Genomic DNA, 56,784 nt, shown 5'->3' with positions numbered 1-56,784 from the left:
TGGCGCTCGCAGCTGGCCAGCGGTCATTGGTTCAGCCACTTGCCTGCCTCTTTTCAGCATAGCCTGCTGGCCAGTGCCCGGCAGCGCCAGCTGGCGGCGGGGCAATACCTGTTCAAGCGCGGCGACCCGCCCTGTGGCCTGTATGCGGTGCTCGACGGCACGCTGCGCATCAGCGCGGTGAACGAACACGGTAAGGAAGCGCTATTGAGCCTGGTAGAGCGGCCGTATTGGTTCGGCGAAATCTGCCTGTTCGACAGCTTGCCGCGCACCCACGACGCCTGCGCCGTGGGGCCGTGCACGCTGTTGCAGGTGCCGCAGCAGGCGTTGCTGAACATCCTTGATGACTCCCCGCAATACTGGCGCGACCTGGCCTTGCTGATGAGCCAGAAACTGCGCCTGAGCTTTATCAATATCGAGCACCTGAGCCTGATGCCGGCCTCGGTGCGGCTGGCGCACCGTTTACTGATGATCGTTGAAGGTTACGGCGATACCGAGCACTCAAAACGTGTGCTGCAACTGCCCCAGGAAGACCTGGCGGCGATGTTGAGCCTGTCACGCCAGACCACCAACGCCTTGCTCAAGGACCTGCAGACCCAGGGCGTCGTGCGCCTGGGCTACGGGGAAATTGAAATCCTCGATGCTCATCGCTTGCGTGAAGCGGCGCAGACCTGAGGGTGATAGCCTGCAAACCTGATCAATCGAGGTGTGTTATGCGCGTGCTGTTAGTGGAACATGAAACCGAAGAGGCACAGCGGATGGCCCGGGGTTTGAACGAGGCCGGCTACACCGTGGAGGTCGCAGCCAATGGCATGGCCGCGTTGCGCTTCGTGGAGAGTACCGAGTACGAGCTGGTGATTCTGGATGTGATGTTGCCGGGCTTGAACGCCTGGAAGTTGCAGCAGGCTATTCGGTTGAAGGGCGAGACGCCGGTGTTGTTCCTGACCACGCCGGGCGGGATTGAAGACCGGCTGCGCGGGTTGGAATTGCATGAAGATGATTATTTGCTCAAGCCCTTTGATGCCAAGGCGCTGGCGGCGCGGGCAAGAAAGTTACTGCGCCGCGATCGTGGGCGCTGATTGATCCAGGATGTGCATGGCCTGATCCACCGCCTTCGCGAGCAAGCCCGCTCCCACCTTTGACTGCATTCACACATCAAAATGCGGGAGGGGGCTTGCCCCCGAAGGGGTCCTACCTAGCGCAACCCATCTCGAAACTGCCCCGGCGTCATCCCCGTCCAGCGCTTGAACGCCCGATTGAAACTGCTGGTATCGGCAAACCCAAGCAAGTGGCTGATCTCGGCCAATGAGCACTGCGGATCCCGCAAGTGCAGCAGCGCGAGATTCTCCCGACATTCATTGAGCAACGCGTCAAACCGGCAGCCTTCATCGGCCAGATGCCGTTGCAAGCTGCGCAAACTCAAATGCAACGCCTGGGCGATCCGTTCGGCACTCGGCTCACCCTCCGGCAATTGCGCCTCGATGGCCGCGCGCACCTTGCGCTCCCAGGTCAGCGGTTGCAGCTGGGCGAGGGTGCGTTTGAGCACGGTTTCATTGTGTTCGGCCAACTCCGGGTTGGCGTCATCCAGGTGGCTGTCGAAGTCCCGCGCGGCAAACTCCAGGCGGTCTTCCTCAGCGCCAAAGAACACCGGTGCGCGAAACACCGTGTGCCACGGCGTGGGGTCGGCCGGCTCCGGGCGCTGCAGGTACACCGCCAGCGGCGCGTAGTCACGGCCGAGCCGATTTCGGCAGGTGCGCACATAGATCGCTGCAAACGCATCAATCGCTTCCAGCGCCGGTGCCGGGCTGCCGACGGGTTGCAGCAGGCGAAAGCAATAGCGCTCGCCCTCTCGGCTAAGCTCCAGCGTCAGGGCATCGCTGACCACTTGGTGATAACGCACAATCCGCTCGAACACCTCGCGCAGGCTGCCGCTGGCCACCAACGCGTAACCCAGCGCATGAAAGGTGGTCGGGCTGACAAACCGCGACACCCGCAAGCCGATGGCCGGGTCGCCGCTGGCCTGCACGGCCAGTGCCCATAACCGCGTGGTGGCCGACAACGGATAGCGCGCGTTGGGGTCGTCCATCTGCTGCGGGTCGAGCCCGGCTTGCGCGCACAGGGCGGCGCTGTCGAGGTCCAGGGCGTCGAGCTGCTTGCGCAGGGCGCGGGTCCAGCTGGCGAGGGAAGTGGCTTCGGGCATGGCGATTGGCGCTTGCGGTCAACAGGTTGGCGTGTGGGGCTGATGCCCTGGCGCACCGCTTGGGCCAGGATGCATCAATCAATAACCAAGAGGATGGAAGCATGGACGGTACTTCTGCAAGTCCCCAGCAGATGAACGCACAACAGCGTTCAGCGCATATCCGTGACGTGGTGCTCGCCGAGGGGGCCAGATTACGCCAGCAGCACCCCTGGCTGCGGCACCAGGACGCCCTGGGCGCGGGCATTCTGGCGTTTGCCTTGCTGGGCATGCTCGGCTCGGCGGCGCTCTACATCACCGGCCACATGGCGTGGTGGGTATGCCTGTTGCTCAATGCCTTCCTCGCCTCGCTGACCCACGAGCTGGAACACGACCTGATCCACAGCATGTACTTTCGCAAGCAACGCCTGCCCCACAACCTGATGATGGGCCTGGTATGGCTGGCGCGCCCGAGCACCATCAACCCGTGGATACGCCGGCATCTGCACCTCAATCACCATAAGGTGTCCGGCACCGAGACCGATATGGAAGAACGCGCCATCACCAATGGCGAGCCGTGGGGCCTGGCGCGGTTGCTTATGGTGGGTGACAACCTCATGTCGGCGTTCATCCGCATGCTGCGCGCCAGGACCTGGAAGCACAAATTCAACATCCTCAAGCGCTCGCTGTTGGTGTACGCGCCCTTGGCGCTGCTGCATTGGGGCGCGTGGTATGTGTTTTTGGGCTTTCATGCGGCCAATGGCGTCGCCAGCCTGATGGGCGCGCCGATCGCCTGGTCAGCCGGCACCTTGCAGGTGATGCAAGTGATCGACATCGCCGCGGTGGTGATCATTGGCCCCAACGTGCTGCGCACCTTCTGCCTACACTTTGTCAGCTCCAACATGCACTACTACGGTGATGTGGAGCTGGGCAATGTGATCCAGCAAACCCAGGTGCTCAACCCGTGGTGGATGTGGCCGCTGCAAGCCTTTTGCTTCAACTTCGGCAGCACCCATGGCATCCACCATTTTGTGGTGAAAGAGCCGTTTTACATCCGTCAGATGACCGCCAGGGTGGCGCACAAGGTGATGCGCGAGATGGGCGTGCGCTTCAACGATTTCGGCACCTTTGCGCGGGCCAACCGCCTTGGCTTTCCACCGCAAGAAGGGTTTCGGTCAGCGCCTTCGCCGCAGGCGACAAACGCACCCCAGCGCGGCTGATCACCCCGCTGCGGTTGTTCAAATTGTCCAGGGCGTGCGGCAGGTTGCGCCAGTGCAGCACCTGCAAGTCGCCTCGGGCGAACGCGTCGACGAAGGCCTCTTCAGTGCCCAGGCCTATGGCGTCGGAGTGGCGCACGATGTGGGTCAGCGCTGCGAACTGCTCAAGTTCGATGGCAGGACTGAAGTCGATGCGTCCGCTCAGGTTGGCCAGCAGTTTGCGAATGCCGGGTGCGATCAACGGCGTGGCCAGCGGGTAGTCGAACAGGTCGTTGGTGGACAGGCTGTCCTTGGCCAGCAGCGGGTGCCCGTCGCGGCAGAAAAAGACGCTGCGCCGAGGCCTCAGGGCTTGGGTGTGGAAGTTAGGGTCGGCTTCGAAATGGCGCACATCGGCGATAAAAAATTCGATTTCTTTGCGACTCAGGCTGCGCCCGAGGTGTTCCCAGTTAGCTACCTGCAACACACTGCGGACCTTGGGGTAGACGCCGATAAAGCGTGCCAGCGCCTCGGGCACCAAGTTGACGGCCGCCACCGCATCGCTGCCAAACCGCACTTCGCCGGCATCGAGCTTGGTCATGCGCGTGACTTCATGGCTAAGCAGCGCCGCGCCTTGCACCAGGCTCAGCGCGTGTTGCAGTACCACCTGGCCTTCCGGGGTGGGGCGCAGTTCTTTGTGGGCGCGGTCCACCAGCACGCAACCGAATTCCTGTTCCAGGGCCTGGATGCTGCGGCTGAAGGCGGGTTGGGTGATGCCCATGGCGTCGGCGGCGCGCACGAAACTGCGGTGCTCGTTAAGAGCGATGAAGTAGCGCAGTTGGCGAAGGTCCATGGTGTGCCCGGAGTCCTGTGAAAGAACGCCGATTTTAAGGTGACTCCTTATTCCGTCAATGAAGCATTATTGTTTAGATTAGATCTTAAATGCATATCTATAGAGCGGGCGCGGCGCGATAGGTGGCCGGGCTGAACACCCGTGTCACCAGCAGCATCGCCACCGCGGTCACCGTCAGCACCACCCAGGCGCTGACAAAGCCGCCGGTGAGTTGGCGCAGCCAGCCGGTGAGCCACGGTGAAACCGCGTTGATCAGAAAGCCCACGCCTTGCACGAAGGCGGCCAGTTGCCCGGCTTGGCGTGGGTCGCGGTGATGGTCGAGGGTCAGCAGCAGGCTCAGGGCGAAACACGCGCCCAGGCCGAAGCCGCACAGCGCCACCCACAGGTGCGGATAGTCCAGCGGCGCGATGATCAGGCCCAGATAGCCGATGGTTTGCGCCAACAGGCTGATGCCCAGCAACGGACGACGGTCGACACCGCGTTGCGCCAGCACCGGCATCAGCAGCGCGGCGATCACCTGGAAGATGGTCATAAAGGCCAGCAACGAACCGCTCGGCAACACGCCCCAGCCCAGTTGCTGATAGTACGCAGGCAGCCACGCCACCATGCTCATGTAGCCGCAGTTCACCAAACCGAAATACAGCGCCAGCAGCCACGCGCGACGATTGCGCAGGCCTTTGAATGCGGGCGCCATGTGAGGATTGCGCGGCGCACCCAACGGCAACCAGGCCCACAACAGCAACGCCCCCAGCGCCGGCAGCAGCCACACGCCCAACCCCGCCTGCCATTGCTGGAAATGCGTGGCCACCACCGGGCTGAGCAGTGCGGCCAGCCCGCCGCCGGCCATCAACGACGCTGAATACACACCCATCGCCACCGGCACCCGGTGATGGAATTCACGCTTGATCATCGCCGGCACCAACGCCTGAATCAGCGCCACACCGGCGCCGCCGAGCAAGGCCGTGACCAGCAACGCCGACGCCTGGCCCATCAACCAGCGCGCCAGGCACGCCAGCAGAATCATCATCAAGCCCAAAGCGATACCGCGCCGCTCGCCCAGTCGCGCCTCCACGCGTACGCCGACCAGCGCCACCAGGCCCATGCACACCACCGGCAGGCTGGTAAGCAGGGCGCTGCTCTGGAAACTCAGGCCCGTGGCCTGGCGAATCTCGCCGAGCAACGGGCTGATGGAACTGAGGATCGGCCGTAGGTTCAGGCCGAGGACGACCAGCAGGCCCCAACCGGCGAGTCTGCTCATGAATGAAGGGTTGAGCGGCATGCAGGACCTTTTCGGTGTGCAAAAGAGGCAGGAAGTATGGGCAGCTCGCGAGGTATTCTGAAATTAAATATAACCATGCCAATCAGTGGCAAACGCAATGGTGAAGCGCCATGTTCGACCCCGTGTTGTTACGCAGTTTTGTCGCCGTGGTGGATTGCGGCAATTTCACCCGCGCGGCCGAGCGCCTGCACGTGACCCAGTCCACCGTGAGCCAGCAGATTCGCCGCCTGGAAGAGGCCGTGGCGTGCCAGTTGCTCGACCGCGATCAGCGCCGCGTGGTGGCCACCGCCGAGGGTGAGCGCTTGCTGGCGTACGCGCGGCGCATCCTCGCGCTGCATGAAGAGGCTGCCGACGTGCTGATCACTCAGCAAAGCGACGGCGTGCTGCGCCTGGGTGTGCCAGAGGACTTTGCCGCTGAACGGCTGATGCCGTTGCTGTCGTCGTTTGTGGTGGCCTACCCGCGCGTGCGCCTGGAAGTCACCAGCGGCCTCGGCCCGGAGCTGCAGCGTCAATACCGTGCAGGTGAGTTCGACGTGTTGCTGGTCAAGCAAATGGGTGACAGCGACGACTGCCTGGCGTCGTGGCCGGAGCCGCTGTGCTGGGTCGACAGCCGCAGCATGCCGTCCCTGGGCCGCGACCCGTTGCCCTTGGTGGCGTTTCCGGTGGGCGGGTTGTATCGCAATGAAATGCTGCATCACCTGGAAGTGGGTGGCTGGCGCTGGCGCATCGGCTATTCCAGCGCCGGCCTGGCCAGTGTGTGTTCGGCAGTGGCGGCGGGGCTCGGTATCAGCCTGTTACCACGCCGGGTGGTGCAGCCTGGGCACGTGGTGCTCGGCGAGGACAGTGGGTTGCCCACGGTGCAAGGCGTGCGCCTGGCGTTATACGGCCGCAGCGGGTTGGGCGCAGCCGGGCAGACGTTGCAACGTCAATTGCTCGAGTTATGCGCCAACAGCCCAGCGTAAAGCTGTCGCCGAGCGCCGCGTTCGTGGCGAGCGGGCTTGCCCCGCGTTGGGCTGCGTAGCCGCCCCAAAACCTGCCAAACCGATATGCCTGACAGCGCGTTATCTCCCACTGGGTCTGCTGCGCAATCCAACGCGGGGCAAGCCCACCCGCCACAATCGATGCCTTCACTGAATATTTTTTATGCCTGAAAAGCATCGAAAAACAGCACCTTCGCCACAGGCCGCGCACGCCGTGGCTTTGGCGTTTCAGGATGTTTCTCATATTCAATTTAGATCTATGTATAACTTTAAAGATTACTTTAAGAGATAAGCGTCTGGCCCCGATGATTCAGCCCTCGACGGCCGCCAAGGCAGGCCTGTCGGTTTTTTTGTGTGAAGACCGTAGGGAGTGAATCAATGGGCAATGTCCAGACCGCCGCCAGTGCACCCGAGGCGCAATGGCGCCTGGCACCGGGTGGTGAGTTGGTCGACCTTGGCCGGCCGCATCGGGCGCCGTTGGGGCAGTTGCGTTTGCAGAAAACCCCGAAGCGCTTCTCGAGCCGTCGCGAAGGGCTGCTGCTCGGCTTACTGGTGTTGGCGCTGCACGGCGCGGTGATCTATTGGGTGAGCCAGAAGCCGACGCCGGTATTGCCGATTGTGCCGCCGGAAATCCCGCCGATGACGATCGAATTTTCCCAGCCGGCACCGCCGGTGGTTGAACCGCCACCGCCCGTGCCGCCGCCACCGCCAACTGTGGTCGAGCCACCGCCGCCGGTGGTGGATGAGTTGGCTGCCAAGCCGGCGCCGCCAAAACCGATTCCCAAGCCTAAACCCAAACCGGTGCCCAAGCCCGAGCCCAAGCCTGCACCCAAACCGGTCGAGCAACCGCCCGCGCCACCTACGCCGGCGCCACCTGCACCGCCCGCGCCAGTCGCGCCACCGTCGCCGGCCCCGGTTACACCCGCTTCGGCTAACGCCGCGTACCTGAAGAACCCGGCGCCGGAGTACCCGTCACTGGCCCAGCGTCGCGGTTGGGAAGGCACGGTGTTGCTCAGGGTGCATGTGTTGGCCAGCGGCAAGCCGGGCGAGATTCAGATCCAGAAAAGCAGTGGTCGCCAGCAACTCGATGACGCCGCACTGACCGCCGTGAAGCGTTGGAGCTTCGTGCCGGCCAAGCAGGGCGATGTGGCTCAGGACGGCTGGGTCAGCGTACCGATCGATTTCAAGATTCACTAACTATTCTGCAGCGGTGTGTTGGACACGCCGCGACCTGCACAGAGGGAAAACATCATGGCATTAGCATCTCCAGTTGAATCCATCGAAAGCGCGGTGATCTGGCTGCTGGTGGCCTTTTCGGTCGCCACCTGGGGCTTCGCCTTGCTCAAGGGCGTGCAGTTCGGTCGCCTCAAGGCCCAGGATCGCAAATTCCACAAACAGTTCTGGACGGCGTCGAGTCTCGACTCGGCTGCTGAACTGGCCGAAACCCAGCCCGGTGCCGCAGCGCGCGTGGCCCAGGCCGGTTACGCGGCGATCCAGGTCGGTGACGCGCCACACGCCGCGGACCTGAGCCAGGCCATCAACCACCAGGACCGCCTCGAACGCGCCCTGCGTCAGCAGATCGTGCGTGAGCGTCGCTCGCTGGAAACCGGCCTGGCCGTGGTCGCCAGTATCGGCAGCACCTCGCCGTTTATCGGCCTGTTCGGCACCGTGTGGGGGATCATGGAAGCGTTGAAAGGCATCAGCGCCGCCGGCTCCGCCAGCCTGGAAACCGTGGCCGGCCCGATTGGTGCGGCGCTGGTGGCCACCGGTGTGGGGATCGCCGTCGCGGTGCCGGCGGTGCTGGTCTACAACTATTTCCTGCGCCGCCTGAAGCTGACGGCTGCTGACCTGGATGACTTTGCCCACGACTTCTACAACCTGGCGCAGAAAAACGCCTTCCGCGTGCTGCTGCACCCTGCGCTGACCAAAAGCGCGGCCGGCAACCCGCAGAAAGTGAAGGAGGCGTCCTGAGATGGCCTTTTCCACACAAGACAGTGACGAGGTGCTGAGCGAGATCAACGTGACGCCGCTGGTGGACGTGATGCTGGTGCTGCTGGTGGTGTTTATCGTCACTGCGCCGCTGTTGACCAACGCGATTCCGATCAACCTGCCCAAGACCCAAGCCGTGGCGCCGGTTGAGCAAAAGGACCCGCTGGTGGTGAGTATCGACGGCGCCGGCAAACTGTTTATCAACAAGGACGAAATCCAGCCGGACCTGCTGGAGTTCAACCTGCAGGCGGCCAAGGCCAAGGACCCCGATGTGCGGGTGCAACTGCAGGCTGACAATGGAGTGAACTACGGCGAAGTGGCGCGAGCCATGGCGTCTATCGAACGCGCGGGGATTACCAAGTTGTCGGTGATTACTGCACGTTAGTTTCAAATGCCTCGACAATTTTTTGGCCGTTTCCTTGGCAGGGTGCGGCCTTTTTTTTGCCTGGAATTCCGTTGAAGCTCGATGTGAAATGAGGTCTATGTGGGAGCGGGCTTGCTCGCGAATACGGTGGGTCAGTAGCAGATGCGCCGACTGATGCACCGCATTCGCGAGCAAGCCCGCTCCCACATTTTGATCTGCGATGGGTTTGAGATTTTGGTTATTAATAAATAGCTTCTTATTCCTTAACGAATATAACCCCCATCCCTATACTGGTCAGCAACGTTAAACGCTGCAGGAGGGCACACCCATGCACAGCGAGTCGATTCGTTATCTGATCGTGCCGGGCTGGCAAGGATCGCCAGAAGATCATTGGCAAACCCATTGGCAGAACAGCCTGCCCAACAGCGCGCGGGTGGAACAGGCCGATTGGCTGACGCCGCGTCGCGAAGACTGGGTGGCCGCACTCGCCGAGGCCATCGCCGCCGACAGCACTCCCGTGATCCTGATCGCCCATAGCCTGGGCTGCATCACCGTCGCGCATTGGGCCGCCACTGCGCCGGTGCACTTTTTGCGTCAGGTCCGCGGCGCTTTGCTGGTGGCTCCGGCGGATGTCGAACGCCCGGCCTGTTCACCGGCGTTGCGCAACTTCGCGCCGATCCCGAGCGACCTGCTGCCGTTTCCCAGCCAAGTGGTCAGCTCCGACAACGACAGCGCGGTCAGCGCCCCGCGGGCCCTGGAACTGGCGCGCAATTGGGGCGCGGAGGCCGGGATTCTGTCCGGCGCCGGCCATATTAATGTGAAGTCCGGCCACCAGCGTTGGGAGCAGGGCTTCGCCTACCTCTATCGCCTGCAAAACCGCCTTGAGCACCACGCCCGGCGTACTGCCTGAACATTTTTCAACGCCCCGTCCCTGAGTGGATTTGGGGCGGGAGCCTGCCATGAGTCTGCATGAAACCTTCGGCCAGCCCTTGCTGACCTTCCCCGACGCCGAAAAAAGCCCGCTGAGCATCCGGGCCAAGGCCCTGGTGTTTGTCGACCCGCGCTCGCGCCAATTGCGTGAAGACTTGGAAAGCCTGGCGCCGCGCGCCTTGCCGGTGTTGATTCGCGGTGAGACCGGCAGCGGCAAGGAGCTGCTGGCGCGGCATATTCACCGTGGCAGCGACCGCACCGGGTTGTTTGTCTCGGTCAACTGCGGCGCGATCAGCCCCACTTACGCCGATGCCGAACTGTTTGGCTACGCGGCCGGCAGCCACAGCGGCGCGGCGAGCAGTCGGGCCGGGTGGTTCGGGTCGGCCAACGGCGGCACCTTGTACCTGGATGAGATCGGCGACTTGCCGTTGCCGATCCAGGTGAAATTGCTCGCCGCCCTGGAAAATCACGAAGTCACCCGCGTTGGCGCCCACCAGCCCAGCCCGGTGGATGTGCGCCTGGTTGCGGCGACCAGCATCGACTTGGCCCAGGCCGTGGCGGCGGGCAAGTTTCACGAACGTCTGTTCCATTATTTGAGTGAAGGCCAGCTCGACCTGCCCGCGCTGCGCGAGCGCGTCGGCGACATTCTGTCGCTGGCTGAATATTTTCTCGGCATCTACAGCCAGCGCCTGGACCTGCCGGTGCCGCTGATCAGTGATGCCGCCCAGCGTGTGTTGGAACTCCACAGCTGGCCGGGCAATACCCGCGAGCTGGAAAACGTTATTCACTTTGCGTTGCTGGTGAGCAGTGGTGATGAGATTTTGCCCGAACATCTCAACCTGCCGGTGGCGGGCTCGCCACTGGAACAGGTGCGGCGGATCTTCGCGAGTGCCAGCGCCGCCGAGCGGCAAACCTTGCTCAGCTTTCTAAATGAACAGCAGCTACATGAGCAAAATGGAATATCAAAGTGAATAAAAGATATTGTTCGGGAATAAAAAATATAGGTATTGTCCACTCCACGCCGCGATAGCACTTCGCTGGCACACCATAAAAACGGTCGTCAGAGACGCCCCGGAATTTCGATAAGGACACTGCATGAAAAAGGTTCTGTTGTTTACCGCACTGGCGGCTGCCCTGACTGCAAGCTTCGCCCAGGCCAACGAGAAACTGGTGGTTGCCGCCACGCCGATCCCGCACGCCGAGATCCTTGAGCTGGTCAAACCGACCCTGGCCAAAGAAGGCGTAGACCTGGAGATCAAAGTATTCACCGACTACGTGCAACCGAACGTGCAAGTGGCTGAAAAGCGTCTGGACGCCAACTACTTCCAGACCCTGCCGTACCTGGAAAACTTCAACAAGGGCAAGGGCACCAACCTGGTCACTGTGGTCGGCGTGCACGTTGAACCTTTCGGCGGTTACTCGAAGAAGATCAAGAATATTTCCGAGCTCAAAGATGGCGCCACCGTGGCCATCCCGAACGAAGGCTCCAACAGCGGCCGCGCCCTGTTGCTGCTGCAAAAAGCCGGTGTGATCACCCTCAAAGACCCAAGCAACGCCCTGGCCACGCCGAAAGACATCGCCAGCAACCCGAAACACCTGAAATTCAAGGAGCTGGAATCGGCGCTGTTGCCACGCGTGCTCGACCAGGTTGACCTGGACTTGATCAACACCAACTACGCCTTGGAAGCTGGCCTGAACCCAGCCAAAGACGCGCTGATCATCGAAGACGCCAAGTCGCCGTACGTGAACTTCCTGGTGGCACGCCCGGACAACAAGGACAGCGACGCTATCCAGAAGCTGGCCAAGGCCCTGACCAGCCCTGAAGTCAAAGCGTTCATCGATTCCAAGTACAAAGGCGCTGTCGTACCGGCGTTCTGATGTAAACCAAACCCCCTTCAAGGTTTGAACGCCGACGGCTCACATAGCGTCGGCGTTTTTTTATGCCTGGAATTTGGAATGCAATAAATGTGGGAGGGGGCTTGCCCCCGATAGCAGTGGTTCAGTCAATGCATCTGTGGCTGACATACCGCTATCGGGGGCAAGCCCCCTCCCACATTTGATTTGCGCAGGCTTACATGTTTTTTGTGTTGACCGCCCGGCGCAACGCCATCAGCCACTTCACCAGCTCCTGCGGATCAATCGGCTTCACTTCGTTCATGGTTCAATCCCTCGAATCTCAGACCCCCCAACCATAGCCGTCACCCGGACAACCCGCGAATCCGGCGGTTATCTTTTTGGGTGATATCAATATGCTATTTGGGTATTTAAATTTTAATTTTTATACCTTTAGAGTTCGCGCTACCCGGCGTTACCCACGCCGGACCGGACTGCGCCCGCTGCATTACCCTTGCGGCGTCATGGACTCAAGATGACCTTCGATTTCGCTTTTATCCTCAGCACCTTGCCGGCGTTTCTCAGCGCCGTGGGGGTGACGCTGCAAGTGGGCCTGGTCGCCATTGCCACCTCGTTGCTGGTGGCACTGATCAACGCAGCGCTGCTGGTGTTTCGCACGCCGTACCTGTCGCGCCTGGTGGCGCTGTATGTGGAGCTGGCGCGCAACACGCCGCTGCTGATTCAACTGTTCTTCGTGTACTTCGCCTTGCCGGCGCTGGGGTTCAATATCTCCGGGTTCTGGGCGGCGATCATCACCATGACCTTCCTCGGCGGCGCCTACCTCACCGAAGTGCTGCGCGCCGGTGTGGAGGCGGTGCCGCTGGCGCAGATCGAGTCGGGCAAGTCCATCGGCCTGTCCGACTGGCAGCTGCTGCGCCATGTGATCCTGCCTCAGGCCGGCATCCTCAGCCTGCCGGCGCTGTTCGCCAATTTCATCTTCCTGCTCAAGGAGACCACGGTGGTCTCGGCCGTGGCGGTGCCGGAGATTCTCTACACCACCAAGAGCTACATCGCGCTCTACTACAAAACCTACGAAATGCTCGCCGTGCTGACGCTGATCTGCGTGTTGTTGTTTTTGCCGCTGTCGCTGCTGCTCAGCCGCCTGGAAAGGAGGCTCCAGCATGGCCAGTTCGGGTCTTGAGTTGTTGTGGGTGTCGTTGCCGCAACTGGGCAAGGGCGCTGCGCAGACGCTGTCGATTTCTTTCCTGAGCATCGCCTTCAGTACCGTCGGCGGCGTGCTGTACGGCGTGCTGCGCACGCTGAATAACACGCTGATCAACGCGGTGCTGCGGGTGTACCTGGAGCTGTTCCGGGCGATTCCGGTGCTGGTGTGGTTGTACCTGCTGTTTTTCGGTTTGCCGATTTTCTTCGGCCTGAGCATTCCGAGTTTCTGGTGCGCGGTGCTGGTGCTGTCGTTGTGGGGCGCCAGCGAGGTCGGCGAAGTGGTACGGGGCGCGCTGCACTCGCTGCCGCGTGGCCAGCGCGAGGCCGGGTTGTCGATTGGTCTGTCCGACCCGCAGCTGTACGGCTACGTGTTGCTGCCCCAAGCCCTCAAGCGCATGACGCCGCCAACCATCAACGTCTACACGCGCATCATCAAGACCAGCTCGCTGGCGGTGCTGATCGGCGTGGTGGACGTGATCAAGGTCGGCCAGCAAATCATCGAGCGCACCTATGAGTCAGTACTGATCTACGGCGTGCTGTTCCTGTTTTTCTTCTTTATCTGCTACCCGTTGTCAGCCGCCTCCAAGGTGCTGGAACGGCGCTGGGCCCAAGCATGAGCGCATTGATCGAGTTCCAGGGTTTCAACAAATTCTTCGGCGAGCAGCAGGTGCTCAAGGGCATCGACCTGAGCGTGCAAAGCGGCGAAGTGGTGGTGATCCTCGGCCCCAGCGGCTGCGGCAAAAGCACCTTGCTGCGCTGCCTCAACGGCCTGGAAGTGGCGCACAGCGGCAGCCTGCGTTTTGCCGGCAAGGAGCTGCTGGATAAAAATACCGATTGGCGCCAGGTGCGCCAGGACGTGGGCATGGTGTTCCAGAGTTACCACCTGTTCCCGCACATGAGCGTGCTCGACAACATCCTGCTCGGCCCGCTGAAAGTGCAAAAACGCGCGCCTCGCGAAGCCCGTGCCCAAGCGGAAAAATTACTCGAACGCGTTGGCCTGGCCAACAAGCGCGACGCCTTCCCTCGCCAGTTGTCCGGTGGTCAGCAGCAACGCATCGCCATCGTCCGTTCGCTGTGCATGAACCCGCAAGTGATGCTGTTTGACGAAGTCACCGCCGCCCTCGACCCGGAAATGGTCAAGGAAGTGCTGGAAGTGATTCAGGGCCTGGCCCGCGACGGCATGACCTTGTTGATCGTCACCCATGAAATGGCCTTCGCCCGCGCCGTCGCTGACCGCGTGGTGTTCATGGAGGCCGGTCGCATCCTCGAACACAACACCCCCGAAGAATTCTTTACGAACCCGCAAACCGCACGCGCGCAGCAGTTTCTGGAGAAGTTCTCCTTTGTTTCAACACTGCCCAAAAAGACCAAGGAATTGGAGCTGATATGAAAAAACTACTGCTGCCACTGTTGGCCGTCGCCTTACTGGCCGGTTGCGATAAAAAGGCCGAAGAGCCTGCCAAACCCGTCGCTGCTGCCAGCTACATCGACAAGATCAAGGCGCGCGACAAGCTGATCGTCGGCGTGTTTACCGACAAGCCACCGTTCGGTTTTGTGAACGAAGCCGGTCGTTACGTCGGCTTTGATACGGATATCGGCCGCCAATTCGCCAAGGATTTGCTGGGCGATGAAAACAAGGTCGAGTTTGTCGCCGTCGAACCGGCCAGCCGTATTCCGTTCCTGCAGAGCGACAAGGTCGACCTGATCCTTGCCAACATGACGGTAACGCCGGAGCGCAAGGAAGCAGTGGACTTCACCAATCCCAACCTGAAAGTGGCGGTACAGGCTTTGGTGCCGCAGGACAGCTCGGTGAAAAGCCTGGATGACCTGGCCACCCGCACCACCATCGTCACCACCGGCACCACCGCCGATATCTGGCTGACCAAAAACCACCCGGACTGGAAACTGCTCAAGTTCGAGAAAAACTCCGAGTCGCTGCAAGCGCTGTCGGCTGGCCGTGGCGATGCGTACGCGCAAGACAACCTGGTGCTGTTCAGCTGGGCCAAGCAGAACCCGGGCTACCGCGTGCTGGAAGAGAAACTCGGTGATGAAGCACCGATTGCACCGGCGGTGAAGAAGGGCAACATCGAACTGCGCGACTGGGTGAATACCGAGCTGGCGAAGTTGGGCGAGGAGAAGTTCCTGCTCAAGCTGTACGACCAATATGTGCGTAAAGAGCTGAGCGATGACACCAAGCCTGAGAGTGTGATTGTTGAAGGCGGTAAGTGGCAGGGTTGATCCCGCGCTGACTGTTCTACCGCTATCGCAGGCAAGCCAGCTCCCACCTTTGACCGAGCTCCAACCTTGGAATGCAGGCTAATGTGGGAGCGGGCTTGCCCGCGAAGAGGCCGGTGCAGTCACTGCACCTACTCCGGCCAATGCCACGCCGGCGCATCCAACATCCCTTGCCCCACAATCCGCGTCTCGCCCATCACCTTCTCCAACACAATCGAATTACACCCTTCATCCTGTTGCAACGCTGCGATCAACCGGCTGGCATGCGACACCACCCACACCTGGCAATGCTGGGACGCCTGGATAATCAAACGCGCCAACGCCGGCAGCAAATCCGGGTGCAAGCTGGTTTCCGGCTCGTTCAGTACCATCATGGTCGGCGGCCGCGGCGTGAGCAGCGCCGCGATCAGCAATAGATAACGCAAGGTGCCGTCCGACAGCTCGGCCGCCGACAACGGCCGCAGCAAGCCTTCCTGATAAAACTCAATCGCAAAGCGCCCGCCCTGCAGCGGCTGGATATTCAGGCGTGCACCGGGGAATGCATCGCTGACCGCACGCTGTAAGGCCTCGGGGTCGCCGATTTCGCGGATGGTCTGCAACGCCGCCGCCAAATCGCGCCCGTCGTGATGCAACACCGGCGTGCGCGTGCCTAATTGTGGTTGGCGAACGGGCGCGTCCACATCGCTGCGAAAGTGATCATAAAAGCGCCAGCCACGGATGCTTTCGCGCAGCAACAACACCTCCGGCGAGCCGCGCAGGCTGCCGACCTGATCAAACAGGCTGTGGTAATCGGGTGTGTGCTGGGCCAGTACATCCCAGTTGCGCCCCTCACGTGCCCGAACCATCGGCCCGGAGCGCTGCACCAGCAGGCTGGCGGGGCGATAGAGGTGGCCGGCCCAGATGCATTCTTTTTTTATTTCGGGGTCCAGGGAGAAATAACTGATACCGGGTGACGGCAACCCCATGGAGATGGCGTAGCTGAAATCTTCCCCGGCAAATCCCAGGCGCAGACGCTTCACGTTCTGGCGGGTGGTGGCTTGTACGGCGACTTCGCCCTCACGCATGCGTCGGCTGATGGTTTCCGGCCCGGCCCAGAAGGTTGAATCCAGCCCGCCTTCACGGGCCAGCGCATTGATGACGCCGCCCTGGGCGGTTTCCGCCAGCAGGCGCAAGGCGCGGTACAGGTTGGACTTGCCGCTGCCATTGGGGCCAGTGACCAGGTTCAGCCGGTCCAGAGGCACCACCAATTTATTGATCGAGCGGTAATTGGCCACCGCCAGGGTTTTCAACATAGGGTATTCAGTCGACGTGGGAACCATCGGAGTATGGGATCCTCCATGCAGATAAGGAACCCTGATCTAAGCTCACAGTCGCATACACACTGGCAAGTCGGCATCACGCAAAAGGAGCCTGCATGGGCGGTCGCACTTCGATAGTTTTACTCAGCCTTGGCCTCTTGGCGCTGCTGAGCGGCTGTGGTCAGGAAAAGGCCGAGCCCAAGGAGCATTCGCGGGTTTTTGTGCAGACGGTGCAGCCGGCGGATTTCGCCGCGGCAGTGACCCTGACTGGCGATATCCAGGCCCGTGTGCAAACCGATTTGTCCTTTCGCGTGGGTGGCAAAATCATCCAGCGCATGGTCGACGTGGGTGACCGTGTGACCGCCAAGCAAGTGCTGGCCAAGCTCGATCCCAAGGACCTGCAGACCAACGTCGATTCCGCGCAGGCCCAGGTTGTGGCCGAGCAGGCGCGGGTCAAGCAAACCGCCGCCGCCTTTGTTCGCCAGGAAAAACTGCTGCCCAAGGGCTACACCAGCCGCAGCGAATACGACGCCGCCCAGGCCGCGCTGCGCAGCAGTCAAAGCGCCCTGGCCGCGGCGCAAGCCCAGCTCGCCAACGCCCGTGAACAACTCGGTTATACCTCGCTGATCGCCGATGCGCCCGGTGTGATTACCGCGCGCCAGGCGGAAGTCGGCCAGGTCGTGCAGGCCACCGTGCCGATTTTCAGCCTGGCTACCGATGGCGATCGCGATGCGGTGTTCAATGTCTATGAATCGCTGCTGGTAGAGCCGCCGCCGGATGCACCGATCACGGTCGGCCTGCTGGATAACCCGAACATCAAGGCCGTGGGCAAGGTTCGCGAGGTCACGCCGGCGGTGGCGGCCAATACCGGCACCGTGCAAGTCAAAATCGCCCTGCAATCGCTGCCCAAGGGCATGCAGTTGGGCTCGGTGGTCAGCGCCACCGCCAATGGCCCGGCCAAGGCCAGCATCGAGCTGCCGTGGTCGGCCTTGACCAAAGACCTCAACGAACCCGCCGTGTGGCTGATCGACGGTGACGGCAAGGCGCAATTGCACAAGGTCAGCGTGGCGCGTTACCTCACCGGCAAAGTGATTATTGGCGACGGACTCAAAGGCGGCGAAAAAGTCGTGGTGGCCGGCGGACAATTGTTGCACCCCGGCATGCTGGTCGAGATCGCCCAGCAAGGAGCCCAGCCATGAAGCGCCTGACGGCTCTGCTCGCCGCCAGTCTGTTGTTGGCCGCCTGCTCCAAGAAAGAACCGCCGCCCGAGCCCGTGCGCCCGGTGTTGTCGATGGAAGTCAAAGCCGAAGACCAGGAAAACCTCGGCCGCTTCGCCGGCACCATCCAGGCCCGCTATGAAAGTAACCTGGGCTTTCGCGTACCCGGCCGTATCGCCCGCCGCGCGGTGGACGTGGGCGCCGAAGTGGAGAAGGGCGCCTTGCTCGCCGTGCTTGATCCCACCGATCAGCAGAACCAATTGCGCGCCGCCCAGGGCGATCTTGCCCGCGTGCAGGCGCAGTTCATCAACGCCCAGGCCAACGCCCGCCGCCAGCAGGAATTGTTCAACCGTGGTGTCGGCGCCCAGGCCCAGCTGGACGTGGCGCAGACCGACCTGAAAACCACCCAGGCCACCCTCGACCAGGCCAAGGCTTCGGTCAACCAGGCCAAGGACCAGCTCAACTACGCCGAACTGCGCACCGACCACGCCGGTATCGTCACCGCCTGGAACGCCGAGGCTGGCCAGGTAGTCAGCGCCGGCCAGCAAGTGGTGACCCTCGCGCGCCCGGACATCAAGGAAGCGGTAATCGACCTGCCGGCCGGCCTGGCTGAGCGCCTGCCCACCGATGTGGTGTTTGTGGTTGCAGGCCAACTCGACCCGAGCGTCAACACCACTGCCATCGTGCGTGAGATCGAGCCCCAGGCCCAAAGCGCCACGCGCACCCGTCGTGCGCGATTGACCCTGACCGAAACACCGCCAGCCTTCCGCCTGGGCACCGCTATCAGCGTGACCTTGAGCACCGCCATCGCACCCCGTATTCAACTGCCGGTGAGCGCCTTGCAGGAAGTTGACGGCAAGACCCGCATCTGGCTGCTCGACACCCACAGCCAGACCGTGCAGCCGCGTGACGTCACGGTGGTCAGCCGCGATGCCGACGGCGCCGTGCTCAACGGCGGCGTTAAACCCGGCGAACGCATCGTCACCGCTGGCGTGAACAGCCTGAAACCCGGGCAAAAAGTCAAAATCGACGAGGACAGCCCGCGATGAAAGGGAGCTTCAACTTATCCGACTGGGCCCTCAAGCATCAGTCCTTCGTCTGGTACTTGATGTTCGTCGCGCTGCTGATGGGCGTGTTCTCCTACATGAACCTTGGCCGCGAGGAAGACCCCTCGTTCACCATTAAAACCATGGTGATCCAGACCCGCTGGCCGGGCGCGACCCAGGAAGAAACCCTCAAGCAGGTCACTGACCGCATCGAGAAAAAACTCGAAGAACTCGACTCCCTCGACTACGTGAAAAGCTACACGCGGCCGGGCGAGTCCACGGTGTTCGTGTTCCTCAAAGACACCACCAGCGCCAAGGCGATTCCGGATATCTGGTACCAGGTGCGCAAGAAGATCGATGACATTCGCGGCACCTTCCCCCAAGGCTTGCAGGGGCCGTCGTTCAACGATGAGTTCGGTGACGTGTTCGGTTCGGTCTACGCGTTTACCGGTGATGGCCTGTCGATGCGCCAGCTGCGTGACTACGTAGAGCAAGTGCGCGCCGAGATCCGCTCGGTGCCGGGCCTGGGCAAGGTCGAGATGATCGGCCAGCAAGACGAAGTGATCTACCTGAATTTTTCCACGCGCAAACTGGCAGCGTTGGGGATTGACCAGCGCCAGGTCGTACAAAGCCTGCAGTCGCAGAACGCGGTGACCCCGGCCGGGGTAATCGAGGCCGGGCCGGAACGGATTTCGGTGCGCACCTCGGGGCAGTTTGCCTCCGAAAAGGACCTGGCCAACGTCAACCTGCGCCTCAATGACCGTTTCTACCGTTTGGCCGACATTGCCGACATCAGCCGTGGCTACGTCGATCCGGCGCGGCCGATGTTCCGTTTCAATGGCCAGCCGGCGATTGGCTTGGCGATTGCCATGCAGAAGGGCGGCAATATCCAGTCATTCGGCAAGGCCCTGCACACGCGCATGGATGAGTTGACGGCTGACCTGCCGGTGGGCGTGGGCGTGCACAAAGTCTCCGACCAGGCGGAAGTGGTGGAAGAGGCCGTCGGCGGCTTTACCAGCGCGCTGTTTGAAGCCGTCATCATCGTGCTGGTGGTGAGTTTTATCAGCCTCGGCATGCGTGCCGGGTTGGTGGTGGCGTGCTCGATTCCGTTGGTGCTGGCGCTGGTGTTCGTGTTCATGGAATACAGCGGCATCACCATGCAGCGCGTGTCGCTGGGCGCGTTGATCATCGCCCTCGGCCTGTTGGTGGACGACGCGATGATCACCGTGGAGATGATGATCACGCGCCTGGAAAAAGGCGAAACCAAAGAACAGGCGGCGACCTACGCCTATACCTCGACCGCGTTCCCGATGCTCACCGGCACGCTGGTGACCGTCGCCGGCTTTGTGCCTATCGGCCTCAACGCCAGCTCGGCGGGCGAATACACCTTCACGCTGTTTGCGGTGATTGCCGTGGCGATGCTGGTGTCGTGGGTGGTGGCGGTGCTGTTTGCGCCGGTGATTGGCGTGCATATCCTCAGCGCCAACGTTAAACCCGAAAACAAAGAGCCAGGGCGCATCGGTCGCGCGTTCAATGGCGGCATGCTCTGGGCCATGCGCAACCGCTGGTGGGCCATCGGCATCACCGTGGGGCTGTTTGCGGCCTCGGTGTTCTCCATGCAGTTTGTGCAGAACCAGTTTTTCCCGTCATCGGACCGTCCGGAAATTCTCGTCGACCTCAACCTGCCGCAAAACGCCTCGATCAACGAAACGCGCAAGGCGGTCGACCGCCTTGAGGCGATCATCAAGGACGATCCGGATATCGCGCGCTGGAGCACCTATATCGGCCAGGGCGCAATTCGTTTCTACCTGCCTCTGGACCAGCAATTGGAAAACCCCTACTACGCGCAGTTGGTGATCGTCAGCAAAGGCCTGGAAGAGCGCGGCGCGTTGATTGCGCGCCTGCAAAAACGCCTGCGCGATGACTTTGTCGGCATCGGCAGCTATGTGCAGCCACTGGAAATGGGCCCGCCGGTTGGGCGGCCGATCCAGTATCGCGTGTCTGGCAAGGACACCGATCAGGTGCGCAAGCACGCCATTGAACTGGCGACCTTGCTGGATAAAAACACTCACCTGGGCGAGATCATTTACGACTGGAACGAGCCGGGCAAAGTGCTGCGCGTGGACATCGCCCAGGACAAGGCGCGGCAATTGGGGCTGTCGTCGGAAGACGTGGCGCAGTTGATGAACAGCGTGGTCAGCGGTGCTTCGGTGACCCAAGTGCACGACGATATCTACCTGATCAACGTGGTCGGTCGCGCCGAAGATGCCGAACGCGGCACCCCGGAAACCTTGCAGAACCTGCAGATTGTCACGCCCAACGGCACCTCGATTCCGTTGCTGGCCTTCGCCACCGTGCGGTATGAGCTGGAACAGCCGCTGGTGTGGCGTCGCGACCGAAAGCCAACCATCACCGTCAAGGCTTCGGTGCGTGATGAGATGCAGCCAACCGACCTGGTCAAACAACTCAAGCCCGAAATCGACACGTTCAGCGCCGGCCTGCCGGTGGGCTACAAAGTCGCCACCGGCGGCACCGTCGAAGAGAGCGGCAAGGCCCAAGGCCCTATCGCCAAAGTAGTGCCGTTGATGCTGTTCCTGATGGCCACGTTCCTGATGATCCAGCTGCACAGCGTGCAGAAGATGTTCCTGGTGGCCAGTGTCGCGCCGCTCGGGCTGATCGGCGTGGTGCTGGCGCTCATCCCCACGGGCACGCCCATGGGCTTTGTGGCGATCCTTGGCATCCTGGCGCTGATCGGCATCATCATCCGCAACTCGGTGATTCTGGTGACGCAGATCGATGCCTACGAGCGCGACGGCTACACGCCGTGGGATGCCGTGGTGGAAGCCACCGAGCACCGGCGCCGTCCCATCCTGCTGACCGCTGCGGCCGCCAGCCTGGGCATGATCCCGATTGCGCGGGAAGTGTTCTGGGGGCCGATGGCCTACGCGATGATTGGCGGGATCATCATCGCCACCTTGCTGACGCTGTTGTTCCTGCCAGCGCTTTATGTGGCCTGGTACAAAATTCGCGAGCCGAAAAAAGAACAGGCCTGACCCTCGGCGCCTTCCTGCAAGGATGTGGGAAGGCTCCTGGAAACACTTTCCCTACATTCGTCTGGCAGTAAGTGTTTTACCCTCCGGGCCTGTTTGCGTTTTGGAAGGCCCGTGTCATGCGCCGTTTAGTGCTGATTTTTTGCCTGTTGCTGTCTCCCCGACTCTTCGCTGGCACCGTGCTGGAAAACGCCCTCTGGCGGGTCGAACTCGACCCCGCCACGCTGGCGCTGCGCGTCACCCCGGCGGGCGAGGCCGCAGTGCAGGCCTCCAGCGGTGTGGCGGCGCACGCGGTCACCGATGTGCAGGCCGATGCCGGGCAAGCCACTTGGCAGTGGGACAGCGGCGCCTACCACCTGACCGCGCGCCTTGAGCAGCGCGACCTTGAACTGACCATCAACGCACGCGAGCCGGGCCCATTGGCGCTGCTGCGCCAACCCGCCGAGGCCATGGGCAAAGGCTTGATCTGGCCCTTGGCCGAAGGGCATTACGTGCCGGCGGGTAACACCCTCTGGCAGGCGTTTTTGCTGGAACAGGGCGAGGTCAACACCACCCAGGATCTGAGCCTGCCGCTATGGGGCGTGGACCATGGGCGCTTTACGCTCAATTGGTTGCTGACCAACCCCTATAACAATCGCCTGGCGTGGCAGGCCGATGGCAACGGTCTGGCGCTGTTGGCATCCCATGAATTCACCGCACTGCAACCCACCGCGCCGATGACGCTGCGCCTGCACCTGGGCGATGCCGACCCGCTGGCCGGGGCCAGGCGCTATCGCCAATGGCTGGTGGAGCAGGGCCGTTATGAGCCACTGGCGGACAAACTGCGCCAGACCCCCGAGGCTGAAAAGCTGCTGGGTGCCAGCCACGTCTATCTGTGGGGCAATGACCTGTTAGGGCCCCAGGATGTGCGCGACTGGCCGCTGTTGGTGAAGGTGCTGCGCGGCCACGAACTCAAGGGCTTGCTGGACAAAGAGACCACGCAGGTGCTGACGCAGGCCGGCACGTTGGATCGCTACCAAAAGACGGTTTTGCTGCGTGGGCTCAACGCGGCGATCAACAAAAAGGCCCGGCAAACCTGGCAGGCCAGCGACGAGCCGGACATGCGCCAACTTGCCGAGGGGTATGGTGCACTCCGGCATGAACTGGCCACGGCATTTGCCGGCGCCTTGACCGACAGCCCTGCCACTTGGGGCAGCACCCTGTCGGCCAAGACCCTGAAGTCGCTGCAAGACGCGGGGCTCAAGCGTCTGCTGCTGACGTTGGGCGAAGGTTGGGAAGGCGGCCTCTGGCACCCCGCAGCGATTCAGGCGGGGGTCAACGCGGGCTACTTGATGGCGCCCTACGACTCCTATGAAACCGCACTGTCCATCACCGAAAACCCGGACTGGACCACCGCGCACCTGGGCACCAAGGCTTATCGCAACTGCGCCATCGTGTTAAAGGACGGCAAGCTCAAGACCGGCTTCCAGCAATCGGGCCATTACACCGACCCGCGCTGCGTGCGGCCGTTACTGGAAGCGCGGGTGAAAGCGGTGCAAGCCAAAGCCGGTTTTAACGCCTGGTTCCTGGATGCCTACGCCACCAGTATGGTGTTCGACAGTTACCGTGACGGCGCGCCAATGACCCAGGCGCAAAACGCTGAAGGCAATATCGACGCGTCCCGCTGGCTCAACACGGTGCTCAAGCTGCCCGCCGGCTCCGAAGACGGCAATGCGGTGACAGCCCAAGGCATTCTGTTTGCCCACGGTATGCAGACGCCAGTGATTGGCTGGGGTGATCGCGAGATGACCCAAGACAAGCAATCGCCTTACTACGTAGGTAACTGGTATCCGCCGGAGCAACCGACGATTTTCTTCAAGCCCGTGCCGCTCAACGAGCCGTTTCGCAGCGTGTATTTCGACCCGACGATGCGCCTGCCGTTGTATCAGGCGGTGTTCCACGGCTCGGTGATCACCACTCATCATTGGTTGTTCGACAGTTTGAAGCTGAGCAATGTGCGGGCTGAAAATGAGTTGACCCAGCTGCTCTACAACGTGCCGCCGCTGTATCACTTGAGTGCGGCGACGCTTAAGCAGCGGATACCGTTGATACAGCGCCAGGACCGGTTTTTTCGGCCGTTGCATGAGCGCTTGGCGACACAGGCAATGACCGATTTTCGTTGGCTGACGGCCGATCGGCAGGTGCAGCAAGCCACGTTTGCCGATGGCACGCGGTTGGTGGCGAATTTTGCTGGAGGGGACAAAGAAGGGTATGCGGGAAAGAGTGTGACGGCGTTGGTAGAGGGTGAAAAACCTAGGGTGTATCAGGTGGATTAGCTGTGCCGGTAAGGCCTCATCGCAGGCAAGCCAGCTCCCACAGTTGAAATGCATTCCAATTGTGGGAGCTGGCTTGCCTGCGATAGGGCCGGGCCAGACGACGAAAATCTACAGTTTGCGCCACACACTCGCCAACCAAGGCTGCTGTTCCCGCGGCAACCCGGCCGGTCGGTAGTAATGCTCCAGCTCCACAAACCCGGCCGACGTCAGCAGACCCTGCCAGGTTTCAAGGTCGTGATAAGACCCATAGCGAGGCCCGTTCCAGCCTTCCAGGTTTTCACCGCGCGGGTTGGAACTGAACAGCACGCCACCAGGCTTCAGCGCCCCACGTAACTGCTTGAGCACCCGTGGCAGCTCCTGCTTGGGAATATGGAACAACACCGCGTTGGCAAACACCCCGTCGAAGCGTTCGGTCGGCAGGTCCAGCTTGAGAAAGTCCTGCTGCAGCACTTCACAGCCACTGTCCTCGCGGGCCATTTGCGCAAACCGTTCGCAGCCATCGAGCCCCACGGCGATATGGCCCATGCGCGTAAACGTCCGCAGATCACGCCCCGGCCCGCAGCCGAAATCCAGCACGGTAAACGGCGCTGTACCCTGGATATGGCGCAGCAGCGCGTCGATGTTCTGGCTGACATCGTGATCGCGGGTGCCTTCACGGAAGTCCTCGGCCACCTTGTTGTAGTGGCCGAGGGTGATGGAGGTGATCTGGTTGAGGTCGTCGGGCTTGAGGGTCATGGCGGGGAATACCGGGCGCTGAGATCGCCCGACTATACCTCACCGCTTGTTCAGCACCCGAGCCAGGCGATCGCCGCCCAACTGAATCACCGCGACGAGAATCACCAGCAACACAATCACGGTGAGCATGATTTGCGTATCGAAACGCTGATAGCCGTAGCGGTAGGCAATGTCACCCAGGCCGCCTGCGCCGATGGCGCCCGCCATGGCTGACGAGTTGATCATGGTCACCAGCGTGATCGTGAACCCGCCCACAATCCCCGGCAGCGCTTCTGGCAACAGCACGTGCCAGATGATGTGCCAGCGGCGGCAGCCCATGGCCTGCGCGGCTTCGATCAAACCGTGGTCCACTTCGCGCAGGCTCACCTCGGCGATCCGCGCGAAAAACGGCGTGGCGGCGATGGTCAGCGGGACAACGGCCGCCCACACACCATAGGTGGTGCCGACAATCAGCCGGGTAAACGGGATCAGCGCCACCATCAGGATCAGAAACGGAATGGAGCGGAACAGATTGACGAACGCGCCGAGCACGCGATTCAGCGCCGGTGCCTGGTAGATGCCGCCCTTGTCGCTGGTGACCAGAAACACCGCCAGCGGAATACCCACCAACAGCGCGATCAACGACGACACGCCCACCATCAATAGGGTGTCGATGGCGCCCTGCAATAAACGCTCAAACCACATAGCCCAGCACCTCCACCTGTTGCGCCCAACGCCCGGCCAGGGTGCGCAGTTGTTCGGCGTTGTGCGGTGAGCCATTCACCGCCAACAGTAATTGCCCCAAGGCATGCCCCTGAATGCGCTCCACGCCGCCTTGCAGCAAGCGCACGCGCCCGCCAAGGGCGCTGAACAGCGCGGCCAGGTCGGGCTCATCGGTATCGCTGCCGGTGAACTGCAAACGCAGCACCAACGCGGCGTCGGCCGATGTCTGGGTGAGTTGCAGGCGGTTTTGCAGTTCTTCCGGCAGCCCGTGTTGCAGCGGCGCCAGCAGGGTTTTGCTGACCTCATGCTGCGGGTTGCCGAATACTTGCCACACCGGGCCTTGCTCCACGATTCGACCGTGCTCAAGCACCACCACGCGGTCGCAGATTTCACGGATCACCGCCATCTCGTGGGTGATCAACACGATGGTCAGGCCCAGGCGTTTGTTGATTTCGCGCAGCAGGCCGAGGATCGACTGCGTGGTTTCCGGGTCGAGGGCCGAGGTGGCTTCGTCGCACAGCAGAATCTGTGGGTCGTGCACCAGCGAACGGGCAATGCCGACACGCTGTTTCTGCCCGCCGGACAGCTGCGCGGGATAAGCCTTGTGCTTGTCCTGCAAACCCACCAGTTCCAGCAGCTCACGCACCTTTTGCTCGCGCTGCAGCTTGGGCACGCCGGCGACCTTCAGCGGCAGCTCGACGTTCTGCCACACTGTTTTGGCCGACATCAGGTTGAAGTGCTGGAAGATCATGCCGATGCGCCGACGCAACGCGACCAGGCGGTCTTCGTCGTACTCGCCGATGTCCACCTGATCGATCAGCACGCGCCCGCTGCTGGGTTGCTCCAGGCGGTTGATGGTGCGGATCAGCGAGGATTTGCCGGCGCCGCTGCGGCCGATGATGCCGAATACCTCACCGCGCTGGATCGCCAGGTCAATGCCTTGCAAGGCATGCACGCTGCCGTCATAGGTTTTGCCCAGGTTGATAAACCGCACATGGGCGCGGTTCAAATCCGGGTGCAGTTCTGTCTGCTCGGCGTCCCTGGGCGCGGTGCCCAGGTCGCGCAGTTGGGCGTTGGCGGCGGTCATTTTTTATCTTCCCAGCCGACTTGGTAGAGCTTGCCGAGGGATTTATCCAGCGCGGCGCGTACCACCGGCGAATGCTGGTAGATGTCGACGAACTTGATCACGCGCGGGTCGGTCTTGCTTTTGGGCTGGATCACAAACTGGATCACGTATTCCGGGTGATCGAGGCCGTCGAAAAGCAGCGCCGACTCGGCATCGAAGGTCTTGGACAGGCGGATGTAGGCCGGGTAGCCCTGCACCAGGTCGGCGTCGTCATAGGCGCGCACCAGCTGCACGGCTTCCACTTGCAGGATCTTGATCTTCTTCGGGTTGGCGATGATGTCTTCTTCGGTGGCCTTGTAACCCACGCCCGGCTTGAGCGTGATCAGCCCGGCCTTGGCCAGCAGTTGCAGGCCGCGACCGCTGTTGATCGGGTCGTTGGCGATCGCCACGCTGGCGCCCTGAGGCAGGTCGTTGAAGCTTTTGTACTTCTTCGAATACAGGCCAACGTTATTGATGATGCCCGGCGCATACGGCACCAGGTCGAACCCGGCGGCAGCCTTGGCGTTTTCCAGGAACGGGATGTGCTGGAAGTAGTTCACGTCGATGTCGCCGGCGGCGAGGCTGACGTTGGGCGCGATCCAGTCGGTGAACTCCACCAGTTCGACCTTCAGGCCTTGCTTGTCGGCTTCGGCGACGGCGGCTTCCAGGGGAATCGCGAAGGCGGCGGTGGTGCCGACTTTGAGCGGTGCGTCGGCGGCGAATACCGCCGAGCTGAATAAACCAAGGGCCAGGGCCAGTGCTTTGACTGGGTGGGTGAGCAGGGTCTTTTTCATAATCGATTTCCAGTCATAAGGTGTGAGTGCAAACAATTCGGTCAACTGTGGGAGCTGGCTTGCCTGCGATAGCGGTGGGCCAGCAAAAAAAATGTGCCTGACAGACCGCCATCGCAGGCAAGCCAGCTCCCACAGTTTTGGTTCAGTGTCGGTAGGTGGAACCGGTGTGTTGTTCGGGTAAGCGCGCGGAGCCATGGAAGACTTTTTCGCGCAAGGTGCCGGCTTCATAAGCCGTCTTGTACGACCCACGCTTCTGCAACTCCGGCACCACCAGATCAATGAAGTCCACGTAGCTTTCCGGCGTGACAATGCGCGTCAGGTTGAAGCCATCCAGCCCGGTTTCGCTGATCCACGATTCCAGCTCGTCAGCGACCTGTTCCGGCGAGCCGACCAAGGTGATGTAGCGCCCGCCGAGGGCGTGCTGCTCGAGCAATTTGCGCCGCGTCCAATCGTTGTTTTGCAGGTTCTTGGTGGCCGACTGAATCGCGTTGCTTTTCACGTACTGGATCGGTTCATCGATTTCGTATTGAGCAAAGTCGATTGCCGTAGAGGCCGAGAAGTGCGCCACACCGGCTTCCGGGCTGGCATAGCTCACGTACTCGGCGTGCTTGGCCCAGGCCAGTTCTTCGGTGGCGCCCACGATCACGTTGAGGCCCATGAACACCTTGATGTCCTCCGGGTTGCGCCCGGCTTCGACGGCACTGGCACGCACCTTGTCGACCTGTGCTTTGGTCGCGGCCTTGTTCTGCCCGCTGATGAATACGCACTCGGCATGGCGCCCGGCGAACAGCAAGCCGCGTTCCGAGCTGCCGGCCTGGAACAGCACCGGCGTGCGTTGCGGCGACGGCTCGCAAAGGTGATAACCCTCGACCTGATAGAACTCGCCGTGGTGCTCAACCTTGTGCACCTTGCCGGGCTGCGCATAGACCCGTTGCTGTGGATCGTTGATGACCGCGTCGTCTTCCCAGCTGCCTTCCCAGAGTTTGTACAGCACTTGCAGGTACTCATCGGCCTGGTCGTAGCGCCGGTCATGCTCGACCTGTTCGGTCAGGCCCATGGCCTTGGCGGCGCTGTCGAGGTAGCCGGTGACGATGTTCCAGCCGACCCGGCCACGGCTCAGGTGGTCGAGGGTGGACATGCGTCGGGCGAACAGATACGGCGGCTCGTAGGTGAGGTTGGCGGTGAGGCCGAAGCCGAGGTTTTGGGTGACGGCCGCCATGGCCGAAACCAGCAGCAACGGGTCGTTGACCGGCAGCTGGATCGACTCTTTGAGCGGCACGTCGATGCTGTTCTGGTAGACGTCGTACACGCCGACAATGTCGGCGATGAACAAACCGTCGAACAGCCCGCGCTCCAGGGTCTGCGCCAGGTCGGTCCAGTATTGGAGGGTCTTGTACTGCGTTGAGGTGTCCCGTGGGTGTGTCCACAGGCCGTGGTTGATGTGCCCGATGCAGTTCATGTTGAAGGCATTGAGCAGGATTTTTTTCTTGGCCATCAGATGGTCCCCCGCAGTGGCGGGTTTTCATCGTTGAGGTAGTAATTGCCCACCGCATGGTACTTCCAGCGCACCGGGTCGTGCAGGGTGTGCACGCGGGCGTTGCGCCAGTGGCGATCCAGGCCATGCTCGGCCAGGGTCGCCTGGCTGCCGGCCAGTTCGAACAAGGTGCTGCCGGCGGCCAGGGAAATTTCAGTGCTCAAGGCGCGCACTTCGGCGACGGCGATGGAGGCTGCTGCGACGGTTTCGGCAGTGCTGTCGGCCTGGGCGCGGTCGAGGAACTCACCGGAACGCTCCAGTAATGCCTCGGCGGCGTGCAGGCGGATGCTCAGGTGGCCGAAGCTTTTCAAGGTGAGCGGGTCTTCAGTGGCCTTGTCGTTGCCGGAGTCGATCCACGGCCGGGTCTTGGTGCGCACAAAATGCAGTGCATCCTCGAAGGCGGCGCGGGCGATGCCGGTGTCGATGGCAGCGTGAAGGATCTGCGCCAGTGGGCCGACTGTGGTCGGGCGCTCGAAAGCGCTCTGGAACGGGACCACGTCCTGTGCGGCAACCCACACGTTGTCGAACACCACGGAGCCGCTGCCGGTGGTGCGCTGGCCGAAGCCGCTCCAGTCGTCGATGACCGTCAGGCCTTCGCTGTCGCGGAGCACAAACGCCAGTTGCTGCACGCCGTGTTCATCCACCACCGAGGTGGGGATGCGTTGCGCGTAGATGGCCCCGGTGGCGTAGAACTTGCGGCCGGTGATACGAAAACCGTCGCCGTCGCGGGTGATTTGGGTCACCCGGTCGTGGGCGGTTTTGGTACCCAGCTCCGCCAAGGCGTTGCCGAAACGTTGGCCCGCGAGCACCTCGGCGTACAGGCGTTTTTGCTGCGCCGGGCTGCCATTCACGCGCAGCACTTCCAGGGCATAAAAATGGTTTTGCGGGATCTGGCCCAGCGACGCGTCCGCCTGGGCAATCAGCGCAATGACCTTGGCCAGGGTGACGTTGGACACACCCGCGCCGCCGTGTTCCTTCGGCACGCTGATGCCCCACAGGCCGGAGCGCGAAAACACGTCCAGTTCGGGCAGGGGCAGGCGGCGTTCGCGGTCGCGCTGGGCGCTGTCGCGACCCAAGTCTTCGGCCAGGTCGCTGGCGACAATAAGGGCTTGTTCGTCGCTGGTGATAACCGCGACGTTTGTAGAGAAAGTCATGATGTTCTCCAGATGTCTGGTCGGTCAGATCCAGGAATGACGAGCCGGCAACGTGCCGTTCAGGCGATAGGCGCCGATGGCGTGATACTTCCAGCGCACCGGGTCGTGCAGGGTGTGCACGCGGGCGTTGCGCCAATGACGGTCGAGGTTGAATTCGGCGAGGGTGGCGCGACTGCCGGCCAGTTCGAAGAGCTTTTCGCTGACCTGCAGCGAGACTTCGGTGGTCAGCACTTTCGCTTCGGCCACGGCAATCGACGCGCGCGCGGCGGATTGCGCGGTGATCGGCGCAGCGCTGACCTCGTCCAGTACCTTGCCGGCCTTGCGCAGCAGTGCCTCGGCGGCATGCAGTTCGATGTTCAGCTTGCCGATATCGGCGATCACATACAGGTCATCGCTGGCGCGTTCGACCTTGGCGTCGATCCATGGGCGCGAGCGTTCACGCACGAAGGCGATGGTGTCATCCAGAGCGCCGCGGGCGATGCCGGCGTCGATGGCCGCCTGGATCAATTGCGAGACGGCGCCCTGGATGTTCGGGCTTTCGCCGATGCGCCAGTTCTCTATCACCAGCTCGGCGTCCACCGGTACCCGGTCAAGCAGCACGGTGCCGCTGGCGGTGGTGCGTTGGCCGAAGCCCGACCAATCGTCAACGATGCGCAGCCCTTGCGTGCCACGGCGCACAAAGGCCATGACTTGTTTGCCGTCATCGTTCAACGCCTTCACCGCCACCCAATGGGCAAACAGCGCGCCGGTGGAGTAGAACTTCTGGCCGCTGACCACGTAGCCATCGCCTTGGGCGGTGAGCCGCGCTTTGAGTTCCAGGGTGTTTTTGGTGCCGCGTTCCGGGCCGCCATTACCGATGCGCCAGCCGTCGAGGACGCTCTGGAACAGCTGTTTTTTCTGGCGTTCGGTGGCAGCGCCCTGCAGCAGGTGCAGGATGCCGAAGTGGTTCTGCGGGATCTGCCCGAGGGCCGGGTCTGCCGCGCTGATGATCGCGAACACCTCGGCCAGGGTCACGAACGATACCTGTGGGCCGCCGTATTCACGGGGAATGGAAATACTGCCGAGCCCGCTGCGGGTGAACTGCTCAAGCTGCGCCCAGGGCAGCTTGCGCTGCTGGTCGCGCTTGGCCGCTTGCAGGCGCGCGGCCTGAGCCAGTTCGTGGGCTGCGCTCAACGCTTGCGCGTCGTCGCGCAGCACAGCCGCCGGCAACAGCAGTGGGGCTACGTCCAGATCACTCTGGGGGGGTGTTAGAGCCAAGTTAGACATCAGCGCCGCTCCTTGGCTGCACGTAATGCCCTGGCGTTATGCACCGGGGTAATTCTGACCATACCGACCTCGCATTCAATGAAATAAAAACAGAAAAATCAGAGATGTCCGGTGGTCCGGTGCATATACCCTAAGCGTGTTAAATTTTTAAATAAACTAACTTTTAGGAATATGCATAGAAGGTCTGTTACCCAGGTTCGCAGGGAGAACCGGGCTGACGTGGTTGATAGGTCGATGTGGCCCCGGCCGGGCGGGCCGGCGCCTGCGCCGAGCAGGCGGCGATGTTCAACGTGCGCGCGGGCGCCCAGCGCGAATTATTGCCGACGCGATCCAGAATGCAGTACGTCACGTCCAGCCGGCAGTCGTCGCCCGCTTCGACAATCACCGCAGAGGGCACCCACACCTGCACCGTCAGACCGACGTCTTTGGCCTGGATCGTCGGCAGGTCCAGACGCACGTCGCCCCAGCGCAGGGTGATGGCGTCGCCGGTGGCCATATGCGCGTACGGCTCGATGCTCAGCGGAATGCCGCGTCGCACCTGACTACCGTTGATGCCGTAGCGGCGGATCATGTCGGGCAGGCTGACGGGGGCAAGGTTCTGGTTTTCGTCGTTGAACAGGGGCGACGGCTGGCCGCCGGGTGGGCAGGTCTTGACCCGCACGTGCGTGACCGCCGAACGGGCCGGGCCGTGGCCGATTTGCATGACCTGATAGTGAATCTGCGCCGAGCCATCCTGCACGAAGCTTTGCGGGATGCGCAGGCGGGTGGGGGTGCCGATTCTGCACGCGCTCACGCGCCGGGAGTCGGCAAAGCAGTTATTCCAGAACAGCTCGATCAGGTCGCCTTCCTCCATGCCGGGGTAGGGGGCGATATCCACCTGCAGTTGGGCGGCGGCGAGGGCGTTGATACCGTATCGATTAGCCTGGGGCAACGTCGGGGCGGTAAGCATGGCCGAGGGTGCAGTGCGCGTCATAAGTCATCTCCTTGATGCAGCCAGCAGCAATCGTTCCGGCGCCCGTGGCGCGAGTGTGCGCCGGGTGCCGAAAGGAACGATTCAGTGAATAGCCGGGATAGGATCCAATCCTCTGGGCCCTAGATAAGAGGGTTGGCCGGCGGGCGTCAATGGCGGCAAAGGGCTAAACGGCGGGTTGGAGCAGATTCAGAAAGAGCTGACGAGGCGGGGGATTTTAAGGTGGGTGCGGCGGTGCGTTTTATTCGTTATCGCGAGGATTTTATGTAGGAACGCGCTTAGGTGGGCGCTGGCTTGCCTGCAATAGCATCGCTGCGGTGTGACTGACACACCGAGGTGCCTGCATCGCAGGCAAGCCAGCGCCCACCTAGGTTTTTCGGGGTGTCAGTGGGCCAGAAACTTGCTCAGGAACTGCTTGGTGCGTTCTTCCTTGGGGTTGGCAAACAGCGCCTTGGCTTCGCCCTGTTCGACGATCACGCCCTTGTCGAAGAAGATCACCCGGTTGGCCACATCCCGGGCGAAGCTCATTTCGTGGGTGACGATGACCATGGTGCGGTTTTCTTCGGCCAGGCTGCGGATGGTCGCCAGTACTTCACCAACCAGCTCCGGGTCGAGTGCCGAGGTGGGTTCGTCAAACAGAATCACCTCCGGCTCCATGGCCAACGCACGGGCGATTGCCACGCGCTGTTGCTGGCCACCGGACAAGCGCCGCGGGTAAGACCCTTCCTTGCCCGCCAGACCGACCCTGGCCAGCAGCGCGCGGCCCAGTTCGGTGGCTGCTTCGCGAGGCATCTTCTTGACCACCATCGGGCCTTCGATGACGTTTTCCAGCGCGGTGCGGTGCGGGAACAGGTTGAAGTTCTGGAACACAAAACCCACGTGCTGGCGCAAGCGCCGCACCAGGCCTTGCTGCTGGTTGAGCGGCTTGCTGCTGTCGATCTCGATGTCACCCACCTTGATGCGACCGCTGGTGGGTTCTTCGAGGAAGTTCAGGCAGCGCAGAAAGGTGGTCTTGCCGGAACCACTGGGGCCAATGATGGCGACAACTTCGCCTTCCTTGACCTCAAGGTCGATCCCGTTGAGTACCACCTGACCCTTGAATTGTTTGGTCAGTTTTTCAACCACGATCATGCTTCAAGACTCCAGGTCATGCCGGTTGACCCGGTCTTCCAGGCGGTTCTGAAAATGCGCCAGGATGCTTGCCAGTATCCAGTAGATCAGGGCAGCGGAGAGGTACATGGTGAAAATTTCGAAGGTGCGCGCAGACACCAATTGGGCCTGGCGGAACAGCTCGGGCACCTGGATGGTCGCGGCCAGCGCGGTGTCTTTTACCAGCGAAATAAAGCTGTTGCCCAATGGCGGCAAGGCCGTGCGCATGGCCTGCGGCAGGATGGCCCGGCGCAGGGTCTGCGCGCGGGTCATGCCGATACTGGCTGCGGCTTCCCATTGGCCGCGCTCGATGGAGCTGATGGCGGCGCGCAGGATTTCACAGGCATAAGCCGCCATGTTCAGCGAAAAGCCAATCATGGCGGCCGGGATCGGGTCCAGCTCGATGCCCACTTGCGGTAAGCCGTAGTAGATCAGGAACAGCTGCACCAGCAAGGGCGTGCCGCGAAAGAACGACACGTAGACGCGGGCGATCCAACTGACCAACTTGAAGCGCGACAAACGCATCAAGGCCAGGCCAAAGCCCAGCAGCAAGCCGAAAAACATCCCGCCGAGGCTAAGAATCACCGTGTAGTACGCGCCCTTGAGCAGAAAGGGCGCGGAGTCCAGAGCGAGTTGGAAACCTGCTTCCATTATTGAGTGACGTCAGCGTTGAAGTATTTCTCGGACAGCTTCTTCAAGGTGCCGTCGGCACGCAGTTTGTCGAGGGCCTTGTTCACGGCGTCGAGCAGTTCAGGCTCGCCTTTGCGCAGTGCAATGCCGGCTTCCTGACGGGAGAAAGCATCACCGGCGGCAGCAGTGTCCGGGGCTTTCTTGGCGTATTCCAGCGCGGCCAGACGGTCGATCAGGATGGCGTCAATGCGCCCGATCCGCAGGTCCTGGAACTTGGTAGGGTCATCGTTGTAGGTCTTGATGATGGCTTTGGGTTGGTTGTCCTTGAGCCATTGTTCGTAGTTGGTGCCCAGGCCTACGCCGACTTTCTTGCCGGCCAAGTCGTCGGCGGTTTTGATGGCGTCGACGTTTTTCTTCAGCACCAGCGCCTGGATACCGGAAACGGTGTAAGGCTTGGAGAAGTCGTACTTCTTCTTGCGCTCTTCGGAGATGGTCACTTGGTTGACCACGGCGTCCAGGCGCTTGGATTCCAGGGCCGCGAGGATGCCGTCCCACGGTGTGGCTTGCAGCTTGACCTTGACGCCCAGCTCTTTGGCCAGCGCTTCGGACAGCTCGACTTCGAAACCGCTGAGCTTGCCGCTTTCATCGACGAAGCTGAACGGCGGGTAGGTGCCTTCCAGGCCGATCTTGATCTCGCCGGCCTTCTTGATGGTGTCCAGCTGCTCACCAGCGATGGCTTGGCCCATCAGACCAGCCCCGAGTGCCAAGCCCAATGTGCCAACCAGCAACGTGCGACGGAATACAGAAATAGTCATGAACAGCCCCTGTGTTTTTTATGTTGAGCGAAGCAGGTGACGCAGTAGTCGTATCCTGCCTTAAAGCGCGAAGCGCGTCTTCGCCTTCGGCGCGACTATAAAGCCAGTTTCTAAGACTTGAAAATAATATAAATCTAATTTGTTATGCGTTTTTAGAATATGCAATCAATCCAATGTGGGAGCGGGCTTGCCCGCGATAGCGGTGTATCAGCCAACACTTTTGTAGCTGCCTGACCGCTATCGCAGGCAAGCCAGCTCCCACATTTTGATCCGTGTTTATTCAGCTAAACACGGAGTCATACGCAAACAACGCCGGCGCTCCGCCGGTGTGCAGGAAAATAATCGGCCCGTCCTCAAACCGCTGGCGACCGATGCCATCGAGCAAGCCGGCCATGGCCTTGCCCGTATACACCGGGTCCAGCAGAAGGCCTTCCTGGCTTGCCAGTAACTTGACCGCGGCCAGGGTGCCGGCGTTCGGTTCGCCGTAGCGCGGGCCGAAATATTCGTCCCACAGGATCACTTTGAATGCGTCGGGCACGCCCACGCCGAGCAACTCGGCGGTGCGTTCGGCCAGGCTCTGCACTTTCGGGAACTGAGCTTGCTCGGTGCGCGACACGGTAATGCCCACCACCGGCAAATTTGGCAGCACTTCGCTCAACGCCAGGGCGAGGCCACTGTGGGTGCCCGCACTGCCGGAGGCGAGTACCACGGCGGCGAACTCAATGCCGCTGGCTTCGATCTGCCCGGCTAGCTCCAGCCCGGCGCGCACGTAACCCAGCGCCCCAAGTGCATTCGAACCGCCGATAGGCACAAGGTACGGCTTCTTGCCGTTGCTGCGCAGGCGATCGGCGAGGGCATTGAGTTGGTCGTCAACGTTGTCGAGGTTTTCGACCAGTTCCACCTTGGCGTCAAACAGCTCCAGCAACAGGCGATTGCCGTTGCCCAGGTAGTTCGGGTCTTCGGTGCCGGTCGGGTTCTCCAGCAGTGCCACGCAACCCAGGCCCAACTTGGCGGCCAGCGCAGCAGTCTGGCGCACATGGTTGGACTGGATCGCGCCGGCGGTCACCAGGGTGTCGGCGCCTTGAGCGAGGGCATCGGCTGCCAGGTATTCGAGTTTGCGCAGCTTGTTGCCGCCCATGGCCAGTGGCGTGGTGTCATCGCGCTTGACGTAAATGTCCCTGCCCAGCCAGGTCGACAGCCGCTCGAGTTTTTCCAGGGCAGTGGCACCGCCCAGCAGGTCCAGGCGGTTAAAACGGTCTAGCTGTTGTTTGATCATGGCGACGCACAGTGGCTAAGTGATGGGGCGACTATAGGCAGGCACTTTTCAACCGGCAACCGCCAATCGCTTATGTCGGTTAGTTCTTAGCATCACACCATTGGTTCTTAAGGGCCGTCTGGGTGCATACCGTAAAGTGATGGGCAATTCGTCAGGAGTGAATACCGTGAGTGAGCGTTCCAGCCATTGGCAATTGCAGACCATCGTCAGCCAGCTGCGTAGCGCCCGGGACCAGTGGCGAACGCGCAATGGCCGCTTGAGTGGCGAGCACGGCGGCCGCGAATTGCCGTCGCGCGAGGCCGTGGCGCAGATTCTTGAGTCGCTGTGCGGCGCGTTGTTCCCGATGCGCCTGGGGCCGGTGGACTTGCGTGAGGAAAGTGAAGACTTTTACGTCGGCCACACCCTCGACGTCGCCTTGAATGCCCTGCTCGGCCAGGCGCGCCTGGAGCTGCGCTACGCCGCACGCCAGGGCGGCAAGGATGACGGCGAGGTCGATGCCCTGGCGATCCGTCTGATCCAGGATTTTGCCCTGGCCCTGCCGTCGCTGCGCAGCCTGCTGGACACCGACGTGCTGGCCGCCTACCACGGCGACCCCGCCGCGCGCAGTGTGGATGAAGTGCTGTTGTGCTATCCGGGGATTCTGGCGGTGATTCACCATCGCCTGGCGCACCATCTGTACCGCGCCGGGCTGCCGCTGCTGGCGCGGATCAGCGCGGAGATCGCGCACTCGGCCACGGGTATCGACATTCACCCTGGCGCGCAGATCGGCCCGAGTTTCTTTATCGATCATGGGACGGGTGTGGTGATTGGCGAAACCGCGATCATCGGCGAGCGGGTGCGCATTTATCAGGCAGTGACGTTGGGCGCCAAGCGCTTCCCGGCAGATGAGGACGGGCAGTTGCAGAAGGGCCATCCACGCCATCCGATTGTTGAAGATGATGTGGTGATCTACGCCGGGGCGACGATCCTGGGGCGAATCACCATCGGCAAGGGCTCGACGATTGGCGGCAACGTGTGGCTGACCCGCAGTGTGCCGGCGGGGGCGAATATCACGCAGGCGAATTTGCAGCATGAGGATGGGGCGCAGAAATAGTTTTTGAGCCACGCGCTGATCGAAGGTGGGAGCTGGCTTGCCTGCGATAGCGGTGTATCAGGCGACAGACGTGTTGCTGACCCACCGCCATCGCAGGCAAGCCAGCTCCCACATTGGATCGCATTGCAAATCCGAGAAGGTTTCTCCCCGAAATCGCTGAACGATTTACCTCGCGCACCCGTCATACCAATCCCTGAGCTAGTGTAGGAATGACCTACCACTCAGCCCTGCGATTAGTCCCAAACCGCTTATTCATGTTTAACTTGAATGTTCGTTCAAGTTAAACCGGTGGTTCGCTGCCCGCTCACAACAGGAGGCTTACCTTTGCTGAGTCCGTTATTTACAGCCACATCCCACACCCTAGGGGTGCATCGTTCATGAGTGCATCGTCCACCCCATCCAGCGGCATGGTGCGCATGAATGCGCCCGTTTTCTACTTTGCCGCCAGTTTCATCCTGCTATTTGGCATCACCGTCATCGCTATCCCGCAACAGGCCGGTGCCTGGCTGCTGGCTGCGCAAAACTGGGCGGCCAACACGGTCGGCTGGTACTACATGCTCGCGATGACGCTGTATCTGGTCTTCGTGGTGGTCACCGCGCTATCGGGCTACGGCAAGATAAAACTCGGTGCCGACCACGACGAGCCCGAATTCAGTTACCTGTCCTGGGCCGGCATGCTGTTCGCCGCCGGGATCAGCATCACGCTGTTCTTCTTCTGCGTGTCCGAGCCGCTGACGCACTTGGTGCAGCCGCCTCAAGGCGCGCCGATGAACGCCGATGCCGCGCGCCAGGCCATGCAGATCCTGTTTCTGCACTGGGGCCTGCACGGCTGGGGCGTGTTCGCGTTTGTTGGCATGGCCCTGGCGTATTTCGCCTACCGGCATAACCTGCCGCTGGCGCTGCGCTCGGCGCTGTACCCGCTGATCGGCAAACGCATCAACGGCCCCATCGGCTACGCAGTGGATGGCTTCGGCATCATCGCCACCGTGTTTGGACTGGGCGCCGACATGGGCTTTGGCGTGTTGCACCTCAATTCCGGGCTGGATTACCTGTTCGGCATTGCCCACACCCAATGGATACAGGTCGGCCTGATCACGCTGATGATGGGCGCCGCGATCCTCGTCGCCGTTTCCGGTGTCGACAAGGGCGTGCGGGTGATGTCCGACATCAACATGCTGCTGGCCTGCGCACTGCTGCTGTTTGTGTTGTTCGCCGGGCCCACCCAGCACTTGCTCAACACCCTGATCCAGAACGTCGGCGACTACCTCGGCGCCTTGCCGACCAAGAGTTTCGATGTGTACGCCTACGACAAACCCAGCGACTGGCTAGGCGGTTGGACGGTGTTCTACTGGGCCTGGTGGATTGCATGGTCGCCGTTCGTGGGCCTGTTCATCGCACGTATTTCCCGCGGGCGCACCATCCGTGAGTTCGTGTTCGGCGTGCTGCTGATCCCGCTGGGCTTTACCCTGGCGTGGATGTCGATCTTCGGCAACAGCGCCATCGACCAAGTGCTCAACCACGGCTTGACCGCCCTCGGCCAGTCGGCCATCGATGACCCGTCGATGAGCCTTTACTTGCTGCTGGAAACCTACCCGTGGAGCAAGACGGTCATCGCGGTCACGGTGTTCATCAGCTTCGTGTTCTTCGTCACCTCGGCCGACTCCGGCACCGTGGTGCTGTCGACCTTGTCGTCCAAAGGCGGTAACGCCGATGAAGACGGGCCGAAATGGCTGCGTGTGTTCTGGGGCGCGATGACTGCATTGGTCACCAGTGCCTTGCTGTTTGCCGGCAGCATCGATTCGCTCAAATCGGCGGTGGTGCTGACCTCGTTGCCGTTCTCGCTGATCCTGCTGCTGATGATGTGGGGGCTGCACAAGGCGTTCCACCTCGAATCGCAAAAGCAGATTGCCCAGTTGCATTCGCTGGCGCCGGTATCGGGCTCACGCAAGGGCACCGGCGGTTGGCGCCAGCGCTTGAGCCAGGCGGTGCATTTTCCGTCGCGCGATGAGGTGTACCGGTTCCTTGAAACCACCGTGCGCCCGGCGATCGAAGAAGTGACGGCGGTGTTTGTCGAAAAAGGCCTCAGCGTCGTCACCCAGCCCGACCCGTCCAACGACAGCGTCAGCCTGGAAATCGGCCACGGCGAAGAGCATCCGTTCGTGTATCAAGTGCAGATGCGTGGCTATTTCACGCCGTCGTTTGCGCGCGGCGGCATGGGCTCCAAGCAGCTCAACAACCGCCGTTACTACCGGGCGGAAGTGCACTTGAGCGAGGGCAGTCAGGACTACGATCTGGTGGGCTACACCAAGGAGCAGATCATCAACGACATCCTCGACCAGTACGAGCGGCACCTGCAGTTCCTGCACTTGGTGCGCTAGTTCCCTCTCACCAAAAAAAGCCCGCAAAGCCCCGTTCTACGGGGCTTTCTTAAATTTAATTTCATTCGTTGAAGCCGCGCTTTGACGCGCAACTGTCATCTGGCCACTGCGTAATTGTGTGAAGCGTTTGACGCTTTCATTTCAGAACAGTGACGGAGACCGGTAACAATGAAGACGTTAATAAGCCCCGTGGTGGGTGTCGCCATGGCGAGCTTTATGCTGTCCGCCCACGCCGATTTTATCGACGACAGCCACGCCGATGTGACCTTGCTCAACCGCTACCTCAACCAGCAAGGGCGTGATGTGGTGAACAGCAACGCCAAGGCCCACAGCATTCGTGATTGGGGCCAGGGTTTCGAGTTCAACTTCAAGTCGGGCTACACCGATGGGCCGGTTGGTTTTGGCCTTGATCTGCAGGCCTTCTATGGCTTGAAACTGGATTCCGGTGGTGACCTCAATGACAAGGATCACCAGGGCCGCTACCCCGGCAGCATGTTCCCGTTGGACGACGGCAAATCCGCCGACCAGTTTGGCGTGCTGAGCCCCACGTTCAAGATGCGCTTTGCCAAGGATGAGCTGCGCGTGGGCACGCTGTACGGCAACAACCCGGTGTTGGCCAACACCGACGGGCGCCTGTACCAGCAGACCAACACTGGCGTGCAGCTGGTGTCCAAGGACCTTAGCGATTTCACCTTCACCGGCGGCGATATCTTCAAGACCAAGATCCGCAACGAAACCGGCGACCAAGGCATGATCACTGCCGGTGGCACCAAAGAAAGCGACCGCTTCCTGTTCGGCGGTGCGGACTACACCGGCATTCAGAACACCACCGTCAGCCTGTGGTATTCCAACCTTGAGGATTACTACCAGCAGTTCTTCCTCGGTGCCAAACGTCATGACGCGGTGGCCGTGGGTGCATTCGACACCGACGTGCGCGTGTTCCGCAGCCTGGGTGTGGGCGCCAACGCCGATGGCGACAAAGACTTCGCCGGGGCCGGCCTCTACGGTGACGGCACCAGCAAAGGCCGCATCAACCAAACCACCGCCAGCTTGCTGGAGAGCTACAGCCTGGACGGCCATACCGTGGGCCTCGGTATCCAGAAAAACAGCGGCGACAGCGACTTCCCGTACCTGGATTCGGGTCTGAACAGTGGTGACGCACGCCAGGGCCCAGGTTCAGGTGCGGACACGCCGGCGCTGACCAACATGCAGCTGAACAAATTCCAGCACGCCGGCGAGCGTACCTGGCTGGCGCAGTACAAATATGACTTCGGCAAGCTGGGCCTCACCGGCCTGACATTCTCTGCCGCCTATGCCCACGGCGATGACATCCGCACTGCGCAGGGCGACAGCAGCGAATGGGAACGCAACATCGCGGTGGCCTACCAAGTACCCACCGGCACCCTCAAGGGCCTGGGCGTAACCTGGAAAAATGCCCACGCCAGCCCTGACATTACCGGTGCCACTGTGCAAGATGAAAACCGATTCTATGTCAGCTACGTCGTTCCACTTTGGTAGGAAATTGCTGTAAAAGAGACGGGCATAGTTAAGCGATTCAGCGGCTTAAAAGGCCTGGGAATAACCTTATTCCCAGGCCTTATTTGCCCTAAGCCCAGAGAGGATTCGATGACGTACATTGCTGCCGAAAACCGCTATGAATCTATCCCTTATCGCCGCGTAGGCCGCAGTGGATTGGTGCTGCCTGCACTGTCCCTGGGGCTGTGGCACAACTTTGGCGACAGCACCCCGATCGACACCCAGCGCGCGTTGCTGCGCACCGCGTTCGACCTGGGCATCAACCACTTCGACCTGGCCAACAATTACGGCCCGCCCTACGGCAGCGCCGAGATCAACTTCGGCCGTTTGCTGCGCGAAGACTTCAAGCACTATCGCGACGAGCTGATCATCTCCAGCAAAGCCGGCTGGGACATGTGGCCCGGCCCTTACGGCCAGGGCGGCGGTTCGCGCAAATACGTATTGGCGAGCCTGGACCAGAGCCTGCAACGCCTGGGCGTCGACTACGTGGATATTTTCTACTCCCACCGTTTTGATGCCGACACGCCGCTGGAAGAAACCGCCAGCGCCCTCGCCACTGCCGTGCAACAAGGCAAGGCGCTGTACATCGGTATCTCGTCTTATTCCGGCGTGAAAACCCGCGAGATGGCTGCGCTGCTCCAGGAATGGAAAGTGCCGTTGCTGATCCACCAACCGGCCTACAACCTGCTCAACCGCTGGGTGGAAAAAGACCTGCTGGACACCACCGAAGAACTCGGTGCCGGGGTGATTGCGTTCACGCCGCTGGCCCAGGGTTTGCTCACCGACAAGTACCTCAACGGCGTGCCGGCGGATGCGCGGGTTAATCGTCCAGGGGGTGGTTCGCTGCAGGCCAAGCACTTGTCCGAAGCCAACATCGCCCACGTGCGCGCGCTGAATGAAATCGCCAAGCGTCGCGGCCAGAGCCTGGCGCAACTGGCGCTGGCCTGGACCCTGCGTGACCCACGGGTGACCAGTGCGCTGATCGGTGCAAGCCGGCCGGAGCAGATCATTGAAAACGTCGGAGCGCTGCAGAACTTGAGCTTCAGTGCCGAGGAACTGGCGGAGATCGATCGGTTTGCCCAGGAAGGCGGGATCAACCTGTGGGAAAAACCATCGACCGCTGAATAACCTGATAGCACCGGGTCAGTGTGGGAGGGAGCTTGCCCCCGATGACGGTGTCAGTCAGTTGACCAGTTGACTGACCCAGCGCTATCGGGGGCAAGCCCCCTCCCACATTTGATGTGCAGTGTGGCGGCTAGAACGGCAAAACCCCAAGAATCGACTCGCCGCTGCGGCCGGTAGTCATCGACCGCTTAATAACCTGATAGCACCGGGTCAATGTGGGAGGGGGCTTGCCCCCGATGGCGGTGTCAGCCAGGTGACAAGTTGACTGACCCAGCGCTATCGGGGGCAAGCCCCCTCCCACATTTTTGCTCTTCAGCGCGGCAAATTTATTCGCCACGACTCGATCACTGTGGGAGCCGGGCTTGCCCGCGATGGCGGTGGGTCAGTCGATGAAGGTCGTGCCTGGCTTAAAAGGGCACGTCGCCCAGAATCGTTGCGCGGTGCATCACCCGCCGTTGCGGCCGGTAGTCATCGACCGCGTAATGCTGGGTCACGCGGTTGTCCCAGAACGCTACGTCGTTCTCCTGCCAGCGCCAGCGGATGGTGAACTCTGGCCGTGTCGCATGAGCAAACAACAGCTTGAGAATCGCTTCGCTTTCGGCCGGCTCCAGCTCATTGATCTTGGTGGTAAACCCATCACTGACAAACAGCGACTTGCGCCCACTCACCGGGTGCGTGCGCACTACCGGGTGCGACAGCGGCGGGTTTTTCTTGCGGGTTTCTTCCCAGCGCGCCAGGTCTTCGGCGGTGTTGCCAAAACGCTCCAGCGGGAAGGATTTGGTGAAGTCGTGTGTGGCGGTCAGGCCGTCGAGCAAGCGCTTGAACGGCGCCGACAGCGCGTCATACGCCGCAATGCCACTGGCCCACAACGTGTCGCCACCAAACGCCGGCAGCAGCTTGGCGCTGAGCACCGCGCCGAGGGCCGGCGTGGGCAGGAACGTCACGTCGGTGTGCCATACGGCATTGTCACGCACGTCGGTCACGGCGGTATCCAGGATCAGCACTTCGGGCTGCTCCGGCACGTTGGGGTAAATCGGGTGAATGTGCAGGTCGCCAAAATTTGCCGCGAACCGCGCCTGTTGCTGCGGGGTGACGGCTTGTCCACGGAAGAACAGCACCGAGTGGGTGAGCAACGCCTGCTCGATGGCGTCGCGCTGTTCCAGGTTCAGCGGCTGGGTGATATCGACGCCACTGATCTGGGCGCCCAGGGCGGTGCTTAATGGCGTAACGGTCAGGCTGCTCATGCTCTTCTCACTCAATGTGCCTGGCCATGCCAGGGCACCCATTTACGCTGCAGGGCACGCAGGCCCATTTCCATGGCGAAGGCGATCAGGGCGATCACCAGAATCCCCAGCACCACCACATCGGTGACCAGGAACTGCGCCGCCGACTGCACCATAAAACCCAGGCCGCTGGTGGCGGCGATCAACTCGGCCGCAACCAAGGTCGACCAGCCCACGCCCAGGCCGATGCGCACACCGGTGAGGATGTCGGGCAGGGCGCTGGGCAGGATCACGTGGCGAATCAATTGGGCACGGGTGGCGCCCAACGACTGCGCGGCCCGCAGCTTGGCCGGGTCGACGGTGCGCACGCCGGTCGCGGTGGCGATGGCGATAGGCGCGAAGATCGCGAGGTAAATCAGCAGCACCTTGGACAGCTCGCCGATGCCGCACCAGATCACGATCAGCGGCAGATAAGCCAGCGGTGGAATCGGCCGGTAGAACTCAATCAGCGGATCGAGAATGCCGCGCGCGATGCGGTTGGCACCGATGGCAATGCCCACTGGCACGGCGGTCAGCACCGCAAAGCCGAGGCCCAGGCCGATGCGCTGCAGGCTCGCGCCCAAGTGCTGCCACAAGGTGGAATCCATGTAGCCGGTGGTCGCCAGCAGCCAGCCTTTTTGCAGCACGGCGGACGGTGGCGGCAGGAACAGCGGTTCGATCAAACCGGTGGCAGTCACCGCCCACCAGAGTGCCAACAAGGCAAACAAAGTGAGCACGCTGATCCACCGTGTGCTCAGGCTACGACGCACCGGAATAACGGCGTGAGCCACCGGCTTGGCGGCGGTGGCGGGGAGTTCGTAACTGCTCATGCGGACACCTGCCGTTGCGAGAACACTTTGCCCAGCACGTGCTCGCGGGTTTCGATAAAGCGCGGGTCGGACTTGATCGCGCGCGCCGACTCACCGGCGGCGTAGCGCTGGCCGAAGTCCAGGTGCAGACGCTCGACGATCTGGCCCGGGTTGGGCGCCAACAGGATCAAATCGGTGGCGAGGAACACCGCCTCTTCGATGTCATGGGTGATCAGGAACACCGGCTTGGCTGTGCGCCGCCAGACTTGCAGCAGCAGCTCCTGCATCTGTTCGCGGGTGAAGGCATCGAGGGCGCCGAAGGGTTCGTCCATCAGCAGCACACGCGGGTCGGCCGCCAGCGCGCGGGCCAGGCCCACGCGTTGCTTTTGGCCGCCGGAGAGTTGCCAGATACGGCGACTGTCGAAACCGGCGAGGTCGACCAGCGCGAGCATTTCCCGGGCGCGGATTTCGCGCTGGGCCTTGGGCACGCCGGCCAGTTCAAGGCCGAAACCGACGTTGGCCAACACGTCCTGCCAGGGCAGCAAGGCGTCGTCCTGGAACACCACGCCGCGCTCGGCGCTGGGGCCTTTGATCGGCACGCCGTCGAGGGTGATGCGCCCGGCAGAGGGTTCGACGAAACCGGCAATCAGGTTCAACAGCGAGGTCTTGCCACTGCCGGACGGGCCGAGGGCCACCAGCAATTGCTGGGGCCCAAGGTCCAGTGAAATATCAGACAGTACCGGTTCTGTGGCGCCTGAGTACTGTGCGCTGATGCGCTCCAGTTGTAGCAAGGCCATCGCAATGAACTCCTTGAATCAGTGAGTGATGAACTTGGCGCTGACGTAAGGGGCGTAGTCCGGCAGCACGGCGTCGACCTTGCCTTGCTCCTTGAGAAACGCGGCGGTGTCGGTCACAGCCTTGGTGGTCGGGGCGCCCAGCAGGGTCACCTGATCAGCGGCCAGCGGGTAGACGTTGCCTTGCAGCAGCAGCGGGATATCAGTGGCCTTGGCGCCGGAAAGCTTGACAAGCTTGTCGACGTTGCCTGTGTCGGCGAGCCACGCTTGTGGGTCTTTGCGGTATGCGGCGTAGGCGTCCAGCGTGACTTTGGCGAAAGCGGTGACGATTTCCGGGTGCTTCTCGGCGAAGTCTTTGCGCACGATCCACGCATCGAAAGTCGGCGCGCCGAACTTGGCCAGTTCGCCGGAGGTGATCAGCACCTTGCCGTTTTCCTTGGCCACGCCCAGGGCGGGGTCCCACACGTAGGTGGCGTCGATGTCACCGCGCTTCCAGGCGGCGATGATGGCCGGTGGCGCGAGGTTGAGGATGGTCACTTTCGAAGGGTCGATGTTCCAGTGCTTCAGCGCGGCCAACAGGCTGTAGTGGCCGGTGGACACGAATGGCACGGCGATCTTTTTGCCGATCAGGTCCTGCGGGCTGTTGATCCCTGAACCATTGCGCGCCACCAAGGCTTCGGCGCCGCCGATCTGGGTGGCGACGAGGAAGGTTTCCACTGGGACTTTGCGGGTAACAGCAGCGGTCAGCGGGCTGGAACCGAGGTAGCCGATCTGCACGTCGCCGGAAGCGATGGCGGCGATGATGTCGGCGCCATTGTCGAATTTGCGCCAGTCGATCTTGGCGTTAGTGGCTTTTTCGTACGCGCCGTCGGCCTGGGCGACTTTCGCCGGGTCCACGGTGGTTTGATAAGCGATGGTGACATCTGCCGCCTGGGCAAACAGGCTGGCACCGGCCAGGGACAATGCAGCCAAGAGGCGCAGAGGGGTAAGCAGTTTCAAGGGGAAGCTCCTCAATCAGGCGGCCGAGGGTCGGCGTGTGAGGAGACTAAATGATCTAAGAACTCGAAAATAAATAACGTTTTCGAATTAGCTTATTAGAAGAAGAGTGACCGCACGTATTCAATCAGACGAGGGCAAATGTGGGAGGGGGCTTGCCCCCGATGGCGGTAGATCAGTCACTGATGGGTGACTGACACTCTGCTATCGGGGGCAAGCCCCCTCCCACATGTTGAGCCGGGTTCGGCTTCAGTTAGTTACTGATCGCCAGGATGCTCGCCTGGTACGACCCGACGAACACATCAAAGTCGCCGACCTCGTTCTGCTCCAGTTCCGCCTGTTGCGCCAGCGACGTGCGCGCCAGTTCTTCAAAACGCGCCTGCTCGTCGGCTGGCAGCGGCTCTTTACGGAAATGCTCGGCGTGCACCTCGCTCTGGTGCAGGGAGAATTGCGCAAAGCTTTCCTTGCGCTCGGCCATCGCTGCCAACACTTGGGCCGACGGCGTCAGGGACGGATCCTTGACCTTCGCCAGCTGAGCGTCCAGCGCCTCGCTGTGCTCGGTAATACCATGGCTCTGATCCAGCAACGCCGCCAACGGCGCAATCTGCTCCAGCAGCTCGGTGGCCCATTCCTTCATATCCACAGCCTGGCCCTGACGCTGCAATTGCAGGCCCGGACGGCGACCTTCCTTGACCACGCTGAGGAAGTTGGAGGTGGCATTGCCGCACTCGTTGTTGGCGAACAGCGGGCTGTCGTTCAGTGCGCAATACAGCAGGAACGCATCGAGGAAGCGCGACTCCGGCAGGTCGATACCCATCGGCAGGAACGGGTTGATGTCCAGGCAACGCACTTCGATGTACTGGATGCCACGGGCCACCAGCGCCTGGATGGGGCGCTCGCCGGTGTAGGTCACGCGCTTGGGGCGAATGTTGGAGTAGTACTCGTTTTCGATCTGCAGGATGTTGGTGTTGAGCTGAACCCACTCACCGTCCTTATGGGTGCCGACTTCGACGTAGGGCGCGTAGGGCGTTGCCACCGCTTCGCGCAGGCTGTCGGTGTAGCTGGCCAGATCGTTGTAGCACGGCGTGAGGCCGGCCTGGGCGTTGCTCTGGTAACCCAGGTCGCTCATGCGCAAGCTGGTGGCGTACGGCAGGTACAGCGTGTCGGCGTCCAGCACTTCCAACTGGTGCGAGCGACCGCGCAGGAACCCGGCGTCCAGCGCTGGCGAGGCACCGAACAGGTACATCAGCAGCCAGCTGTAGCGACGGAAATTACGGATCAATGCGATGTAGGCCGTGGACTGGTAGTCGCGGTCGGTGCCGACGAAACCTTCAGTTTCCTTGAGCAAGGGCCACAACTGCTCCGGCAGGGAAAAGTTGTAGTGAATGCCGGCGATGCACTGCATGGTCTTGCCGTAACGCAGGGCCAGGCCCTTGCGGTAAACGTATTTGAGCTGGCCGATATTGGAGGTGCCGTAGTAGGCAATCGGAATATCTTCCTCGGCCGGCAATGGGCACGGCATCGACGGGCTCCACAGATACTCGTTACCGAGTTTGCTGTAGGCAAAGCGATGGATCTTGTCCAGGCTGCTCAGGGTATCGGCCGGGTTGGGCAGGGCTGGGGTAATAAACTCCAGCAGCGATTCCGAGTAGTCGGTGGTGATCAATTCGTTGGTCAACGCGGCGCCCAGGGCTTCGGGGTGCGGCGTTTGTGCCAGGCGACCCTCACCCGTGACGCGTAGGCATTCGCGCTCGATGCCGTGCAAGCATTGCTCTAGCAGGGAGAGGTGTTCGCGCTTGCCGAGCAGGGCCAGGCGGCGGTTGAGAAGTTCGCTCAAGTTGGATTCCTTCACGCGTCAGTCGCCCCAATATGGGGGTGGGCAGGACGGTCTACAAGGGTGAAGTTAAAACTGGCGTTATCGCCTGGTTTTGAGTCGATTTGACCCGCTTTGAAAAAGCCTACTTCACTCCATGAATTGGGCTATAGCGCAGCAAGAAAATTCCGACGCTGTTGTCGCAGCGCCGAAATTAACTCAAATCGAGGGCGGGGAGCTATAGGACAGCGAATGTGCCTTGTGCTTTTGCGACCAGTTTGTCGTCCTGATACACCTCTGCTTCAACCACCAACGTGCGTCGACCTGCGTGGATAATACGGCTGGTGCACAGCACGTCGCCGTCGGACACGGCACGGATATAGTTGATTTTGCACTCGATGGTCGCGCTCTGCTGGTCGAAGCCATGGGAGCTGGAACAGGCCAGCCCCATGGTGATGTCCACCAGGCTGAAAATCGCCCCGCCGTGGAGCTTGCCTGCACGGTTGCGCAGCTGCGGCTCCAGGGTCAGGGCCACCTCGGCAACGCCCTCGTCCAGGCGTTGCAGGCGACAGCCGATCAGCTCGCTGAACGCGCTCTGGGTCAAACCGGCCGGGATTTCCATCAGCGTTTCTTCAACTGTTTGGCGTTGGCGAACAGCGACGCCATCGCGTTGTTGCTAGGCGCTGCGGTGGCGGTTTCTTTGCGCGGTGCGTTGTTCTGCGACTGGCGTGGCGCCGAGCCTGGGCGAGCGCCACGGGCGCCGTCTATTTTTTCGCCGGGGGTGTCGCTCATGCGCATCGACAAGCCAACGCGTTTGCGTGGAATGTCGACTTCCATGACCTTGACCTTGACCACATCACCGGCTTTCACCGCTTCGCGAGGGTCTTTGATGAACTTCTCCGAAAGCGCGGAGATATGCACCAAACCGTCCTGATGCACGCCGATGTCCACAAACGCGCCGAAGTTGGTCACGTTGGTGACCACGCCTTCGAGGATCATGCCCAGTTGCAGGTCCTTGAGGTCTTCGACGCCGTCCTGGAACTCGGCGGTCTTGAACTCGGGACGCGGGTCACGGCCAGGTTTTTCCAGCTCTTGCAGGATGTCGGTGATGGTCGGCACGCCGAAGGTTTCGTCGGTGTACTTTTTTGGGTCCAGGCGCTTGAGGAACGCGGCGTCGCCGATCAGCGAGCGGATGTCGCGGTCGGTCTCGGCAGCAATGCGCTGTACCAGCGGGTAGGCTTCCGGGTGAACCGCCGAAGCGTCCAGCGGGTTGTCGCCGTTCATTACGCGTAGGAAGCCGGCGGCCTGTTCAAAGGTTTTTTCGCCCAGGCGTGCGACTTTTTTCAGCGCAGCGCGGGTTTTGAACGCGCCGTTTTCGTCGCGGTGGGTGACGATGTTCTGCGCCAGCGTGGAGTTTAGGCCGGAAATACGGGCCAGCAGCGCGACCGAAGCAGTGTTCACATCCACGCCGACCTTGTTCACGCAGTCTTCCACCACCGCATCCAGACCGCGTGCCAGTTTCAGCTGCGACACATCGTGCTGGTACTGGCCGACACCGATGGATTTAGGGTCGATCTTCACCAGCTCGGCCAGCGGGTCTTGCAGGCGGCGAGCAATGGAGACGGCGCCACGGATCGATACGTCGAGGTCCGGGAATTCCTTGGAGGCCAGTTCCGACGCCGAGTACACCGACGCGCCGGCCTCGGAGACCATGACCTTGGTCATTTTCATGGCTGGGTATTTTTTGATCAGCTCGGCGGCCAGCTTGTCGGTTTCCCGGCTGGCGGTGCCGTTGCCGATGGCGATCAGGTCCACGGCGTGCTTGGCACACAGCGCGGCGAGGATAGCGAGGGTCTGGTCCCACTTGTTGTGCGGCACGTGCGGATACACGGTGGCGTGGTCCAGCAGCTTGCCCGTGGCGTCGACTACGGCCACTTTGCAGCCGGTACGCAGGCCCGGGTCGAGGCCCAGGGTCGCACGCGGGCCGGCCGGCGCGGCCAGCAGCAGGTCGTGCAGGTTGTGGGCGAAAACATTGATCGCTTCGGTTTCGGCGCCGTCGCGCAGCTCGCCGAGCAGGTCGGTTTCCAGGTGGGTGTATAGCTTGACCTTCCAGGTCCAGCGCACAACTTCACCTAGCCACTTGTCCGCCGGACGGTTCTGATTCTGAATGCCGAATTGTTGACCGATCATGCCTTCGCACGGGTGCATGGTGCCCGGCAGCTCGTCGCCGACCTTCAGCGCGGAGCTGAGAATACCTTCGTTGCGGCCGCGGAAAATGGCCAGTGCGCGGTGCGACGGCATGCTCTTGAGCGGTTCGTCGTGCTCGAAATAGTCGCGGAACTTGGCGCCTTCCTCCTCTTTGCCGGCGATGACGCGGGCGCTGAGGGTGGCTTCCTGTTTCAAATAGTTACGCAGTTTTTCCAGCAAGTTGGCGTCTTCGGCAAAACGCTCCATGAGGATGTACTTGGCGCCTTCGAGGGCCGCCTTGACGTCGGCGACGCCTTTTTCGGCGTTGATGAAGCGCGCGGCTTCGGTTTCCGGGGTCAGCGACGGGTCGTTGAACAGGCCGTCCGCCAGGTCACCCAGGCCGGCTTCCAGGGCGATCTGGCCCTTGGTGCGGCGCTTCTGTTTGTACGGCAGGTAAAGGTCTTCGAGGCGGGTCTTGGTGTCGGCGAGTTTGATGTCGCGTTCCAGTTGCGGGGTCAGCTTGCCTTGTTCCTCGATGCTGGCGAGGATGCTGATGCGCCGTTCGTCGAGTTCTCGCAGGTAGCGCAAGCGCTCTTCCAGGTGCCGCAGCTGGATGTCGTCGAGGCTGCCGGTCACTTCTTTACGGTAACGGGCGATGAAGGGCACCGTGGAGCCTTCATCCAGTAGAGCGACGGCCGCTTCGACCTGTTGTGGGCGTACGCCGAGTTCCTCGGCGATGCGGCTGTTGATGCTGTCCATAAAACCACCTGAAATTCTGAAAGCAGCTCGCAGGCCCGGAAAACAAGGCGTTGCAAGGCTGGTTGAGCGGCCCGACTGGCGCCGCTACCTGGGTCAAAAGGCAGCCTGTTGACCCTCGAAATCGGAAAATTGCTGCCCGTCGCGGTAAAAAAATAGCGAGGCAGCAAGCAGTAAAGTCTGACATTGCTCAGCGCAAAGGCGGCGCATTATAACCAGCGTTCTGCAGCTGGGGGGGATTGCGCCGAAGGTTGCAGGGCGCGCGTTCGCTGGCGGTAGAGGAAAAATCTGCTAACAATGCACACGGTGCGTATAACGGCAGCTACGCCATAATGCGCGCCGAGATAAGAGGAGCATCTAATGAGCAGCACTGCACAAACTGCTGAAGGCGAAAAAATTCTCATCGTTGATGACGATCCGGGGCTGAGCAGCCTGCTGGAGCGTTTTTTCAACTCCAAGGGCTACCGTGCCCGCGCGGTGCCGAACACCGAGCAGATGGACCGCCTGCTGGGGCGCGAAGTGTTCAATCTGGTCGTACTCGACCTGATGCTGCCCGGCGAAGACGGCCTCACCGCCTGCAAACGCCTGCGCGGTGCGAACAACCAGATTCCCATCATCATGCTTACCGCCAAGGGCGATGAGCTGAGCCGCATCAAGGGCCTTGAGCTGGGCGCTGATGATTACCTGGCCAAGCCGTTCAACCCGGACGAGCTGATGGCCCGGGTCAAAGCCGTGTTGCGCCGTCAGGCAGCCCCGGTACCCGGCGCGCCAGGCAGCGAAGACGAAAGCGTCACCTTTGGCGACTATGAACTGTCGCTGGCAACCCGTGAGCTCAAGCGTGGCGAAGAAGTGCACATGCTGACCACCGGTGAGTTCGCCGTGCTAAAGGCCCTGGTGATGAACGCTCGCCAGCCGCTGACGCGCGACAAACTGATGAACCTGGCCCGTGGCCGGGAGTGGGATGCTCTGGAGCGCTCCATCGACGTGCAGATTTCCCGTCTGCGCCGCATGATCGAGCCGGACCCGTCCAAGCCACGCTATATCCAGACGGTGTGGGGTGTGGGTTATGTGTTCGTGCCGGATGGCACCGCAACCAAGTGACCGATGATTTGCAGGCGCGGGCATCCGTCGTTTGACTCCATGAGAGTCAACGGGATGCCCGGCGTCTGCAATTCTGCGAGCGCCGCTCGTTTCTGCAAGGTGTCCAGCCGTTTCCTATGAAAACCCCGTTGTGGTTCCCGCAAAGTTTCTTTTCCCGCACCCTTTGGCTGGTGCTGATCGTCGTTCTGTTTTCCAAGGCACTGACGCTGGTTTATCTGTTGATGAACGAAGACGTGCTGGTGGATCGGCAGTACAGCCACGGCGTCGCCCTGACGCTTCGTGCCTATTGGGCCGTCGATCCCGAAAACCGTGAAAAGGTGGCCAAGGCATCGACGCTGATTAGAGTCGACGGTGCCGGTGTACCTGAAGGCGAGCAGCATTGGCCCTACAGCGAGATTTATCAGCGCCAGATGCAGGCTGAGCTCGGGGACGACACCGAGGTGCGATTGCGCATGCATGTTTCGCCTGCGCTGTGGGTGAGGGCGCCGAGCCTGGGCGACGCGTGGATCAAAGTGCCGCTTTACCCGCACCCGTTGCGGGGACAGAAGATCTGGAACGTGCTGGGCTGGTTCCTGGCGATTGGCTTGCTTTCAACGGCGTCCGCCTGGATTTTCGTGCGCCAGCTCAACCAGCCACTCAAACGCCTGGTCTTTGCCGCGCGCCAACTGGGGCAGGGGCGCAGTGTGCGCCTGCCGGTCAGCGATACGCCCAGTGAGATGACCGAAGTGTATGGCGCCTTCAACCAGATGGCGGAAGACGTTGAACAGGCCGGGCGCGAACGCGAGTTGATGCTGGCGGGCGTGTCCCACGACCTGCGCACACCGTTGACACGGTTGCGATTGTCCCTGGAGTTGATGGGCAACCATAACGACCTCACGGATGACATGGTGCGTGACATCGAAGACATGGACGCGATTCTCGATCAGTTCCTGGCGTTTATCCGTGATGGCCGCGACGAAGTGGTCGAGGAAGTCGACCTGACGGACCTGGTGCGCGAGGTGGTGGCGCCCTACAACCAGAACGGCGAACAGGTGCGCATGCGCCTGGAGCCGATTCAGCCGTTTGCCTTGCGGCGGGTGTCGATGAAACGCCTGCTCAACAACCTCATTGGCAACGCCTTGCACCATGCCGGTTCAGATGTGGAAGTGGCGGCGTATGTGTCCGGCGACAGTACTGCGCCTTATGTGGTGTTGAGTGTGATGGACCGCGGTACGGGGATCGACCCGGCGGAACTGGAAGGCATCTTCAACCCGTTCACCCGTGGTGACCGTGCCCGGGGCGGCAAGGGCACGGGCTTGGGGCTGGCGATTGTGCGGCGGATTGCTTCAATGCATGGCGGCAATGTTGAACTGCGCAACCGGCCGGACGGTGGCCTGGAAGCACGGGTGCGTTTGCCGTTGGGGCTGATGCTGCCCAGGGACGCTGTCTAACAAACAACAAAGATCAAAAATGTGGGAGCGGGCTTGCCCGCGAATGCGGTGGACCAGTCAATAGATACATCGACTGACACCCCGCCTTCGCGAGCAAGCCCGCTCCCACATTGGTGTTGCAGGGTGGCAACGCTTGCCGCGTATCAGCCCTTGCCCTTGGTGCGCGTCATATTTGGCCCACCATTCTTTTCCAGATGCTGAATGATGATGCCCGCCACATCCTTGCCGGTGGTGGTTTCAATGCCTTCCAAGCCCGGCGATGAGTTCACTTCCATCACCAGTGGCCCGTGGTTGGAGCGCAGGATATCCACGCCCGCTACCGCCAGCCCCATCACTTTGGCCGCCCGCAGCGCGGTCATGCGTTCTTCCGGGGTGATCTTGATCAGGCTGGCGCTGCCGCCGCGGTGCAGGTTGGAGCGGAATTCCCCCGGCTTGGCCTGGCGTTTCATTGCCGCAATTACCTTGTCGCCCACCACGAAGCAGCGGATGTCCGCACCGCCGGCTTCCTTGATGTATTCCTGCACCATGATGTTCTGCTTGAGGCCCATGAATGCCTCGATCACCGATTCGGCAGCGGTCGCGGTTTCGCACAGCACCACGCCGATGCCTTGGGTGCCTTCCAGCACCTTGATCACCAGCGGCGCGCCGTTGACCATGTCGATCAGGTCGGGAATGTCATCGGGGGAGTGGGCAAAGCCGGTCACCGGCAGGCCGATACCGCGCCGCGAGAGCAATTGCAATGAGCGCAGTTTGTCGCGCGAGCGGGCAATGGCTACCGATTCATTGAGGGGGAATACGCCCATCATTTCAAACTGTCGCAACACCGCGCAGCCATAAAACGTCACTGAGGCACCGATGCGCGGGATCACCGCATCAAAGCCTTCCAGCGGCTTGCCCCGGTAATGGATCTGCGGCTTGTGGCTGGCAATGTTCATATAGGCACGCAACGTGTCGATCACCACCATTTCGTGGCCACGTTCGGTGCCGGCCTCAACCAGGCGGCGGGTGGAATACAGACGCGGGTTTCGCGACAGCACAGCAATCTTCATGCAGCACCTGGGGCAGAAATAGTAGAGACCGGGAACACCGGCTTGTCTTGAACGTACTTGACGCCTGGACTGACCACCAAATGGCCGTCAATCAGCGCCTTGGAGCCCAGCAACAGGCGGTAACGCATGGCCTTGCGACAGGCGAGAGTGAACTCCACTCGCCACACCCGATCACCCAGCGCGAGGGTGGTGCTGATGACATAGCGCACCTGCGCATGGCCGTTAGAGCTCTTGATGGTTTTCATCGTCACCACCGGCGCCTCGCAGCGGCGGTGACGCAGTTGCACCACGCTGCCCAGGTGCGCGGTAAAGCGCACCCACTTCTCACCGTCGCGCTCAAATGGCTCGATATCGGTGGCGTGCAGGCTCGAGGTACTGGCACCGGTGTCGATCTTTGCGCGCAGGCCAGCCACTCCCAAGTCGGGAAGTGCCACCCATTCACGCAGACCCACAACGGTCAAATGGTCAAATGTCTTCAATATGGGTAACCGATCAGTTCGCCCAGGCCTGTGGTGAAACCTTGGCCAGGGCTTTGAATGCAGGCCTGGCGAACCAGTAACCCTGCATCAGAAATATTCCGCAGTCGGACAGGAAGTCGCGCTCGCCGGCACTTTCGATGCCTTCGGCAATGACAGTAACGCCCAACTGCTCACAGATTGTGACAATCCCCTGGACGATTACCTGACGGACACGATCCTTGTCGACATCGCGAATCAGCGCCATGTCGAGTTTGATCAGGTCAGGTTGGAAATCGGCCAGCAGGTTCAGCCCCGAATAGCCCGCACCGAAATCGTCGATGGCGGTCTTGAAGCCGAATTCGCGGTATTCACGCAGAATATTGGTCAAATGGCGATAGTTATCTACGTGCTCGCTTTCCAGCGTTTCAAAAATCAGCTGGTTCAGCGGAAAGTTGTGCGCGCGGGCCGCCTCCAGGGTGCTGCGAATACACAGCTCGGGCCGGTACACGGCATTGGGCATGAAATTGATAGAAAGATGGGTTTGCATACCCAAGGCAGCGGCCCCGGCAATCGCTTGGGTACGACACCGCTGGTCAAAGCGGTAACGGTTGCTTGCGTTGACCTGGCCCAGCACCGACAGCGCGCCTTCGCCTTGCGGGCCTCGCACCAACGCTTCGTGGGCGAAGATCGAATGGTCTCGAAGATCTACGATAGGCTGATAGGCGAACGCGAAATCGAAACCCAGGGGTTCGCTTTGCTGGCAACCCACGCAACGCTGATTTGGCGAGGTGAGTGAAATGGGGAAGTCGGTCACAGCGTATCCTCGCAAAAACAGGGTGGTGCCTGGCGTATCTTAGGTGAGCGTTGGGGTTTATGCGTCGAAGGGCTTCAACGGTAAAGTTGCGACATTTTTCAGAGCGAGGAATTCAAGTGGCTCAAAAGCAGGAAGAGGAAGAAAAAGTCCGTTTGGACAAGTGGCTGTGGGCAGCGCGCTTCTTTAAAACCCGCGCCCTGGCCAAAGCCGCTATCGAAAGCGGCAAAGTGCACCATCGCGGTGAACGCTGCAAGCCGGGCAAGGAGCCGCGCGTCGGTGATGAGCTGCAGATTCGGGCTGGGTTTGATGAGAAGACCGTCGTGGTGCAAGCCTTGTCCGTTGTGCGCCGCGGCGCGCCCGAAGCGCAGGCGTTGTACACCGAAACCGAGGCCAGTATCGCCAAACGCGAAAATGCGGCCGCCATGCGCAAGGCCGGGGCTACCGGTATGACGACCGATGGCAAGCCGAGCAAGAAGCAGCGTCGCGATTTGTTCAAGTTTCGCGGCAGTGGTAATGATGATTGACAGCGCACATCTCCAAGTCAATGGAGATCAAATGTGGGAGCTGGCTTGCCTGCGATAGCGTCAGGCCAGCCAGTCTTTCCGTCACTGACCCACCGCAATCGCAGGCAAGCCAGCTCTCACATGCATCTACTTCGTCAGGCGGCAGTGCGTATGACGCTCAATCGCCCGATCACCGGCAGCTTACCGAGCAAACCGAAGATTGGCGCCGTCAGTCGCAGCAACCCATTCGACACCTTCGCCGCAAACGGCGTGTAATACCCCCATCCCAGCGCCAACAGGGCCAGCAATACCCCGCCGATATAATCGTCTTGCCCCCAGTGCGCGCCGGCTACCAGCCGCGGCATCATGAACAACAGGGCCAAGCCCCAGATCACCAGCACCTGGCCGATGCGCTTGGCAAACACCGTCATGAACATGCCCCAGATCAGCAATACCGATGCATGATCGCCGGGGAAGCTCTGGCTCGAACGGTCCTTCAGCTCCCAGGTTTTTTCCAGACCAGGGAAATAGTCACTCATATGAATCGCCCCGCTGATCACCATCGACGGGC

General features: G+C 61.5%; 52 protein-coding genes (2 of these 52 running past the window's edge). 25 read left to right on the top strand and 27 right to left on the bottom strand.

Annotated features, from left to right (window positions below):
* Positions 1-672 carry the 3' portion of a Crp/Fnr family transcriptional regulator gene (locus tag ACP7B3_RS17670; protein ID WP_426179904.1) on the top strand. It extends 15 nt beyond the left edge of the window, so the window shows 672 of its 687 coding nt (coding positions 16-687); the start codon falls outside the window, past its left edge; its stop codon occupies positions 670-672.
* A 38-nt stretch (positions 673-710) separates the two neighbouring features.
* The gene (locus ACP7B3_RS17665) at positions 711-1,076 is read left to right on the top strand and encodes a response regulator (protein WP_119738264.1); all 366 of its coding nucleotides are present in this window, start codon (positions 711-713) and stop codon (positions 1,074-1,076) included.
* A gap of 116 nt (positions 1,077-1,192) precedes the next feature.
* Here ACP7B3_RS17665 and ACP7B3_RS17660 read toward each other — a convergent pair whose 3' ends face one another.
* On the bottom strand, positions 1,193-2,197 hold the full coding sequence (locus ACP7B3_RS17660; protein ID WP_426179901.1) for an AraC family transcriptional regulator: 1,005 nt from the start codon (positions 2,195-2,197) through the stop codon (positions 1,193-1,195).
* Positions 2,198-2,298: 101 nt separating this feature from the next.
* Between ACP7B3_RS17660 and ACP7B3_RS17655 the strand changes: the two genes are divergently transcribed.
* On the top strand, positions 2,299-3,393 hold the full coding sequence (locus ACP7B3_RS17655) for a fatty acid desaturase (protein ID WP_426179899.1): 1,095 nt from the start codon (positions 2,299-2,301) through the stop codon (positions 3,391-3,393).
* Here the strand turns inward: ACP7B3_RS17655 and ACP7B3_RS17650 are convergent.
* Positions 3,284-4,219: a LysR family transcriptional regulator gene (locus ACP7B3_RS17650; RefSeq protein ID WP_426179897.1), complete on the bottom strand. Its 936-nt coding sequence runs from the start codon at positions 4,217-4,219 to the stop codon at positions 3,284-3,286. The two genes, ACP7B3_RS17655 and ACP7B3_RS17650, sit on opposite strands and share 110 nt — an antisense overlap.
* A gap of 97 nt (positions 4,220-4,316) precedes the next feature.
* The gene (locus tag ACP7B3_RS17645) at positions 4,317-5,498 is read right to left on the bottom strand and encodes a CynX/NimT family MFS transporter (protein WP_426179895.1); all 1,182 of its coding nucleotides are present in this window, start codon (positions 5,496-5,498) and stop codon (positions 4,317-4,319) included.
* Positions 5,499-5,608: 110 nt separating this feature from the next.
* Between ACP7B3_RS17645 and ACP7B3_RS17640 the strand changes: the two genes are divergently transcribed.
* From ACP7B3_RS17640 to ACP7B3_RS17590, 11 genes are all read left to right on the top strand, one after another.
* Complete coding sequence (locus tag ACP7B3_RS17640) at positions 5,609-6,460, top strand: LysR family transcriptional regulator (RefSeq protein ID WP_262208169.1); 852 nt, start codon at positions 5,609-5,611, stop codon at positions 6,458-6,460.
* A 396-nt stretch (positions 6,461-6,856) separates the two neighbouring features.
* Positions 6,857-7,675: an energy transducer TonB gene (locus ACP7B3_RS17635; protein ID WP_426179893.1), complete on the top strand. Its 819-nt coding sequence runs from the start codon at positions 6,857-6,859 to the stop codon at positions 7,673-7,675.
* Positions 7,676-7,726: 51 nt separating this feature from the next.
* Positions 7,727-8,449 (top strand): MotA/TolQ/ExbB proton channel family protein, encoded by a 723-nt coding sequence (locus ACP7B3_RS17630; protein WP_426179950.1) that lies wholly within the window; start codon positions 7,727-7,729, stop codon positions 8,447-8,449.
* Between the two features lies 1 nt (position 8,450).
* Positions 8,451-8,852, top strand: a complete 402-nt coding sequence (locus ACP7B3_RS17625; protein WP_145159738.1) for an ExbD/TolR family protein — start codon at positions 8,451-8,453, stop codon at positions 8,850-8,852.
* A gap of 307 nt (positions 8,853-9,159) precedes the next feature.
* Complete coding sequence (locus ACP7B3_RS17620; protein ID WP_119738240.1) at positions 9,160-9,741, top strand: alpha/beta hydrolase; 582 nt, start codon at positions 9,160-9,162, stop codon at positions 9,739-9,741.
* A gap of 49 nt (positions 9,742-9,790) precedes the next feature.
* Positions 9,791-10,732 carry a sigma 54-interacting transcriptional regulator gene (locus ACP7B3_RS17615; RefSeq protein WP_242201427.1) on the top strand — a complete coding sequence of 314 codons (942 nt, stop codon included), beginning with the start codon at positions 9,791-9,793 and terminating at the stop codon, positions 10,730-10,732.
* A gap of 124 nt (positions 10,733-10,856) precedes the next feature.
* Positions 10,857-11,639 carry a MetQ/NlpA family ABC transporter substrate-binding protein gene (locus tag ACP7B3_RS17610; protein ID WP_145159742.1) on the top strand — a complete coding sequence of 261 codons (783 nt, stop codon included), beginning with the start codon at positions 10,857-10,859 and terminating at the stop codon, positions 11,637-11,639.
* Between the two features lie 490 nt (positions 11,640-12,129).
* A complete protein-coding gene (locus ACP7B3_RS17605) occupies positions 12,130-12,795 on the top strand; it encodes an amino acid ABC transporter permease (RefSeq protein ID WP_262208162.1) in 666 nt (221 codons plus the stop codon).
* Positions 12,776-13,435 (top strand): amino acid ABC transporter permease, encoded by a 660-nt coding sequence (locus ACP7B3_RS17600; protein ID WP_032884905.1) that lies wholly within the window; start codon positions 12,776-12,778, stop codon positions 13,433-13,435. Before ACP7B3_RS17605 ends, ACP7B3_RS17600 begins: the two co-directional genes overlap by 20 nt.
* On the top strand, positions 13,432-14,208 hold the full coding sequence (locus ACP7B3_RS17595; RefSeq protein ID WP_426179889.1) for an amino acid ABC transporter ATP-binding protein: 777 nt from the start codon (positions 13,432-13,434) through the stop codon (positions 14,206-14,208). The genes ACP7B3_RS17600 and ACP7B3_RS17595 overlap by 4 nt, the downstream gene beginning before the upstream one ends.
* Positions 14,205-15,056, top strand: coding sequence for a transporter substrate-binding domain-containing protein (locus ACP7B3_RS17590; RefSeq protein WP_416364599.1), 852 nt, complete (start codon positions 14,205-14,207; stop codon positions 15,054-15,056). Before ACP7B3_RS17595 ends, ACP7B3_RS17590 begins: the two co-directional genes overlap by 4 nt.
* Positions 15,057-15,184: 128 nt before the next feature.
* On the opposite strand, the gene ACP7B3_RS17585 is transcribed toward ACP7B3_RS17590, so the two are convergent.
* Positions 15,185-16,345 (bottom strand): AAA family ATPase, encoded by a 1,161-nt coding sequence (locus ACP7B3_RS17585; protein ID WP_145159748.1) that lies wholly within the window; start codon positions 16,343-16,345, stop codon positions 15,185-15,187.
* A 122-nt stretch (positions 16,346-16,467) separates the two neighbouring features.
* Here ACP7B3_RS17585 and ACP7B3_RS17580 point away from each other — a divergent pair, with 122 nt between their 5' ends.
* From ACP7B3_RS17580 to ACP7B3_RS17565, 4 genes are all read left to right on the top strand, one after another.
* Positions 16,468-17,550: an efflux RND transporter periplasmic adaptor subunit gene (locus tag ACP7B3_RS17580; RefSeq protein ID WP_426179886.1), complete on the top strand. Its 1,083-nt coding sequence runs from the start codon at positions 16,468-16,470 to the stop codon at positions 17,548-17,550.
* Positions 17,547-18,617, top strand: coding sequence for an efflux RND transporter periplasmic adaptor subunit (locus ACP7B3_RS17575; RefSeq protein ID WP_426179884.1), 1,071 nt, complete (start codon positions 17,547-17,549; stop codon positions 18,615-18,617). Before ACP7B3_RS17580 ends, ACP7B3_RS17575 begins: the two co-directional genes overlap by 4 nt.
* Positions 18,614-21,667, top strand: a complete 3,054-nt coding sequence (locus tag ACP7B3_RS17570) for an efflux RND transporter permease subunit (RefSeq protein ID WP_369301797.1) — start codon at positions 18,614-18,616, stop codon at positions 21,665-21,667. Before ACP7B3_RS17575 ends, ACP7B3_RS17570 begins: the two co-directional genes overlap by 4 nt.
* A gap of 116 nt (positions 21,668-21,783) precedes the next feature.
* Positions 21,784-23,979 (top strand): glycoside hydrolase, encoded by a 2,196-nt coding sequence (locus tag ACP7B3_RS17565; protein ID WP_426179882.1) that lies wholly within the window; start codon positions 21,784-21,786, stop codon positions 23,977-23,979.
* Positions 23,980-24,087: 108 nt separating this feature from the next.
* Here the strand turns inward: ACP7B3_RS17565 and ACP7B3_RS17560 are convergent, their stop codons facing one another.
* The 12 genes from ACP7B3_RS17560 to ACP7B3_RS17505 form a co-directional block, all read right to left on the bottom strand.
* The gene (locus ACP7B3_RS17560) at positions 24,088-24,714 is read right to left on the bottom strand and encodes a class I SAM-dependent methyltransferase (protein ID WP_426179880.1); all 627 of its coding nucleotides are present in this window, start codon (positions 24,712-24,714) and stop codon (positions 24,088-24,090) included.
* Positions 24,715-24,753: 39 nt separating this feature from the next.
* Entirely contained in the window at positions 24,754-25,398 is a 645-nt protein-coding gene (locus tag ACP7B3_RS17555; RefSeq protein ID WP_145159760.1) for a methionine ABC transporter permease, read from the bottom strand.
* Positions 25,388-26,503, bottom strand: coding sequence for a methionine ABC transporter ATP-binding protein (locus tag ACP7B3_RS17550; RefSeq protein WP_426179877.1), 1,116 nt, complete (start codon positions 26,501-26,503; stop codon positions 25,388-25,390). Before ACP7B3_RS17550 ends, ACP7B3_RS17555 begins: the two co-directional genes overlap by 11 nt.
* Positions 26,500-27,315 carry a MetQ/NlpA family ABC transporter substrate-binding protein gene (locus tag ACP7B3_RS17545; protein WP_262208146.1) on the bottom strand — a complete coding sequence of 272 codons (816 nt, stop codon included), beginning with the start codon at positions 27,313-27,315 and terminating at the stop codon, positions 26,500-26,502. Before ACP7B3_RS17545 ends, ACP7B3_RS17550 begins: the two co-directional genes overlap by 4 nt.
* Positions 27,316-27,457: 142 nt before the next feature.
* A complete protein-coding gene (locus ACP7B3_RS17540) occupies positions 27,458-28,810 on the bottom strand; it encodes an LLM class flavin-dependent oxidoreductase (RefSeq protein WP_242201418.1) in 1,353 nt (450 codons plus the stop codon).
* Positions 28,810-30,003, bottom strand: a complete 1,194-nt coding sequence (locus tag ACP7B3_RS17535) for an SfnB family sulfur acquisition oxidoreductase (protein ID WP_426179874.1) — start codon at positions 30,001-30,003, stop codon at positions 28,810-28,812. Before ACP7B3_RS17535 ends, ACP7B3_RS17540 begins: the two co-directional genes overlap by 1 nt.
* A gap of 24 nt (positions 30,004-30,027) precedes the next feature.
* The gene (locus tag ACP7B3_RS17530; RefSeq protein WP_242201416.1) at positions 30,028-31,269 is read right to left on the bottom strand and encodes an SfnB family sulfur acquisition oxidoreductase; all 1,242 of its coding nucleotides are present in this window, start codon (positions 31,267-31,269) and stop codon (positions 30,028-30,030) included.
* A 187-nt stretch (positions 31,270-31,456) separates the two neighbouring features.
* Positions 31,457-32,242, bottom strand: coding sequence for a hypothetical protein (locus ACP7B3_RS17525; RefSeq protein ID WP_426179871.1), 786 nt, complete (start codon positions 32,240-32,242; stop codon positions 31,457-31,459).
* A gap of 381 nt (positions 32,243-32,623) precedes the next feature.
* Complete coding sequence (tcyN, locus tag ACP7B3_RS17520) at positions 32,624-33,370, bottom strand: L-cystine ABC transporter ATP-binding protein TcyN (protein WP_242201414.1); 747 nt, start codon at positions 33,368-33,370, stop codon at positions 32,624-32,626.
* Positions 33,371-33,373: 3 nt separating this feature from the next.
* Positions 33,374-34,039: a cystine ABC transporter permease gene (gene tcyL / locus ACP7B3_RS17515; protein WP_106577395.1), complete on the bottom strand. Its 666-nt coding sequence runs from the start codon at positions 34,037-34,039 to the stop codon at positions 33,374-33,376.
* Positions 34,039-34,833, bottom strand: a complete 795-nt coding sequence (tcyJ, locus tag ACP7B3_RS17510; protein ID WP_145159776.1) for a cystine ABC transporter substrate-binding protein — start codon at positions 34,831-34,833, stop codon at positions 34,039-34,041. Before tcyJ ends, tcyL begins: the two co-directional genes overlap by 1 nt.
* Before the next feature lie 280 nt (positions 34,834-35,113).
* Positions 35,114-36,109, bottom strand: coding sequence for a D-cysteine desulfhydrase (locus ACP7B3_RS17505; RefSeq protein WP_426179868.1), 996 nt, complete (start codon positions 36,107-36,109; stop codon positions 35,114-35,116).
* Positions 36,110-36,275: 166 nt separating this feature from the next.
* On the opposite strand from ACP7B3_RS17505, the gene epsC reads away from it, so the two are divergent.
* The 4 genes from epsC to mgrA all read left to right on the top strand — a co-directional run bounded on the left by epsC (position 36,276) and on the right by mgrA (position 42,244).
* Complete coding sequence (gene epsC / locus ACP7B3_RS17500; protein ID WP_242201411.1) at positions 36,276-37,202, top strand: serine O-acetyltransferase EpsC; 927 nt, start codon at positions 36,276-36,278, stop codon at positions 37,200-37,202.
* A gap of 416 nt (positions 37,203-37,618) precedes the next feature.
* Entirely contained in the window at positions 37,619-39,580 is a 1,962-nt protein-coding gene (gene betT, locus ACP7B3_RS17495; protein ID WP_426179948.1) for a choline transporter BetT, read from the top strand.
* 168 nt (positions 39,581-39,748) lie between these two features.
* Positions 39,749-41,098 (top strand): OprD family outer membrane porin, encoded by a 1,350-nt coding sequence (locus ACP7B3_RS17490; RefSeq protein ID WP_426179866.1) that lies wholly within the window; start codon positions 39,749-39,751, stop codon positions 41,096-41,098.
* A 108-nt stretch (positions 41,099-41,206) separates the two neighbouring features.
* The gene (gene mgrA / locus ACP7B3_RS17485; RefSeq protein ID WP_145159786.1) at positions 41,207-42,244 is read left to right on the top strand and encodes an L-glyceraldehyde 3-phosphate reductase; all 1,038 of its coding nucleotides are present in this window, start codon (positions 41,207-41,209) and stop codon (positions 42,242-42,244) included.
* Positions 42,245-42,648: 404 nt separating this feature from the next.
* On the opposite strand, the gene tauD is transcribed toward mgrA, so the two are convergent.
* From tauD to ACP7B3_RS17450, 7 genes are all read right to left on the bottom strand, one after another.
* Positions 42,649-43,485, bottom strand: coding sequence for a taurine dioxygenase (tauD, locus tag ACP7B3_RS17480; RefSeq protein ID WP_426179863.1), 837 nt, complete (start codon positions 43,483-43,485; stop codon positions 42,649-42,651).
* An 11-nt stretch (positions 43,486-43,496) separates the two neighbouring features.
* On the bottom strand, positions 43,497-44,333 hold the full coding sequence (gene tauC, locus ACP7B3_RS17475) for a taurine ABC transporter permease TauC (protein WP_145159790.1): 837 nt from the start codon (positions 44,331-44,333) through the stop codon (positions 43,497-43,499).
* The gene (gene tauB / locus ACP7B3_RS17470; RefSeq protein ID WP_426179861.1) at positions 44,330-45,109 is read right to left on the bottom strand and encodes a taurine ABC transporter ATP-binding subunit; all 780 of its coding nucleotides are present in this window, start codon (positions 45,107-45,109) and stop codon (positions 44,330-44,332) included. The genes tauC and tauB overlap by 4 nt, the downstream gene beginning before the upstream one ends.
* An 18-nt stretch (positions 45,110-45,127) precedes the next feature.
* Positions 45,128-46,105: a taurine ABC transporter substrate-binding protein gene (tauA, locus tag ACP7B3_RS17465; protein WP_426179859.1), complete on the bottom strand. Its 978-nt coding sequence runs from the start codon at positions 46,103-46,105 to the stop codon at positions 45,128-45,130.
* Positions 46,106-46,355: 250 nt separating this feature from the next.
* A complete protein-coding gene (gshA, locus tag ACP7B3_RS17460; RefSeq protein WP_426179857.1) occupies positions 46,356-47,939 on the bottom strand; it encodes a glutamate--cysteine ligase in 1,584 nt (527 codons plus the stop codon).
* Between the two features lie 214 nt (positions 47,940-48,153).
* The gene (locus tag ACP7B3_RS17455) at positions 48,154-48,537 is read right to left on the bottom strand and encodes a PaaI family thioesterase (protein ID WP_404486337.1); all 384 of its coding nucleotides are present in this window, start codon (positions 48,535-48,537) and stop codon (positions 48,154-48,156) included.
* Positions 48,537-50,861: a Tex family protein gene (locus tag ACP7B3_RS17450; protein WP_119738198.1), complete on the bottom strand. Its 2,325-nt coding sequence runs from the start codon at positions 50,859-50,861 to the stop codon at positions 48,537-48,539. Before ACP7B3_RS17450 ends, ACP7B3_RS17455 begins: the two co-directional genes overlap by 1 nt.
* A 357-nt stretch (positions 50,862-51,218) precedes the next feature.
* On the opposite strand from ACP7B3_RS17450, the gene ompR reads away from it, so the two are divergent.
* Positions 51,219-51,959 carry a two-component system response regulator OmpR gene (gene ompR / locus ACP7B3_RS17445; protein WP_053255745.1) on the top strand — a complete coding sequence of 247 codons (741 nt, stop codon included), beginning with the start codon at positions 51,219-51,221 and terminating at the stop codon, positions 51,957-51,959.
* 116 nt (positions 51,960-52,075) lie between these two features.
* Positions 52,076-53,389, top strand: a complete 1,314-nt coding sequence (locus ACP7B3_RS17440) for an ATP-binding protein (RefSeq protein WP_145159800.1) — start codon at positions 52,076-52,078, stop codon at positions 53,387-53,389.
* A 143-nt stretch (positions 53,390-53,532) separates the two neighbouring features.
* Here the strand turns inward: ACP7B3_RS17440 and rimK are convergent, their stop codons facing one another.
* Genes rimK through ACP7B3_RS17425 form a run of 3 tightly spaced genes read right to left on the bottom strand, consistent with a single transcriptional unit; the run spans position 53,533 to position 55,710 of the window.
* On the bottom strand, positions 53,533-54,438 hold the full coding sequence (rimK, locus tag ACP7B3_RS17435; RefSeq protein WP_025855543.1) for a 30S ribosomal protein S6--L-glutamate ligase: 906 nt from the start codon (positions 54,436-54,438) through the stop codon (positions 53,533-53,535).
* Positions 54,435-54,899 carry an ATP-dependent zinc protease family protein gene (locus tag ACP7B3_RS17430; protein ID WP_370004704.1) on the bottom strand — a complete coding sequence of 155 codons (465 nt, stop codon included), beginning with the start codon at positions 54,897-54,899 and terminating at the stop codon, positions 54,435-54,437. The genes rimK and ACP7B3_RS17430 overlap by 4 nt, the downstream gene beginning before the upstream one ends.
* Before the next feature lie 31 nt (positions 54,900-54,930).
* The gene (locus ACP7B3_RS17425; protein WP_426179854.1) at positions 54,931-55,710 is read right to left on the bottom strand and encodes an EAL domain-containing protein; all 780 of its coding nucleotides are present in this window, start codon (positions 55,708-55,710) and stop codon (positions 54,931-54,933) included.
* Between the two features lie 116 nt (positions 55,711-55,826).
* On the opposite strand from ACP7B3_RS17425, the gene ACP7B3_RS17420 reads away from it, so the two are divergent.
* Positions 55,827-56,234, top strand: a complete 408-nt coding sequence (locus ACP7B3_RS17420) for an RNA-binding S4 domain-containing protein (protein WP_053255749.1) — start codon at positions 55,827-55,829, stop codon at positions 56,232-56,234.
* A gap of 134 nt (positions 56,235-56,368) precedes the next feature.
* On the opposite strand, the gene ACP7B3_RS17415 is transcribed toward ACP7B3_RS17420, so the two are convergent.
* On the bottom strand, positions 56,369-56,784 hold the 3' portion of the coding sequence (locus ACP7B3_RS17415; RefSeq protein WP_119738193.1) for a phosphatase PAP2 family protein. The gene runs 388 nt beyond the window's last position; only the last 416 of its 804 coding nucleotides appear in the window; its start codon lies off the right edge, out of view; the stop codon is at positions 56,369-56,371.

The organism is Pseudomonas sp. TWRC1-2 (assembly GCF_049896685.1).
Classification (GTDB): domain Bacteria; phylum Pseudomonadota; class Gammaproteobacteria; order Pseudomonadales; family Pseudomonadaceae; genus Aquipseudomonas.
This window is presented reverse-complemented; position numbering and strand designations above follow the sequence as displayed.

Bases quoted from the DNA above. Each gene is read 5' to 3' on its own strand.
- ACP7B3_RS17665 (WP_119738264.1), top strand. From the start codon at position 711: ATGCGCGTGCTGTTAGTGGAACATGAAACCGAAGAGGCACAGCGGATG.
- ACP7B3_RS17660 (WP_426179901.1), bottom strand. From the start codon at position 2,197: ATGCCCGAAGCCACTTCCCTCGCCAGCTGGACCCGCGCCCTGCGCAAG.
- ACP7B3_RS17655 (WP_426179899.1), top strand. From the start codon at position 2,299: ATGGACGGTACTTCTGCAAGTCCCCAGCAGATGAACGCACAACAGCGT.
- ACP7B3_RS17650 (WP_426179897.1), bottom strand. From the start codon at position 4,219: ATGGACCTTCGCCAACTGCGCTACTTCATCGCTCTTAACGAGCACCGC.
- ACP7B3_RS17645 (WP_426179895.1), bottom strand. From the start codon at position 5,498: ATGCCGCTCAACCCTTCATTCATGAGCAGACTCGCCGGTTGGGGCCTG.
- ACP7B3_RS17640 (WP_262208169.1), top strand. From the start codon at position 5,609: ATGTTCGACCCCGTGTTGTTACGCAGTTTTGTCGCCGTGGTGGATTGC.
- ACP7B3_RS17635 (WP_426179893.1), top strand. From the start codon at position 6,857: ATGGGCAATGTCCAGACCGCCGCCAGTGCACCCGAGGCGCAATGGCGC.
- ACP7B3_RS17625 (WP_145159738.1), top strand. From the start codon at position 8,451: ATGGCCTTTTCCACACAAGACAGTGACGAGGTGCTGAGCGAGATCAAC.
- ACP7B3_RS17620 (WP_119738240.1), top strand. From the start codon at position 9,160: ATGCACAGCGAGTCGATTCGTTATCTGATCGTGCCGGGCTGGCAAGGA.
- ACP7B3_RS17615 (WP_242201427.1), top strand. From the start codon at position 9,791: ATGAGTCTGCATGAAACCTTCGGCCAGCCCTTGCTGACCTTCCCCGAC.
- ACP7B3_RS17610 (WP_145159742.1), top strand. From the start codon at position 10,857: ATGAAAAAGGTTCTGTTGTTTACCGCACTGGCGGCTGCCCTGACTGCA.
- ACP7B3_RS17605 (WP_262208162.1), top strand. From the start codon at position 12,130: ATGACCTTCGATTTCGCTTTTATCCTCAGCACCTTGCCGGCGTTTCTC.
- ACP7B3_RS17600 (WP_032884905.1), top strand. From the start codon at position 12,776: ATGGCCAGTTCGGGTCTTGAGTTGTTGTGGGTGTCGTTGCCGCAACTG.
- ACP7B3_RS17595 (WP_426179889.1), top strand. From the start codon at position 13,432: ATGAGCGCATTGATCGAGTTCCAGGGTTTCAACAAATTCTTCGGCGAG.
- ACP7B3_RS17590 (WP_416364599.1), top strand. From the start codon at position 14,205: ATGAAAAAACTACTGCTGCCACTGTTGGCCGTCGCCTTACTGGCCGGT.
- ACP7B3_RS17585 (WP_145159748.1), bottom strand. From the start codon at position 16,345: ATGTTGAAAACCCTGGCGGTGGCCAATTACCGCTCGATCAATAAATTG.
- ACP7B3_RS17580 (WP_426179886.1), top strand. From the start codon at position 16,468: ATGGGCGGTCGCACTTCGATAGTTTTACTCAGCCTTGGCCTCTTGGCG.
- ACP7B3_RS17575 (WP_426179884.1), top strand. From the start codon at position 17,547: ATGAAGCGCCTGACGGCTCTGCTCGCCGCCAGTCTGTTGTTGGCCGCC.
- ACP7B3_RS17570 (WP_369301797.1), top strand. From the start codon at position 18,614: ATGAAAGGGAGCTTCAACTTATCCGACTGGGCCCTCAAGCATCAGTCC.
- ACP7B3_RS17565 (WP_426179882.1), top strand. From the start codon at position 21,784: ATGCGCCGTTTAGTGCTGATTTTTTGCCTGTTGCTGTCTCCCCGACTC.
- ACP7B3_RS17560 (WP_426179880.1), bottom strand. From the start codon at position 24,714: ATGACCCTCAAGCCCGACGACCTCAACCAGATCACCTCCATCACCCTC.
- ACP7B3_RS17555 (WP_145159760.1), bottom strand. From the start codon at position 25,398: ATGTGGTTTGAGCGTTTATTGCAGGGCGCCATCGACACCCTATTGATG.
- ACP7B3_RS17550 (WP_426179877.1), bottom strand. From the start codon at position 26,503: ATGACCGCCGCCAACGCCCAACTGCGCGACCTGGGCACCGCGCCCAGG.
- ACP7B3_RS17545 (WP_262208146.1), bottom strand. From the start codon at position 27,315: ATGAAAAAGACCCTGCTCACCCACCCAGTCAAAGCACTGGCCCTGGCC.
- ACP7B3_RS17540 (WP_242201418.1), bottom strand. From the start codon at position 28,810: ATGGCCAAGAAAAAAATCCTGCTCAATGCCTTCAACATGAACTGCATC.
- ACP7B3_RS17535 (WP_426179874.1), bottom strand. From the start codon at position 30,003: ATGACTTTCTCTACAAACGTCGCGGTTATCACCAGCGACGAACAAGCC.
- ACP7B3_RS17530 (WP_242201416.1), bottom strand. From the start codon at position 31,269: ATGTCTAACTTGGCTCTAACACCCCCCCAGAGTGATCTGGACGTAGCC.
- ACP7B3_RS17525 (WP_426179871.1), bottom strand. From the start codon at position 32,242: ATGACGCGCACTGCACCCTCGGCCATGCTTACCGCCCCGACGTTGCCC.
- tcyN (WP_242201414.1), bottom strand. From the start codon at position 33,370: ATGATCGTGGTTGAAAAACTGACCAAACAATTCAAGGGTCAGGTGGTA.
- tcyL (WP_106577395.1), bottom strand. From the start codon at position 34,039: ATGGAAGCAGGTTTCCAACTCGCTCTGGACTCCGCGCCCTTTCTGCTC.
- tcyJ (WP_145159776.1), bottom strand. From the start codon at position 34,833: ATGACTATTTCTGTATTCCGTCGCACGTTGCTGGTTGGCACATTGGGC.
- ACP7B3_RS17505 (WP_426179868.1), bottom strand. From the start codon at position 36,109: ATGATCAAACAACAGCTAGACCGTTTTAACCGCCTGGACCTGCTGGGC.
- betT (WP_426179948.1), top strand. From the start codon at position 37,619: ATGAATGCGCCCGTTTTCTACTTTGCCGCCAGTTTCATCCTGCTATTT.
- ACP7B3_RS17490 (WP_426179866.1), top strand. From the start codon at position 39,749: ATGAAGACGTTAATAAGCCCCGTGGTGGGTGTCGCCATGGCGAGCTTT.
- mgrA (WP_145159786.1), top strand. From the start codon at position 41,207: ATGACGTACATTGCTGCCGAAAACCGCTATGAATCTATCCCTTATCGC.
- tauD (WP_426179863.1), bottom strand. From the start codon at position 43,485: ATGAGCAGCCTGACCGTTACGCCATTAAGCACCGCCCTGGGCGCCCAG.
- tauC (WP_145159790.1), bottom strand. From the start codon at position 44,333: ATGAGCAGTTACGAACTCCCCGCCACCGCCGCCAAGCCGGTGGCTCAC.
- tauB (WP_426179861.1), bottom strand. From the start codon at position 45,109: ATGGCCTTGCTACAACTGGAGCGCATCAGCGCACAGTACTCAGGCGCC.
- ACP7B3_RS17455 (WP_404486337.1), bottom strand. From the start codon at position 48,537: ATGGAAATCCCGGCCGGTTTGACCCAGAGCGCGTTCAGCGAGCTGATC.
- ACP7B3_RS17450 (WP_119738198.1), bottom strand. From the start codon at position 50,861: ATGGACAGCATCAACAGCCGCATCGCCGAGGAACTCGGCGTACGCCCA.
- ompR (WP_053255745.1), top strand. From the start codon at position 51,219: ATGAGCAGCACTGCACAAACTGCTGAAGGCGAAAAAATTCTCATCGTT.
- ACP7B3_RS17440 (WP_145159800.1), top strand. From the start codon at position 52,076: ATGAAAACCCCGTTGTGGTTCCCGCAAAGTTTCTTTTCCCGCACCCTT.
- rimK (WP_025855543.1), bottom strand. From the start codon at position 54,438: ATGAAGATTGCTGTGCTGTCGCGAAACCCGCGTCTGTATTCCACCCGC.